Below are 57,671 nucleotides of genomic sequence, written 5' to 3'. Positions count from 1 at the left end.
TATCTTGATGCGCTTACCGGCTAATTTTGCAGCCTCTATGGCTAAATGGGGCCCTTTATCCGGGTGAATTCTCCCGAACCAAACAACATACCCTTTGTCATTGCTTGGTATAAATCTCCATTGCTGCAAGTCGATACCATTATTGATTACCTCACAGGTATGTACGTAAGGCTTCCACGCATCGGCATTAGGTTTTGAAACAGAAACATAAGTAATTCTCCCTAGACTTTTTTCACGTGCTGTGGCGCGTTTCATCTCGAATATAGGGGGAGTGTGAAGCACGGTTACCATAGGGGTCGAGCAAATAGACGCCATCGTAATAGGCACATAGTTTAAACTATTATTGAAGATAATGTCAAACTCTTTGGTATCGATATCTTGCATAAGCTCGAGATAAGCGTGGTGCGTGGAAATGAAATCCTCGCTCATTTCATGCGATCGGAATCGGCTAAGTGTTTCCCGGTCATAATCTGTATCGCTCATAATAGGATATACGTTGAGGGATGGATCAGACATCTCGCTCGCAAAAAGCGTTACCTCATGCCCTCGTTCAATAAGAAGCTGTGTAATATCATATGTAAACGCTTCTAACCCGCCCATAAAAGGTTTCCGAATGGGGTGTTTGAGGTGTGCTATTATTCCTATTTTCATATATCGCCTGTCGTTTAGAACGAAGATAGAACGAGACCGGCAAGCAAAAGTTCATTAATATACTACTTATGCAACGGCGTTGGTAGTATTCGCGTATATATACCGAAACCGAAATAACGTCGATTTCGCACACAAGTCGATGTTGAAGGAGGATAAGGTTATTTGTATGAGGAGTTTATACTTCTTTCATTTTGCGTTTTGGCCAACAGCCTTATTGAATTTTGTTTGCAGGTTCTTGGTGGACTACTTGGCTAATTTGTTTTAGTGCCGATTAATAAGGATAAATACTTAGCAGAACAAAACCTCCTCCGTATGTTGTTGAACCTTATACATCTCATTTGGACGCGATGTGTCGCTGTCAAATTTCTATCGATCTACCAACGTTTTCACCTTTTCTCCGTACATGTCGGTGAATTCTGTTTTGGTCATCAGCAGGCTGTACCATTTCCGAAATGCGCCTACAAAAACGATAAGCATCAAGAGCATCGCTAAAACGGCCAGCGCGGCGAGCAGGTATTGCTGCTGGGGTAAATACATGTCGACAATCTGGATATAGCCGGCCCAAAATGTAATTATGGCCATGAACACGCCCGGTATGGCAGAAAAAAGCGCATATTTACCTCTTTTCATCCGCAAGAGCATGGTGGTGCACACGATTAGGCCGCAGGCCGCCAATAGCTGATTGCTAATTCCAAACAACGGCCATATACTGCTTACATTCCCTGTAAAAACCAAGTAGCCCCACGAGAACGTAAAGAGAAAGCTACTGATAAGTATGCCGGGTAACCAATTTTTGTTTTTAAATGCCGGAATAACTCCGGCAAGCATTTCCTGAAGAAAAAAACGCCCCACGCGCGTGCCGGCGTCGATCGCTGTTAAGATAAATACGGCTTCGAACATGATTGCAAAGTTATACCAATAGGCCATTACATCATCCATATAGGGAATACTATCAAAGATATGAGCCATGCCAACAGCCAAAGATACGGCGCCTCCCGTGCGACCGTGCAAGTCGATGCCTATGCGTTCCGCGAAATGTGGCAGGTCTACGGTATGCAAGTCGGGGTTGGCCAGCAAGAAAGCCTGATATCCGTCCACCGGCGTATTGATAGCAAAATAATCGCCCGGCATCAGTGTGCATGCTGCGATCAGGGCCATCAATGCGACAAACCCTTCCACAAGCATGGCGCCGTAGCCGACAAAGAGAATTTCTTTTTCATTGCCAAGCATCTTAGGCGTTGTGCCCGTTGCGATGACAGCATGAAAGCCCGAAATAGCGCCGCAGGCAATGACAATGAAAATAAACGGAAGCACAGGCCCAGCTATAACGGGCCCACCACCGTGAATAAAAGATGTGAGTGCAGGCATTTCTAATGTAGGATGCACAAAAAATATTCCCACAGCTAACATCAAGATGGTGCCGATTTTAAGGTAGGTTGATAGGTAATCGCGCGGAACAAGTAGCAACCAGATAGGGAGCACCGAGGCGAGGAAACCGTAAACTGCAATAGCAATAGATATGGTCTTGATATCCCAGTGGAAAAGGTTTTCAATGTAGTCGTATTGCATGAGATCGTTTCCAAAAAAGATACCCACTAAAAGCAGCACAGCACCTAAAATGCTGGCAAGGCCTACGCTGTTTTTTCGGTAACGCATAATTAAGCCCATGATAATCGCTATCGGCATGGTAAGAATAACGGTGAACAACGACCAAGAAGCTTCGTGCATAGCACTGATACAAGCCAGCGATAGGCCCGCAAGTGTGAGGATAAGAATAAAAAGGACTGCTATGCCTGTAATGATCCCTATCGTAGGACCAATTTCTTTCGCAGCTATGGATGCCAAACTTTCACCTTTATGCCTTACTGAAGCAAAAAGCACCACCATATCGTGGATCCCGCCCCCTAATACACAGCCTATCAGTATCCATAATGCACCAGGCAGGTAACCGAATTGGGCGGCAAGGACTGGGCCGACGAGTGGGCCCGCTGCGGCTATAGCGGCAAAATGATGCCCAAATAGAACATGCTTATTTGTCTTTACGTAGTCATGACCATCGGCAAACTCAACGGCGGGCGTTACATTTTGTGCATTCAACTTAAGCACTTTGTTGGCCATAAATATGCCGTATGTCCGATAAGCTATCGCGAAGAGAAGGATCGTCACGAAGACCAGGGTGAGGGCGTTAACGCCATTTAAATATTCCATCATAACAGGTTTTTTAGTTATTTATCATTGTCGTATAGCGCTTGTAGAATGTTATATAGCCGGTATGCATGTACGGAGCCATATTATAATTGATCCATCCTCGCTATCTCTCGTGATATGCCGTTTCTTTTAATGTATAAAAAAAGAATACTTGAGCGACACGAATTTGCGTGTAAAATATAACTTTTTTTAAAATTTTCAAAAATTAATACAGTTAATAGAAATTGTGTTATTCCATCTGCTTGAATTTTTTCATTTCGCGCGTTCGCCAGCGGGATATGGTTTGTACATATTTATCACATTATTTACCGACAAAAAGCGGGGTAAAATAAAAATAAACGTAAATGTTACATTTAATATCTGGTGTTTCTTCTATATTTAAAGTAAGATTATAAACGAAAGAAAACATATTATCAAGATTTTAGTATTTATGAAAAGATCGTATAGAATTGCGTCGGCAGGTTTGCTTTTATGGTCATGCATGGCCGTGACCATGGAAGCATCCGCCCAGCATGCAGGAAACAATTTAGTAAATAGTGAGCGCGGGCAAATTCCGCCGCATCCGCCGCGATTACCTGAAGGAGCTATTCCAGCTTTTCCGGGTGCATGGGGAGCAGGTATGTTTACCACAGGCGGGCGCGGTGGTAAAGTGATTGCGGTGACTAATCTTAAAGACAGCGGAGCGGGTAGTCTCCGGGCAGCGTTGGAAACGGAAGGCCCGCGAATAGTCGTTTTTCGGGTTGCTGGTACCATTAAGATTGATGGCGACTTAAACATCAATCACCCGGACATTACGATTGCAGGCCAATCGGCACCAGGAGATGGAATTTGTCTTGCCGGAACATTGAATATCAATACACATAATGTAATCGTCAGACATCTACGCGTGCGACGAGGTGTGCCTACGGGCGGGCAAGGCGATGACAACATCGGCGGCAACCCTCATCACCACATCATTATCGACCATTGCTCCACCAGCTGGGGTATGGATGAAAACATCTCGCTGTATCGGCATATGCGTCCTTCGTTAGACGGGAAGACGCAAATTAAAGATCCTGCAGAGCATATCACGGTGCAATGGACAATATCCAGTGAGGCACTAGATGGCAAAGGGCATGCTTTTGGCGGGACATGGGGCGGAAATCCATCCACGTTTCATCACAACCTTTTTGCCAGTAATACAGCCAGAAATCCGTCGATAGGTATGTCGGGGCCATTTGATTTTCGTTACAACGTTATCTTTAATTGGCGTCACCGGTCTATTGATGGAGGCGATGAAACGTCGACCATCAATTTAATTAACAATTATTTCAAACCCGGTCCGGCCACCAATGCCAATATGCGATCGGTTTTTGCTCGCATTGAGCAACGCAGCATGTATTCGCCAGGCAGTGCCTGGGCAGAAGGAGATTGGTATCCAAAAGAGCCTAATCGGCCGGGAAAATGGTATGTGGCAGGAAATATCATGCACGGCGATGAGGAAGTGAGCAACAACAACTGGCGGGGCATGCGTATGAAAGAAACACAGAATAGCTTAGTCACAGCTGATCAAGATTCGGAGCAACTAGCACGGATAAATACGCCGTTCGAGGGTTGGCCGGTTTCGCCACACCAAACTGCGGATGTGGCGTTAGAATCGGTATTGTCTAAAGCTGGCGCTACATTGCCAAAACGAGATGCCGTGGATACCCGCGTGGTAGAGACGGTGCGTACGGGTAAGCCATCGACGGGAACAGGGATTATTAAAGATGTAAACGAAGTGGGCGGTTACCCGAACTTAACCTACGATCCTAAAAAATTGCTCATCGATAGCGATGGTGACGGTATGCCCGACGAATGGGAGATCAAATATCAACTTAATCCAAACGATCCGACTGACGGAGCGCTGGATAGCGATGGTGATGGCTACACCAATATCGAGGAATACCTCAATGGCACGAATCCGAAGGAAAAGATAAATTATCGAAACTTGGGTAATAACGTCGATACGATAAGTTAACAACGACAATACGATTATCGATCTATAAAAGGGCTGCTTCTATCACATAGTAAGCAGCTTTTTTTATGTTTATACGGCAACACAAGGAGATTTTAATAATTTGATCTATTTTTGCGAAGCAATTGATTTTCTTACGAGCGATGCCGTTCAGGACGTACGCTGTGTGGCCTACTCCTGCGTACAAGTGTCACTTGAGCCGTGTTTCGGTCGGATTGTTGAAAAGTACATTGTGTCGTGTGTAGTTCATTCTACAGGAATGATATAATCTTTAAATACTTTATTATATGGGAAACGGAACCCGTTCTTTGGTCATGCCTAACGTAAATTTTAAGAGCGAAGTTCTCGCTGGCCTTACGGTGGCCATGACGATGATACCGGAGTCACTCTCCTTTGCCATTTTAGCGGGGCTTACGCCACTGACAGGCCTATACGCCGCCTTTCTCATGGGGCTCGTCACAGCCCTACTTGGCGGTCGGCCCGGCATGGTATCCGGAGGTGCAGGAGCTACCATTGTTACGCTAATTGCCCTTGCCTCAGCGCACGGTGTTGAATATCTTTTTGCTGCCGTACTCTTGGCCGGGATTATCCAGTTTGCAGTCGGGTTATTTAAGTTTGGGAAATTTGTACGCCTCATTCCACAACCCGTCATGTATGGTTTCCTCAATGGTTTGGCCATCATCATTTTTATGGCTCAAATCAATCAGTTTCGGGTGATAGGGGATGACACGCAATGGATGACTGGTATCCCGTTGTATACTATGATTGGCCTGACGTTATTAACCATTCTGATTGTATTGGGCTTTCCCCGCCTGACTAAAGCTGTGCCCGCCTCGTTGGTCGCCATTATCACTGTTTTTCTCCTCGTTTCGCTGTTGGGCATTGATACCAAGAAGGTGATCGATATCGCATCGGTGGGCGGTTCATTCCCCCAATTTCACGTCCCGCAGGTTCCAACCAACTTGGAGACGTTGTCGTTAATCTTTCCGTATTCGTTGGTCATGGCGGGCGTGGGGCTTGTCGAATCGTTACTCACGTTAAATATGGTGGATGAGATAACGGGAACGAAGGGAAAGTCTAACAGGGAAGCTATGGCACAGGGTACGGCCAATTTTGTTAACGGACTTTTCGGAGGTATGGGTGGCTGTGCAATGGTAGCCCAAACCTTGGTGAATATCAATGCGGGCGGAAAAACCCGGCTTTCCGCGATCATTGGGGCGATAACTATTATGGCCGTTATCTTAATTGGTGGGCCATTGATCGAAAAAATTCCAATGGCTGCTTTGGTTGGTGTGATGATGATGGTCGCTATCGAAACATTCCAGTGGGTAAGTTTTCGTATTGTACGCAAATTTCCCAAATCTGATATCGTGGTTGGCATGCTCGTCGCGCTCATTACCGTGCTCCTTCACAACTTAGCGCTTGCTGTCTTGGTGGGCGTAATTATTGCAGCGCTAGTATTTGCCTGGGATAACGCGAAGCGTATTCGCGCGCGAAAATTTACCGATGAAAATGGGCTCAAATATTACGAGATTTACGGCCCTTTATTTTTTGGCTCGACCACAAATTTTTTGGAAAAGTTTGATATCCTGGATGATCCTGAAACAGTGATCATAGATTTTCAACAAAGCAGGGTGGTTGATATGTCGGCTATCGATGCGCTAAATAAGGTCACAGAGAGGTACGCAAAGATGGGCAAAAAGGTTTATTTAAGACACCTAAGCCCTGATTGTCGTGTCTTACTCGCCCATGCAGAGGGCGAGATCATGGTTAATCTTTTGGAAGATCCTACCTACAATGTGATGCCTAAAGATTAGTGTAAAATAGATCCATTAACATCGCTGATTATCATGGGAATATGATGTGTTAATGCAAAAAAAAAAAAGGATGATGAAATGGATATTATCATAACGTTAAACAGTATAGCATATGCGTATTAAAACAGATAGAATTTACGTGTTGATAACGATACCAAAAAGGATTGTTATGCAGCATGAGGGCGTTTTTTTTCATGAAAAAGGAATAGAAATGGAAGAGCAGGTGAAAGAACAAGAAGTTAAAAACGGTGTTAACGCAACGTTTGAGGGTTTTGAGGTTTTATCTGATTTTGAACAACGCCAGCTTTTGCAGGAAGTTCCAGAAGAAGAAAGCATTTCAGCCAAACTTTACTACTATGTGGACTATGAGATAAAATAATCTAGAACTTTCGTTAGATTTTAATGTTCTATTTTTACCGAAAGCTATCCACAGTGGAGCGTAGCTGCTGGGCCAGCTGCTATGTGGATAGTACATAGTAAAAAGAAGCGAAATGAATAGGAAGACAATTTACCACCTTACTGCTGCAGCGAGTATGCTGTTTGCATTAGCTGCCTGTGGCGGTGCTGGAGAACATCGCGATGCGGTAGGCGAGGATGTGCAGGTCACGGATACGACAGCCATTAGCAATAATGGCGTTCCGATGGATAACCTCCATCGGGAGCGTACGGCCGATACGTTGAAAACCGAAAAGACCGAAACAACTGGTGTACCGATGAGCAATATCGACAGGACGGAGAAAAATGATACGGTGGGTCAGCCGAAAATGAGTACGGAATAAATGTTAATAGCTATAAAGGACAGAATATGGAAACGATAGATAAAATCAGAGAAGATATAAAAACAAGGATAGACATCGAGTTGGAGAACATCAGCGCGCAGGGTCAACTCTTTAATAGTTTAGACCGCGATGTCGTTGCGGCACACGTGATCAACCAAGTCAAGGAGTTGTATCGCTTTAATCTGACGTTGGATGATGTTCACGGTAAAGTGGAAATTTTCAATGAAGATACGTCTGGTGAAGGCGGTATCGTGCATCGTTTTGCGATGGTTTCGTACCCGATCACCCTGCACCATAATTCGGCGGCGGTGTTTGAAATGTTGAGACAGACCAGTACCACGGAAATAGAGTTGGGGAAGGAGCATATTGCCGTTTTCGTTGGTTTGGCAGAGGATAATGTCGACGAAATCGATTTACAACGTGTTTTCGATCGTGCGACTGATTTTATTGTAGAGAGCAATCGTCTTGGCGAAGAGGTTCAGCTGTTAATCGATCAGCGTTTTGAAGAGGTGCGATTAAGCGTGGAAGCTATGCGTCAAACTATGCCGCTGTCCGATCAGCCTATTTCAGGTGCTGGCGACCAGCCTTTGGTATCCTAAAACATAAAAGGGGCAAAAGAGCCCTATGATAAAATCCCCGTGTCTCTCGACAGGGGGATTTCACTTATTAACCTAAATGTATAAAAAACAATGTATTGTTAGCATATAACGCAGAACCGAACAGATCGTTTTATGAATGATACAGAATACGACCGATTTAAATTGCTTGATATCTTCTTATTTTTTATGATGCTGATTTTAGGTTTTGGGATGTCTTCCTCTTAGTAAGATGTGAGGTATAACTCTATGCCGGGTGTGGTCTCGTTGATTACGATATCCTCGGTAAGAACCGTTTCCCCAAAAATTCCAATGTAAACGTTAGTGCCGGATTGTCCATTTCCCGTCCAGTCAAAATAGGCCTCGGAGCGCATAAAAGAGCGCATAGAAATGGATATTTTGTAATTTCCAGCAGGCACATCACCCATGTCATAGGTGGTCCCGTCAATCATAGGGCGGCCATATGTTTCAAAATAATAGTACTCGCTGGTTTCATTATTGTAGAGCGTAAGGTTGAAACCCGTCGTATTAAATTCATACGTTGATGAGCTGCCGTAGTTCAACCATACCGGGGCGTAGTATTGCGCTTTGGCACTTAACGAGGCGGTTAGTGCGAAAAGCACACAGACCATGACTAGAAAATTGTGTCTTTTTTTCATAAGGTGTTTTGTTTATAAGGTTTATGCTTCAAAGATAGACGCACGTCGTATACCGTAGATATATAAAATTCTCTACTTATTGTATTATCTTGACAAGGTAGGGGGGCGCATACAGCTTGCTCCGTTTGGGCATTGTCTTCTTGGGTGTGGCAATATATTGGTTTTTTGCGAACAAAAAAATGGGGAGTATTTGCTCCCCATTTAACGATTATAAGTCGTTTTACTCTTCTTCCAAATCGGCATAGTCATCCTCTTCGTCCATCTCCTCCAAATTAGGGTCAATGGGTTCAAGATCAGCCAGATCAGACTCCTTTACTGGTTCCGGATCATCCACGTCATCAATACCTAAATTTTCGCGCTCTCTTTCCAGCGGATTATCGATAGGTTCGGTACCTGCCACCTCGTTCTCTTGATTTTCTTCGGGCCCATTGGTTTCTGGCACGTCAAAAAACGGTTCCACCACGGCAAAGGCCACGATCAGTTGTATCTTTCCTTGCTGTTTTTTATTTTCTGTTTTCATAGCTCTGTATTTTACTGTAATCTCTATGTTAGAACGGTTCTGCCGCAGCTTAGTTCTCTGCGTCTTTTGCAAAATAAATACGCTTTTCAGATGCAGAAATTTGCGTGCCCAAGAGAACGATTTAGGCTCGCTAGCGTTCTTTTTAAGAACGTCGTTTAAACATATTTATTTAATAACGGCGTCAATTTATAGGTAACACGATAACGAAACAGTATGGAAAATCAGAGAAACACAGGTTTAGAAAATCCAATAGACAAATATCCAAAACCCCCTTATCCCGGGCAGCAGCAACCATTTCCGGGTCTAGCGTCCAAGATGGATCCATTACCAGACCATGGTGAAGAGAGTTACATGGGTTCTGGTCGATTGAAAGGTCGACGAGCACTTATCACGGGTGGAGATTCCGGGATAGGCCGGGCTGCTGCGATAGCCTATGCCCGCGAAGGTGCGGATGTAGCTATCAACTACCTTCCCGAAGAGGAGAGCGATGCACAGGAGGTTATCGCGCTTATTGAGGCAGCAGGACAGAGGGGATACGCTATTCCGGGTGATATTACCGATTACGCCTTTTGCGAGAAACTGGTGGAGGAAGCTACGGCAAGCTTAGGTGGACTTGATATTTTGGTAAATAATGCAGGCAGACAACAGGCCAGTGAGTCTATCTTGGATATTAGCAATGAGAGTTTTGATGCAACGATGAAAACAAATATTTACGCTCCATTCTGGATCACAAAGGCAGCGTTGCCTCATCTTGAACCGGGTTCAGTAATCATCGCGACAACCTCTGTACAAGCATACGATCCGGCTGGAATTCTATTTGATTATGCGCAAACGAAAGCAGCCAACGTTGCCTATGTAAAATCGCTTTCGAAGCAGTTAGGCTCGAAAGGAATCCGTGTGAATGGCGTGTCGCCGGGACCGATTTGGACACCACTGCAGGTTTGCGGTGGACAACCTGCGGAGGCAATACCGGAATTTGGAAAAATGGCTGAGCTTGAACGTGCAGGGCAGCCGGCAGAGCTTGCAGGAATATTTGTTTTGCTGGCTTCCAACGAAGGGAGCTATTCCACAGGCCAGGTCTTCGGAGCGGCTGGTGGAATGGGACATCCGTAAACTATTATAGCTAACAGTAAATAAGGGGGAGAAATGTATAATTTCTTCCCTTTTTTATGTCGATAGATTGTTAGCAGAACATTCCATAAAATGGTCTGGTTGGCTTGAAGGTCGTACAGGTCAAAAGGAAAGTCACCAAGCGTATAGACTGCGTGCAATAGTGCTATCCCGTTATAGCTAAACTATTCTGGCAAAAGGGCTATCGGAACGATACCATAAATACCCATTGTCTGAGATCAGGGTGTGTGTTTTCGGTTCAGAAACAGAGCCATCATCATACATCTTTGATGGAATAAATTCTTGTTTGATATGTCTTATCTGAACCCTGGCTGTGATCAAGCCGGTAGCAGAGATAAGTTCGAAATATTTGCCCTGTAAATCCTGCATATTAAATATGTAATAATGATTGCGCCGATAAAATTAGGTGTTACCAGAACCGCGCATGATAAATGTAGGGAATAATAGCCTGGTTTTTATTGCTTTGACGAAGAATTAATGAAGGCTTAAAGTAGACTTAACGGAGGTAGAGCTTAACGAGTTATGGTTGGAGGTGATACAGCCCCTAACAGCGGGCACACTTTTGCAAGTATAACCCGCCGTTCTGCCTCCCCAGGGTATCATAAGTGATTTTTCTATATCTTGTATTTTTTTTGTAACCAAAAATACGGAATATAAGACACGATATCTTTCCGATGCCCAAATACCTTTTTTAAACCGCTCTAGTATTTAAACGGTAACAATCCAACAATGTATTGATATGATTTGATGCCATATACTGGTTTTCCGCTTGCTCCCGCAACCGAAACGATTGCGATATCAAGCTTTCGTCAAGGTCCTTAATCGCTTTCAGGTAAGAGCCTTTACACAGCTCCTCGATTTTTTGGCACGCGATAATAGTAGAATAGATATCGTTATCACGTTCTACGTTTTCTAAAGGCATTTTCACAATCTTGTCTTCAACGAACCGCGTAGGTTTTAATTTAAAATCGTCCATTAATTGTTTGGAGAATGCAAAGCTCTCATTATGGTATTGCTGGAAAACTTTTGAAAGCGCATGATCGGCGTATTTTTGCGATGCAATCCAGGCTTTTTTATATACAGCCATTCGTTTTTCTACTGCCGTAACCAATGTCAATATGCTTTCCTTTATCATCGTATTTTTCATCTCGTAATCACTTATCGTTCTTATGGTAACAAGATAGCGCAAATAAATCATCCGATTACGAGATAAAGCATTAAACAGGTGTTTAACTAGGCGAAATAACGTAATTATCACACAAGGCGCGTAGTCTGCTTGGCAAAACCCTCGATCTTTCTAGGAAAACGATACAGCTGGGGCTATGACTTGACCGCTAACGAGACATGGCGTGGATCACCTGAACGTGTGATCTGAAGGCGCCCCAAAATGAATTAAATTCATTGTACTGGATATTGAATTCTAGGCAGGTTTGCTGCACGATGCGGTTAATGGCAGGGTAATGTACATGACTGATTTTGGGAAACAGGTGGTGTTCGACTTGGAAATTCAATCCCCCTAACATCCATGTAAGTACTTTACTTTTTGTCGCGAAGTTGGCTGTAGATTGTATTTGATGAATCATCCATTCTTCTTCCACTTTGGATTCGTCGATGGTTTTGAATTCGGTACCTCCCACGACGTGGGCGAGTTGAAAGACAGTGGCCAGACTCATGCCACACACCGCGCCCGCGATCAATAAACCGAGGACAGTTGGCAGCCAGCCTACGTAGACGATAGGAAGGATAACAAATAACGCAAAATGCAACACCTTACTTGTCCAGAAGATTAATTTTTCTTTTAACGGAAATTGAAATTTTTCCGAGCCTGGCCCCATTTTTTGTTTGAAATACTTTTCGTAATCCTGGTAAAATATCCAAGCAAGATAGGAGACGCCATACAATACCGGAAAGTAAAAACGCTGATAGGAGTGGTGTTTTTTTAATTGCTGGTCGTGGTGTATACGCATGAATTTTACTTCAATATCGTGGTCCTCGCCATCGATATTCGTGTAGGTATGATGCGCTACGTTATGTTTGATCTTCCAAAAGTAAATGTTGCCTCCCAGCAAGTTAAGCGAGTAGGAAAGAAATGTATTGAGCTTTTTATTTTCCGAGAACGAATTGTGCCCGGCATCATGCATAATGTTGAATCCAATAGCAGCGAGATTAACGCCAAAAAGTATACATAAGATAATACTGATGGCCCAATGAGGTTGCACAAACACCAGCACCGCATATAAGATAACGAAACTTAAAAGTAGTATGCTAGCCTTCAGGAATATGCGCCGGTTGCCCGTCTTCTTTTGTGCGGTAACTTTAAAATATTCGTTGGTTTTATGTTTGAGGGATTTGGAGAACAATGTGTTCACATTGTTGAATTTTATAACTTGACTCATCTGTATGCGCTTCTGCCGGGTATGTAATTCTGCTTAACCTGAGCCTCGATGCTTAGGTGTTGTAAATCTACGCCTTATAATTGGTCAATTTATTTTTATTTTCGTTAAAGCTTGTTAAAATGACCTGCGCGTGCAGTGTTATCGCCACAGCGGATGGCGCTGACCTTATTTTGCCCAACGGAGATCTGCTCAATTCGCATGTCGTCAATTGGACGCTGGGCGGTTTTCGAAAAAGGTTGCATATACGGCTCGATGTGCAGTATAATACCGATCTCGAACAGACTATTGCTGCAGCTCTTCGATACAGAAGAACAGGTGTTAAGCAATCAGCCAACAGGAAATCCATGTTACCAAAGAACCACCGTTTCAGAAAGATGCAAATAGGGAAGGCGAAAAGGAATAATGTTTTATTGCTTTTTACCAATCATTCGTATTTTGCGACTTATCCAGAATTTCTTTTATTAAACTATTCAAATAATGGTTTAATTGTTCCAGAACATCATGCGCCAAGATCTGTCCCTTATTGTCGAAAATAGCAGCGGTATTATTTTTTTCTTTAACAAGCGGGAGGTATGACCAGCCTGTTGCCCAATTCGATTTATATCCGCCCTCATACCATCTTCTACATTCGAAGGTTGGGCGGTTAAAACGAATTTTTTCATCTTTAAAAAGAATGGATAAGGAATATGAAAGGTCATATTCGTAAGTTGCCTTCGCGATGGCGATTGCATTTGCTCTTCGTTTATTGCTGATAGCGTCTGGCTGGTATCCATTTACCGTGATACTTTCTCCCTCAATAAAACTTAACACTTCTTTCGGATCTTTATACATGGACACAAGTGCACGTTGCACACGCTTGTAGAGTTCCGCTTGTTTTACATTTGGAAAGTCTAGGACTACATAGTCCGCTTGATTTTCCGCTAAAAATCCTTTGGGCGTTAACGTAAAATATTGCGCAAAACAGAGTTGAGCAAGTAGCAGAAGGGTGATTACCAGGCCTGATTTTTTCATATGGAGCAGTTTTTTTTCAGTCTTTGTTTACATGTGTGCTTGATAGGTTATGGTTCCGGATTCCGCTTTTCTTTGACGAGAAAGTCGAAAGATTGCTTGTATCTTAAGGTGCTATAATCTTTCAGACTGCTTAATATACAGTGTAGAGGATAGTCGTACTGATGCGTTTCGTCTTTCCATTCCGTGATAAATCTGCTCACCATATTCTTTATTTCTTGAGCTCCTTCTCCCTTTTCAATAAAGCTTTCCTTCTTGCCAGTGCGTAGATAGATCAATACCTTACTTGATGCAAGGACGTTCTCCTCTTGCATTGTTATGGGATTTTCCTCAATCAACTTCTCGAGTGTCCTATTCAGGTTAACTCTCGTCGAGTCACTTTCCGCCATAATAATATAGTGTTTACCATAAGATACCAAGTGAACGAAGTAGGGAGAGCGCCCTAATGCGATGACATCGTTTACATATGGGTTTGTAAAATAAGATTGAAAGTCTGTTAGATCGGTAAAGAAATCAAATTGAATGGATTCTGACTGCAAAACGGAAGTAAAAGGTTTACGGGCTACTGTCGAGTCCTGATAGGTAGCAAGCTTTAAAAATGTTTTTGTATCAACATTATTTGGTAGCCACCGTTGAATTTCTGCATAGTCGGAAAATGTGATTGAAGACGAATTGAAACCACTAGTCGTATTCTTAGCATTTCGCTTAGCATAATCCTTCATGGCTTCGAAACTTGGGATTTTATTCTCTAATGGTGCTGAAGAATACGATAAATACCAGATCGGGAATGGAGCGTATGCAAAATTTAGATTTTCGACGTAGATATTGTCTGAAGTATCCTTCATATGGATGATCGTGCCCAAATACAAATCCACAGATGATTGGCTATCAAAGTAATACGCTGATTTTTCGAAACTGGCTGTTTTTTTAACGTAATACTCTTGCGGCGGCTCGGGTATGACAGGCTTTTGTTCTTCCTCTTTTTCTTCTTCAGGCTCCACAGTTGGCGGCACGGCGGTCTTCGTACAAGCCGCGAAGAATAATACTATAAAAAAACAATAAAGGATGGTTCTCATCATGTAGTCATTTATCCGAAGATAATGAATTACCGACAATTTTTTTTATTTATACAAAAAATTTAACATTTAAGGAGGGGTGATGCTGCGTTATGTTGACTCTAAATTTCTTTTGTTAACAATTAATTGGGTGAATATACGGCATTTCTTCCAAGGTCACAATTTGCGTTACACTTCCAATTTTATTTGTTCACAAATAGTAACAGCGTATCTGGAAGTCCTCCGTTACGCTTTATCTATTTAGAAGTAGTTCTCATTTCCAAATTCGCATATACCACATTTTTATACAATGTACCCAAATCATTATGATTGGGGCGGAAATATTCCTGTGTAAAGACTAATCCAACGATATTCTCTTTGGGGTCTGCCCAGTAGTGTGTACTGAAAGCTCCACTCCAGGAAAACGTACCTACGCTTGGAGCGTTTATAAATTTATTTTCTTCTGTCACTAATTCAAAACCCAAACCAAAGCGAAAAACGGGGTCGCCGTGTGAGATAACTTCTTGTGAAAGCTGGTTGGTTGTCATCAGTTCAACAGTTTTTGCACCTAAAACTCGTTTTCCGTGATAACTGCCTCCGTTCACCATCATCTGCAAAAATTTCGCATAGTCGGCCGTTGTGGAAGTTAACCCTGCTCCACCGGATAAATATATCTCATCTTCCAAAGGATAAGCAACGTTACTGTTTTCGTAAATCGTATGGTTAACTTTTGCAAAGCCTTTGTCCGTTTTTTCTGAGACAGTAACCAAACGGTTAACCTGATCCTGTGATACTTTAAACTGTGTATCGGTCATCCGTAACGGTGCAAATATTTTGGTTTGGAAAAACTTGTCCAACGGAATACCGCTGACGATCTCTACCAAGTACCCTAAAACGTCCGTATTCAGACCGTAAGTAAAAGCCGTGCCGGGTTGGTATCGCAATGGCTGTTTGGCGAGCAATTCCATCCTTTCTTTCAATACGCCTTTGTTTCCAATGCCTGTTACTGCTCCTGCTTTTGCGTAGATTGCCTGCATCTTTGTATCATCGGATATTGTCGGATAGTCTATGCCCGACGTATGGCGTAACAAATCCCGAACGGTAATTTCCCTTTGTGCAGGAACGGTTGTATAGCTGCTATCCGCCGGATTGAATTTGTCAAGCACTTGCGGATTTTTGAACTGGGGGACGTATTTTGAAATGGGGTCATCGAGTAAGATCTTTCCCTGTTCCCAAAGTATCATTACCGCTACGCTTGTTATGGCTTTGGTCTGCGAAGCGATACGAAAAATATTATCTGTCCGTAATGGTCGCATGGCTTCAACATCAGCGTATCCAAAGGCTTTGTTGTACAAAACTTCGTCGTCTTTAAGTAATAAAATAGTGATACCTGCAACCTCTTGGGAATTTACCAACCGATTGGATAAGTCGTCAATGCTTGTTTCAAGTTTAGTGTTTTGTGAAAAGCCATTAAGTGTTATTGCACAAAAGATGATAGTTAAAAACTGTTTATACATTGTTATTTCGATTTTAAAATGACAGTACAAAGTTACATCCGAAACTATCTATTTCGTAACTTGACATCCCATTGTATGATACTAACAAATATGTAAGTATGAGTAAAATAAAAAGCAGCTCGGTCAATTATGAGAATAAGCAACAGTTAGGTGCTGAATGTTCCCAAATTTACGCCACAAATCTTATCGGTGGGCAGTGGACACTAGCTATCTGTTGCCATTTGGCAAAAGGAAAACTCCGTTTCGGAGAGTTGAAAAAACGTGTCCCAAATATTACCGAACGTATGCTTACGCTACAACTCCGGAAAATGGAAGAAAACAAACTTATTACACGGACAGTTTACGCAGAAGTACCGCCACGTGTGGAATACGAATTGACCAAAAGTGCCATACAGCTTATCCCGATATTGGAACAGTTAGAAGAATGGGGTATACAGCATAAGCAGTTTAACACGACTTCCACATAGGCAACAGATATTTGAGAAAAGAAAATTCCACCGTTACGACCAATTTATCTAACTTAGCTATCCGCTACAACCACCGCATATCCACTGACAATGATATCTATTTCCCTCATATTATCGGAAAAGCAGGTTATGAAAGAATCAAAGTCGAGGTTGAGAATTTTATGGCGCACGTGTGTTTAGATTCCAATTTCCATGCGATATAGATGACCAGTATATTTTTGTTCGTTTTTTTATTATATGCGATGGAGAAACGATTAAGATAGAAGTTCTTCAAAATATGAAAATGCTCGATAACCTTGAAGATATAGATGGTGTCAAATTCGTATCGTAACTGGATATGCCTTATTTAAGATGATGTCGGGGGCAAATCGTGCTACACAAAAGGATATTTATGATCTTGACCTCCTTTCTGAGAAATTCCCATTGATAGAACTTTTCGATCAACTCCAAAGAAAGCGTTCTCTATTTTCAGCAGATGAACATCGTACCATTTTTGATCTCGATGGAGAAACCAATCCATTAGATCAACCTTTAACTTTATTGAAGTTTGACCAGGGAGATACACAAGGCAGAAAATCTAGACCTCACCATTCGCAAAACAGAGTTGATATTTAAAGGACCAAAAAAGTCGGCCACTTGCTCGATCAAGTTGGCGAACAAAGGTTCGCACTCTTTTCGACGAATTAAATATAAGATGCCCAGACCCTTCCTCCTCAGACGTGGAATAATAGCTCATAATTAAAATCAAAATCTTAAATAAAATAATCTATGTAAGGAGCATTATCGCTGTCTGAATCAATAACTTCCCCTGTTTCTAACCGGTTGAGATATTGCACAAGTCCTAAATTAAACATTAGTTGGATGTCTATCTCCAATTGATCAACAGAAAAAAATCTGGAAAAACCGATCGCAATTGTTATTATAAAAAAAGTGATCACGAGGTAAGTCTACCATTTTTTATCAAGACACTTCTCATAAGACAAGAATTATCTTCAATTTAAGAAGCTAAAAACAATAAACTAAATTAAGCATTTAGCATCTGAACGCTGACTGCTAACTTCTTATTACAACAACTAAAAGCTGTGTTTTTTCCCGGTAATCTTAAGTGAGGCAGTTTTCAATATTTGTTTGATACAAAATAGGAGAGGCTTTTGTTTGGCAGAGCGTTCGGGATTGGTTCAGCCGCGCGCGTCCCAACCCCAACCCTGAACCTTCTCTGGATCGAACCCCGGCCCACGCTTCGGTTCGAATCCAGGTGGTGCTTAAACAACAAAAGCAGCTAAAAAAAAGCTGCTTTTGTTTGGCGGAGAGTGAGGGATTGGTTCAGCCGTGCGAGCCCCAAACACAACCCTGAACCTCCCTTGGATCGAACCCCGGCCGACGCTTCGGTTCGAATCCAAATCATGCTTAAACAACAAAAGCAGCTGAAAAAGCTGCTTTTGTTTGGCGGAGCGTTCGGGATTGGTTCAGCCGCGCGATTCCCAAACCCAACCCTGAACCTCCCTTGGATCGAACCCCGGCCTACGCTTGGGTTCGAATCCAGCTGGTGCTTAAACAACAAAAGCAGCTAAAAAAAAGCTGCTTTTGTTTGGCGGAGCGTTCGGGATTGGTTCAGCCGTGCGATTCCCAAACCCAACCCTGAACCTCCCTTGGATCGAACCCCGGCCCACGCTTCGGTTCGAATCCAGCTGGTGCTTAAACAACAAAAGCAGCTAAAAAAGCTGCTTTTGTTTGGCGGAGAGTGAGGGATTCGAACCCCCGGACCTGTGACAGTCAACAGTTTTCAAGACTGCCGCATTCGACCACTCTGCCAACTCTCCGCGACAAAAGTAGAAATTCTGGCTTATTCTGCAAAACTTATTTCCGCCCTGTTCTTTTAGGTGCTGAAAATGAGCGAGATTATTTTGTTTTAGCCGCATCAACTCCCTCAGAAATCAGGGTTTAAGCACCTCATAGACGTGTTTTTTAATGTTTTGAGCGATCTTATCAATAGGTAAGTCATCGGTATCTGTTCCGAAGGGCTCTTCTATCGATTCGCCGATTAGCTCCAGCGAGGCTAACACATAAAAGATGAACGGCACAGCCGCAACCACAAAATAGCCCATCGAAAATACGAAGCCAATGGGCAGCGTAGCGGAGTAGGCCATGACAAACTTTTTAATAAACGAGCTGTAACTTAATGGTATAGGGGTGTTTTTGATCCGCTCACAGGCACCACAAACGTTGGTCAGGTTCTGCAGCTCGTCATTCAGCACAATAAGCTGTTCCCCAGATATCTTTTTGTCGCGATAGAGCGCATTGACTTTGCTAAATATCAGGGCAGCGACTTGGTTTGGGCCATGCTTTTGTTCATCCAATGTGGTCAGTTCCGGATGCTCTTTTTCGTCCAGCATAAACTTCACGTAGTCCGAGCGTAGGAAATGAAATACGGTCTCCGCATATAACGGAATAGTTCTTCTGAAAAAGCTTCGTGTAACCGCGTCGTCCTCATCAACGAATGCATCCAATTTGATGGCTAGCGTTCGACTGATATTGGTCAATGTTCCCCATTGCTTTCGTGCCTCCCACCAACGATCGTAAGCGGTATTAGTTCGAAATACCAACAACAGGGATAAAACGAAGCCCAGCAGATTATGGACCATCGTGATATTTTTGATCCAGCTTTTTTCGGAGAGCTTCAAGTATTCCAACTCCCAATAGGCTATTCCCCAAGAATAAGCCGCCATCAGAAATAGGAAGGGAAGAAGTTTACGAAAGGTGTCGCTTCGATGGAAAAGAACCGTAGCTGTAAACCATTCTTTGGAATTATAAACACGCATATTGATGTTGAGGATTTACTGTTGTCAAAAAAAAATAAATGCACTATTTTCGATGCAATATGGCAAAATCCAAGAGAACGGTCAAGACGAAACGAAAGGTTGAAGAACCCGATCGGCGGAAATTTCTGCTATGGAGTATAATCATTCCGATCGTGGTGGTAGGTTTAGGCGCCTTGTTAATCTATAAAACAGATTTGATGTATACGATCAAAAACTACTTTTATGGAGATGATGCGGGTAAAAAATATGATGATGATGAACATTTAAGACGAAACATCAGTTTAATGAGCAAGCATGATAGCTACCTGTATGGGATAGATATTTCACAGTATCAAGGCCGTATAAACTGGATTGAAGTCCATACTATCCACGATGAGGTGCCGCTGGATTTTGTTTTCATTCGCTCCACTATGGGGGAGAAGAAGCAGGACAAACGCTTTCAGGAGAATTGGGAGGCGGCCGCAAGCCGAGCCAAGCTCCGTGGGGCATACCACTATTTTAGGCCGAATGAAAATTCCAAGCGCCAAGCCCGCAACTTCATCCGTACTGTAAAGCTCAAACCCGGCGATCTTCCTCCTGTGCTGGATATCGAAGAAAGACCGAGACGGCAGCCTATGGACTCACTGAAAGTAGGTCTGAAGCGTTGGCTGGATGAGGTCGAGACACATTACGGCATCCGGCCTATCTTATATTCTGGAGACAGCTACTTTACCGATTTCCTGGAGAAGGAATTCTCAGACTATACGCTTTGGATTGCTAACTACAATTTCTGGGTAGAAAAGCCGAAAAAACATTGGGATTTTTGGCAATTTTCCGAACGCGGGCGCGTGCGCGGCATATCAGGAAATGTGGATCTCAACATGTTTAAAGGAACCATGGAAGATATTGAAAATTTAGCGATTCCGTACTAACGTATAAACTTTTATTGATTATTATTGTACTCTACCTATATGGCAACATTTACTGATCTTATCAAACAACATCCGCTGGTATTGGTGGATTTTTCAGCAACTTGGTGTGGACCCTGCCAAATGCTAGCGCCCATCCTCAAAGACTTGAAAGCACACTACGGTGAGAAGCTATCTGTTATAAAGATTGATGTGGATAAAAATAATCAGCTGGCCAGTACGTACCGCGTGCAAGGGGTGCCTACGATGCTATTATTCGAAGATGGCCAGCAAGTGTGGCGACAAAGCGGCGTCATGACATTGCCCGATCTCATAGCTGTCGTCGGTCGGCACATAGCATCATGACGTTAGTCTTCATTCTCCGGAATGTCATGCAATAGCCTAGGAATCTTCGTAATCAATACTTTATCAATACGATGGCCATCCATATCAATTACTTCTAATTTATATCTTTTGAAGTGGATGTATTCCCCTTCCTCAGGTACGTGGTCGAGCGTTAGAAATACCAGCCCACCCAATGTCGTCACATTTCCAAGTTCTTCATCTTCTTCATCAGATAAGTAGATCTCAAAGTACTGCAGAAAGTCATCGAGCTGTATCCGGCCGTCAGCGATAAATGATCCATCGTCCCGCTTGCGGATGTTAGCTTCTTGATCGACAGACGATTCCATGTCGCCAAACAACGTACGGACAATATCTTTGATGGAAACGATTCCCTGTGCAATGCCATATTCATCAATCACGATGGCGAGCTGTGCTTTGGCATTCTTAAAGACATTCAAAATGTTGTAGGCCGATGTGTTTTCATTCACAAAGGGGATAGGCTGTATCAGTTCTTCCAGATCGATCGGCTGTGCATCGAGATGCTTTTTTAGAAGTGTCTTAACATGAATAATCCCTTTGATATGATCAAAGCTTCCGTCCACTACGGGAAATTCCGTATGTTCCGATTGTCTGATGATGATCTTATTCTCTTCGAAGGAATTTTGCAAATCCAGACAAACAATATCCGAGCGATGCACCATCAGGTTGATAGCGCGCTTGTCTCCGAGAACTAAAAGCCTGTCAACAAAATCATGCTCAAAATTCTCAATAACGCCGCTGCTAACGCCTTCATCTACTAATGCTTTGATTTCTTCTTCAGTTACGGTGTTTTCAGAAACTTTGATATTCAGTAGTTTCACTATAGCATCTGTCGAGACACTAAGTAGCCACACAAAAGGACGCACGATCTTGCTCAATAGCTGCATGGGTGCCGCAATGAGCGAAGCATACCCCTCTGGAATGGCCATGCCTATACGCTTAGGTACCAACTCTCCAATAACCAATGTCAAGTAGGTGATCACCAGCACGACCAATATAATGGAGATTTGTTGGCTATAGGGCGCCAATAAGGGTACATTATTCAAGACATCTGCCAAGTAGGATGATATTGTTCCTCCGCTAAAAAAACCAGTCAATATACCTATTAATGTGATGCCTATCTGTACGGTGGATAAAAAACGGTTTGGGTTGTCTTTCAGCTTTAGGGCAATTCGTGCCGAATTGTTTTTCTTGTCGGCCATGGCCTGTAATCTTGCTTTTCTGCTGGAAACAATGGATATTTCCGAAGCCGAAAAGATGCCATTTAAAACAATTAAGGCTAAAATTATAATGATCTCTGTGAGCATAATGCTATCTTTTTTTGATTACCCAAAATACAAATTCTTTTTAATAGAATTTCTCGATCCTTAAAATAAACTAAGCGTCGATCTTTGCGCATAAAATAAGGTAAAACTCGAAGTTTTGATCTCGGATAAAAAGAATAGCGTCTATATGACGGTAAATCAAAAAGAACAAACGTTTGCTTGCTATTCGGGCTTTTCTTTTTATTAATTAATTGGGATATTGCAGACTGTAAACCAGAAAGCTGTTTTAATTTGTCAAGTATGTTTGTTTGTAAAGATAATACGATTTTAGATTCTGTCATCCATTTTGATATTCAAGGCGAAATAGTAAGTGTGGAGCGATTTGGCTCTGGACATATTAACGATACCTTTTGCGTAAAGACCGATCATCCGAAAGGCGAAAGCTATCTTTTGCAAAAGATAAACAATCATATATTTACAGACATTCCGGCGTTGATGCAGAATACGAAGATCGTGTTGGACCATCTGAAAGGAAAGTTAGCGCATCGCGGTCAAGAGCTGGTCGAGAAAAGTACGTTAACGTTGGTACCCACCCGATCGGGAACGCTCTTTCATGTGGATGAGAAGCAGGGGTATTGGCGGATGTTTATTTTGCTAGAACGTACCAAAAGCTATGATATCGTAGAAACAGAAGCCCAGGCCTATTCTGGGGGACTAGCCTTTGGTGAGTTTCAAATGCAGTTGGCAGATCTGGATGCCAGCAGGTTGGTCGAGGTGTTACCTAATTTTCACAATATCGACTTCCGAATGGAAAATCTAAGGCAAGCAATTTCTGCTGATAGCGCAAATCGTGTAGCCGAAGTAGGGGAGCTATTGCAGTTCATAGCGGAGCGTGAAACAGCGATGCGAAGTATCTTGTTGCGCGCGGAGAAAGGCGAACTACCCTTACGAATCACCCACAACGACACCAAATTTAATAATGTATTGTTAGATGAGCAGGACAATGTGCAGTGTGTTATTGATTTGGATACGGTGATGCCAGGCTATGTGGCTTATGATTTCGGAGATGCCATCCGTACGGTGATCAACTCGGCCGCAGAAGATGAATCAGACTTGACTAAAATAAAACTGGATATTAGGCTGTTTAGCGCTTACACGAAAGGATATATGCACGCTGCCAAACACTTTCTTACGGCTGCTGAAATCGAATCACTACTAGACGGGGTTTTTCTGCTCCCTTTTATGCAAGCGGTTCGTTTTTTAACGGACTATCTGCAGGGAGATAGCTACTATAAAATACAATATACAGACCATAATTTGGTGAGAACAAAAGCACAGCTTACCTTAGTAGAGGAACTGGAAAAGGAAAAGCAGCAGCTACGCTCCATTTTATATGCTAGTTTGACCGAATAAAAAGAAAATGTAATGAGTAAATTGATAGTAGAGCACCTCGATATAGACGCCGAAAATTTAAATTATGCCCACATGGCTGGTAAAATGGAAGGGTTAACTTGGCATGCCGTAGATCGACACAATTGGAAAGGGGAATATCCATACAAGCCATTCGTAGACTTTCAGATTGCACATAATGGATCGGCTATTATCCTGCATTACGCCGTTAAAGAGGATTTTATTAAGGGGCAGTATGTGCGTCCAAATGAATCGGTTTGGGAAGATAGTTGTGTCGAGTTTTTTATCTCTTTCGACCAAAAAAAACATTACTACAATTTAGAATTTAATGTTGTGGGCACGGGATTAATTGGCTACGGTACCCAAATCAAAGCAGAAAGAACCCGCCTGAATGCCGATACGATTATGCAAGTAGCAACAACGACCTCCATCCTTAGCTATCAGGGCAGGAAACAATGGAACATTATACTCTACATTCCCATAGCCGTTTTTGCAAAAAGTCCTATTCGCTCTTTGGCGGGTCTTTCTGCGCACGCTAATTTCTATAAATGCGGCGATGCATTACCCGAACCCCATTTCATGTCCTGGGCGCCCATTAGTTGGCCGAAGCCTAATTTTCATTTGCCCGAATTTTTTGGTGAGCTCGAATTTCTGTAGAAAAGATCTTGAAAGCAGAAACCCCAACCTTGCATGTCAACGCGCTATGTACAGATCCGTTTTTCATAGCTCGTCAATAAGTATATCAACTTAAAATTAATGTCGAATATATAAATTGCTATTCTACAGGGATATAACGCGCATCATTTTGCCCCGAGTCCTTATATTTTTTACGAACATCCTGAAGTTTTTTGGTCATGTGCTTTTTGATGGCTGCATAATCCGGATCCTCATAAACATTGCTAAGTTCGTTTGGATCCTTTTCCAGATCATACAGTTCCCATTCATCCACATCATAATAAAAATGGATAAGCTTATAACGATCGGTACGGATGCCATAGTGCCTTTTCACCATATGAATACTAGGATATTCATAGTAAGTATAATAAACGGCGTCTCTCCATAAACTGTCTTTTCCAGCAGCGAGCGTGCGGAATGATTCACCTTGTATGTCTGCCGGGATCTCAACACCCGCAAAATCCAACAGTGTGGGAGCAAAATCGAGGTTCTGCACCAATGCATTTGATGTTTTTCCAGCGGGAATTTCTTTTGGATAGCGGATCAGCAGGGGAGTGCGCAGAGACTCTTCATACATAAAGCGCTTATCAAACCAGCCATGCTCACCCAAATAGAAACCTTGATCAGAGGTGTAGATGACAATAGTATTCTCCTCCAGTCCGTTAGCCTTTAGATAATCCAGTAGCTTGCCAACCCCTTCATCGACAGCTGCCACAGTACCCATGTAATCCTGCATATACCGCTGGTAGCGCCATTGCAAAAGCTCCCGACTAGTCATGTTAGGATACTGGGCCTTGAATGTTTCCATGATAGGGTTGTATACGGCATCCCATGACTTTCGTTCTTCTTCAGTCATTCTGCCCAGGTTGTTCGTATAAGCAGCTTTGTCCCATTTCATATACTCTTTGAGTCCGAGTTCATCCATTAGGGGTGGCGGCACCTTACTATCACCAGCCCAATTCATATGGTTGAGGATATTCATTTCAGCAGATTTAGCCGCAGTGCCGCGGCCTTGAAAATCGTCAAACAAGGTGGCAGGTTCCGGATAGGTGGTTGCGGTATAGGATTGAATATGCCTTAGGGCAGGCAGCCATTCCCGATGTGGAGCTTTCTGGTGATAGAGCACACAAAACGGCTTTTCCGAATCGCGCTTATCAATCCAGTCTATGACCATATCGGTTGTCAAGTCTGTCACATAGCCCGTGAGCTGTTGTTTATGGCCGTTGATAACAAAGTTTGGGTTGTAATATTCCCCTTGGTCTATCAAAACAGCAGAATGATCAAAGCCTTGTGGTAATCCATCCATATGAATTTTGCCGATCAGTGCCGTTTGATAACCATGCTTTTGAAGCATCTTCGCAAAATTATCCTGGTTCCAATCAAATTTTGCCATGTTATCGATTTTACCATTCACAAAGCTGTGTTTTCCAGTCAGCAAAACAGCCCGGCTTGGTGCACAAAGTGAATTCGTTACGGTAGCGCGGGTAAACTTAAGGCCCTCTTGTGCTAATCGATCGATATGAGGTGTTTGATTTAAACCATGACCATAGGCGCTGATGGCTTGGTAAGCATGGTCATCACTCATGATGTATACAATATTAGGTTTTGGATTTTTTTGTTGTGCGTTTCCCAAAAACCCTGACCCACAACTTAGCATAGAAACCAGGTATAAAAAGCGTATATAGTGCATAGCGAGAGGTTTAAACACTTAAAAGTAAGAAAAAACCTTTAAACATGATTTACTAAAAAATTTAGTATTACTTTTGTGTGTAGAAAGGAGGAAATTATTATGCAAGCCCATACAACCCAACGGACCGAGGTCGCCCGCTTACAGCGGCAGATTTTGGCTTGGCAAGGTTACAAAGAAAAAGATGAAACTTCCAAATCGCTTGGACTGGGATTATTGGAACATGCTTTCCCCGGACAAACATTTCCGTTAAGCTGTATTCACGAGTTTATAGCAGATAAGCAGGAAGATGAAGCGGCTACCAGTGGATTCATAGGCGGACTCCTTGCTACGCTACTGCAGCAGGGAGGGGTCTGTATTTGGATCGGGAGTACACAACAATTATATGCACCAGCGCTAAAGACGTTTGGTGTTGCCCCAGAACAGGTCATTTTTATTCGTATGCAGCGTGAAAAAGATATCTTATGGGCGCTGGAAGAATCTTTGAAGTGTGCCGATATTCAAGTTGTCGTGGCTGAGATCCAAGATTTGGATTTTATCCAGTCCCGTCGATTACAATTGGCCGTTGAAAAAAGTAAAGTGACGGGTTTACTCTTGCGTACCGCTGTCCGGCAGCATATGGCGACCGCTTGCGCTGCGCGCTGGCAGGTGCGATCATTGCCCAGCACGGTAGTAGATGGACTGCCAGGTGTCGGTTTCCCTTTATGGTCTGTTGATCTCCTGAAAGTACGGAATGGCAATCCAGGCTCTTGGGAAGTGGGTTGGCAACGTGGGCAGTTTACGCTTGCCCATAAAGAGGTAAGCGTAGAACAGCAACGCGTAGTGGATTTAAAAGTGGGATAAGTATGCAAAAGCGTTATGTAGCCATCTGGTTTCCATACCTGCTAGCAGATTGGTATATGCGCAAAAACAAAACGTATGCTGATCAGCCTATTGTATTTGTGCTGCCGGAGAAAGGGCGTATGGTTATCACAGCAGTGAGTCCAATAGCAGAAAAAATGGGTGTTGCTCCACAGATGGTTCTGGCGGATGCAAAAGCCGCATTACCCACGCTACATGTCGTGAATGATAAAGATATGCGAAGTGATAAGCTGCTGAAAGCTATTGGAATATGGTTATTGAAGTTTACCCCTACTGTAGCGTTGGACGGGCGGGGCGGTGTCGTGTTGGATAGCAGCGGCTGTACGCACTTATGGGGCAGTGAAGAACTCTACATCGGTACCATTGCTACGCAATTAAGCGAAAAGGGCTACCAAACGTGCATAAGCAGCGCCGATACGATTGGGGCGGCTTGGGCGGCATCGCGATACCGTGCTCATAAAACGGTCGTGCCGGTCGATACCCAATTGCCCATGCTTTCAGCACTTCCTGTGGAAGCCCTAAGGCTGGAATTTGATGATGTAGCTCGCTTGTATAAACTGGGTTTTCGCACGCTGGGAAGCGTAGCTGCCGTTTCAACCGCACTCTTAAAAAGAAGGTTTTCAGCAGCGCTTTTGCTACGTCTAGCGCAGTTTATGGGAACCAAAGAAGAGTATATAGAGCCCCTACAAGGTATTGTGCCTTATGCCGAACAATTGCCTTGCCTAGAACCCATCCGAACCGAGAAGGGTATTGAGGTGGCTATTCATACCTTACTGGAAACCTTATGCAAACGTCTCGCTAGCGAAGGTAGAGGTTTGCGAAAGGCCAAATTGACCTGTTACCGTATTGACGGAAAAAAGGTCTTTGTAGAGATTGGCACCAACAGACCTTCCGCTCATGTTCCGCACCTATGTAGCTTATTCAATCAAAAAATTGTGCATATAGAACCTGCCTTGGGAATAGAGTTGTTTTTATTGGAAGCCCTTGTGGTTGATGAGGCAGCTTCATCGCAGGAAACGTTATGGCGAGATGGGTTGGCCGGATCCAACACAGCTGTGATCGAACTGCTGGATCGAATTAAAGGTAGAGATCGTAACTGCCTTATCAACCGGTATGTGCCCGATCAGCACCATTGGCCTGAACGCGCTATCAAAGCGGCAGATTCCTTCGCTGAAAAACCCAGCATAGCCTGGCCCCTCGATAAACCGCGGCCCACGCGTCTGTTACATCCCCCGCAGCGAATAGAAGTTACAGCACCCATCCCAGATTATCCGCCTATGCTTTTTAGGTATGCCAGCAAAGTGCACCATATAAAAAAAGCAGATGGTCCTGAACGCATAGAACGCGAATGGTGGTTAGAAAATGGCGAACACCGCGATTATTACTATGTGGAAGATGAACGTGGAAGCCGGTATTGGTTGTTTAGGCTGGGCCACTATCGTGGTGATCGAACATCGGAATGGTATTTACATGGTTTTTTTGCTTAGGAAATAATGGGATATATTGAACTGAACGTCTCGACTAATTTTAGTTTTCTGCGCGGCGCTTCTCATCCGGATGAACTGATGCAGAAAGCCCATGACCTGCACTACCAAGCTTTGGGTGTAACAGATCGGAATACCCTAGCAGGTATTGTACGCGCTCACGTCGCTGCAAAGAAGCACGGCTTACGCTTGGTTGTTGGCTGTCGCCTTGATTTGTTGGATGGTGTGAGTCTGTTGGCCTATCCCAGGAACAGAAATGGCTATGCACAGCTGTGTGCACTATTGTCCGTCGGAAACCAGCGTGCCGAAAAAGGCAAGTGCCACCTCTACAAAGCAGATGTGCTCGCCTTGAAGGAAGATCTACTCTTTATACTCGTACCTCCAGCTCAGCTAACGGAATCTTTCAAATTAGAAAATAACTATACTGATGATTTATATTGGTATGCTGAAAGACTTAAAAATCAATTTTATATCGGTATATCCCGGTTGTATTCCGGCGATGATCAAAAACGGCTTTTCCGATTGCATGAGCAGGCCATGGAGCTGAGCTTGCCCCTCGTTGTAGTGGGTGAAGTTCATTATCACGAACCGGATAGACGAGAGCTTTGTGACGTGCTCACTTGCATCCGCGAGAAATGTACCATCCATACGGCTGGGTATCGATTGCATGCCAATGCAGAGCGCTACCTAAAGCCGGGCGAAGAAATGGAACGCCTATTTCGGAATTATCCGGAAGCATTGGAGAATACAGTGAAGCTGGCCGAGGCCTGTCGGTTTTCTTTGGATGAATTGACCTATCAATACCCGGAAGAATTGACCAGCGATGGGCGCACACCCCAGGAAGAATTGGAAATGCTGGTGTGGGAAGGGGCTGGGGAAAAATTAAGTCCTGAAAATTTCATCAAATACCGCCCACAGATTCAAATGGAACTTGATTTTATCCAACGCAAAAATTATCCTTCTTATTTCCTGACCGTGTATGATTATGTCAAGTTCGCACGTGATCGCGGCATACTCTGCCAGGGTCGGGGTTCAGCAGCAAATTCCATTGTGTGCTATTGCTTGGGTATAACATCGGTTGATCCAACCAAGATTAAGTTATTGTTTGCGCGTTTTATGTCTGATGCTCGGGATGAACCACCTGATATTGATGTAGATTTTGAACACGAGCGGCGGGAAGAAGTGATTCAATATATTTATGAAAAATATGGACGCGAACGTGCAGCTATTGTCGCTACTGTGACCCAGGAAAGGCCAAAGGGGGCACTTCGGGATGTAGGGAAAGCTATGGGCTTATCTATGGACGCTTTAAGTAGACTGTCTCAAACGATTAGTTCCCATTGGGATAGTGAAATAGATGCAGCGCGATTTGCCGAACATGGTTTTAGCACAGAGGATGCTCATTTTAGAAAAATAATTGAGCTGAGCGAGCAGCTGCTGGGCTTTCCAAGACAGCTGGGGCAACACACCGGAGGATTTGTCATTACGCAGGGAAAGATGCATGAGCTGTGCCCGGTCATCAATGCCCGTATGGAAAACCGCACGAATATCGAGTGGAATAAAGATGATTTGGAAGCCCTAGGCTTTTTAAAAGTCGATGTGTTGGGGTTGGGTATGTTGACCTGTATCCGTAAAGCATTTGATCTGGTCAAGAAACACTATGGAAAAGAGTTGACCTTAGCCAACATTCCGCAGGACGATTCACGGGTTTATGATATGATCTGTGAAGCAGATACCTTGGGTGTCTTTCAGATTGAAAGTAGAGCGCAAATGTCTATGCTGCCCCGCTTAAGACCTAGAGAATTTTACGATCTGGTTATCGAAGTAGCCATCGTTCGCCCCGGGCCCATACAAGGCGATATGGTTCATCCCTATTTACGGCGACGAAATGGTGAAGAACCTGAAGATTATCCTTCGGAAGAAATAAGAGATATTTTAAGGCGTACAAAAGGAGTTCCTTTATTTCAGGAGCAGGCGATGGAAATCGCCATTGTTGCTGCAGGCTTTACGCCAGCCGAAGCTGATGGTTTACGACGTAGTATGGCCACATTCAAGTCGAAAGGCGAGGTGCGCCTTTTCCGCGAAAAGATGATAAAAGGTATGCTTGAAAAAGGCTACGCCGAAGAATTTGCCCAACGGGTGTTTAGGCAGCTCGAAGGGTTTGGAAGTTACGGATTTCCAGAAAGTCATGCCGCTTCATTTGCATTATTGGTTTACGTTTCCTGCTATATTAAATGTTACTATCCGGATGTGTTTGCTGCCGCTTTGCTCAATAGCCAGCCCATGGGCTTTTACCATCCCGCCCAAATAGTGATCGATGCCCAGAAGCATGGCGTGCAAGTCAACGCAACGGATATTAATTTCTCGCAATGGGACAATACGTTAGAAGGTAATTTTGGAGAAAAGTTCCATAAACTCCGCTTAGGCTTTCGTCAGATCAAAGGCGTTAATGAAATGGAGATAGCGCAAATGATTGCGCATCGGAAAGCACCGTATACAAGAATTGAGGATCTGGCAGACATCGTTTCTTTATCCCTGCTTGAAAAGCTTGCTGACGCGGATGCATTTCGCTCCTTAGGTTTTGATCGCAGGCAAGCATTATGGCAGGTTGCTGCACTGGGAGATAGGCCGATCCAGATGTTTAAAGAACAGCCCTCTGCCAGTGCCCTAGAAATGCAAATGGAACTGCCTTTGATGACAGCCAGTGAGCATGTTGTTCAGGATTACGCAACCACGGGACTTTCGGTGAAAGCGCACCCTGTCAGTTTTTTACGGACTAAACTGGACAAAAAACATGTGGTGCCTACAGATAAACTGTCGAAAGTAAAAAATGGTATGCCCGTCAGGGTTTGCGGATTGATCACCGTGCGGCAAAGACCTGGAACAGCAAAAGGAGTTTTATTTGTCACGATCGAAGATGAGGTTGGTTTTGCAAATCTCGTGGTGTGGGGAAAAGTATTTGAACGCTATAGACGCGAAATATTACAAGCTAAACTATTACTGGTAAATGGCGTCGTGCAAATAGAGGGTAAAGTTATCCATGTGGTGGTCAAACAATGCTATAACCTGAATGATTGGTTGCAGGATTTACAGCAGGCTGAAGAGTCACAAACTCCTGGCGTATTTCATAAAGGCCGCAATTTTAGATAGATAGCATCCGCGAGCTTTTGTTACAAGTCATGGAGAATATCATTAAGGCAGCTACCCGAGTTGGAAAAAGCAAACCTGTCAGCACAGCCCGTTGCAACGATGAAAGGTTAAACCTATGCACTGTTGCATGTAGCGAAAAAAATGAAATAAATCTTAATCAGGCATAACCTGCTAAAAGTGTATATTAGACTTGTAAAATCCCAGCACATGAACATTTGTAAATTTTTGATTTTATTGATTTTGAGTAGCCTATCCCTGTCGCCCGGCTATAGTCAATCTACAAGTCTTGAAAACCAGATCACATCCTTTATTCAAGACAAAAAGGCTTTTGTTGCCGTAGCTATACAAGAGGGACATCACGGGGATATCGTACAAATTCATGCAGAAGAAAAGCTGCCTATGCAAAGCGTCTTTAAATTTCACATCGCGGTAGCCATGCTCACGGAAATTGATAAGGGGACTTTCCAACTGGATCAACCCATTACTGTTTCGAAAGAAGATTTAACACCGAATATCTGGAGTCCGCTGCGAGATGACTATCCACAAGGAGCAACGATTCCGTTATCCACACTACTAACGTATATGGTAGCGCAAAGCGATAACGTTGCCTGTGACGTGATTTTAAAACTGCTGGGCGGTCCCGAGCAGGTCGACCTTTTCTTCAAAGAGAAAGGCGTGAAAAATTTAGCCATTAAAATCAATGAAAAAACCATGCAGAGCAACTGGGAGGCGCAATTCCAAAACTGGACCACGGCGGAAGAATGCAACAACTTGCTAAAGACCTATTTTTACAATGACAAAAAAGAATTGTCTCCAGAAAGCCATAGCTTTTTATGGACGGTGATGAAAGGGACAAAGACTGGGCTGAAACGCTTGAAAGGCGATTTGCCAGCAAACACGGTTGTAGCGCATAAAACAGGCTATTCAGGAATCAAGGAGGGGATAACGGAAGCTGCACATGACGTCGGTATAATTTTTCTTCCCGATAACAAGCCTCTATTTATTTCTGTGTTTGTGAGCCGCTCGAAAGAGGAGTTGGCTGTAAACGAGGAGATCATTGCCCGTATAGCGCGGATGACCTATGATTTTTATGTGCAGCCGACGAATCAACGTAAATAAGAAAATCCTGAAGTGGGGAACTTCAGGATTTTACCAAACCAATTATTAACCTAAATTATGAAATTATACAACTATAACGCTGATCGTATCGTTCTAGTATGTCTAAATACATCTCTTTACATTTTTTAACATTTCATATTGCGTTTTTCCAGCCGCTGCCCATTGCTGGCCGGCATTAGACATGAATTACACATGACAAATGCAAAAGCCCGGCGCGTATTCGCCGGGCTTTTATTTGATCACCGATTATACTCTACATCTTGAGCTACACTAAATCTATGATCTCCATACCTTATTAACGTTTTGCTCACCCAAATGTTGCACGTATCGTGATAAAAAATCCTGTAGCTGGGACTACAGGATTTATCAAACTAATTATGAACTTATTATGAAATTTAAATCGTATACTATATAAACGCTGCACCCCATATTTTAGTATGTATTTCGCAAAACAAATGCTTCGTACGGTAGGCGATCAAATGACACGGCTTCTTCAGTTTCGCTGTTGTAAGCACTAAGCCACGCAGCCCATCCAGTACCAAGTAATGTTGTCTTTGTATCGCTATCCAGCTCACGCTACCTGTAAACAATATAGCGCGCAAGATAATCATTCCAAATTACGCTGTACGCTGGGCTGACCATTGTAGCCAGTATGTAATGCCTACCTAATCAAAAGCAAGATTTATCTTCTTGAATCCCAAAGCCTCTAAAAAAGGTTTGAATACATGGCTGGCATTGGTTTTTGTTTGCTGGATTATATCTGATTTTGCCACCTCCTTAGCGACTTGACTTTCTGCGCTTTTAAATGCCTCATCCACCAAAGTGGCTTCGCGGAAAAAAGCCATCTTCGTGTCGTATACGCGTGAAGCCTTATGATCAATCTTGACATAGCAAACTTCTGGTTTAGGCAGTTGTATCGAGACAGAATCTCCATGGACGCTAATTTTGTTTGGATCAAGCTTGGTTAGATCCACACAGCCTACCGCGTCAGCTTTCACGATTAGCAATACACTAGCATCAGGTAGGAACGTGCTAATAGCTTTGTGCTCAATAACATCACTCAAGCGGTATTTTACCAGCTCCAGCTTACCCATGGCCTCAATGCGCTCCACAAGTATTTGATGGGTGGTCTCCGTTGTAGGCCTTTGGCCATATTTCGAGTAAACCAACCAGGCTATCACACCTATAAGCCCGATAATAAAGACAACAATTAAAAATTTCTTCATGCTGCAAACTTGTCAAATTGTATTCCAATCTGGAAAATCTATTGCTAAAGTGTAGCTACTTAGCTACGTCGTCAATTCCATTCAGCTTGTTCTGTAATAGTTTGAGTGCGGCATCTTTGAGCGATGTGGTGTCTAGGTTGCCATTTACTTTATACGCTTCCAGATCGCCGGAGCATACCAGGGTAATGTCAATATTGAATGAGACCCGCGGGGTGCTATCTTCTTGAGAGACGGTTGTGTCGTTTACTTGAATGTCTTGTAGCTGCATAATCAAAAGTTTTTTATATCTATAAAACCACATTATACGCTAAAAGTTCAATCTTTGTATTTAGCAGTAGGGCATTATTGTGCAACGGATGCTAGACCATTATGCTGACAATCCATCGGGGGAACCGTTTTAAACGATTCCCCCGATGGATTACTGGATACCAGCAGACGTTTAGGCTGGCTCTTGCTGACTTAAACAATGGAAACTACCTAGGCCCCATATAATATCTACCGAGTCAATACCGATCACCTTGCGGGTGGGGAAGCAGGATTGGATAATGTCAAGTGCGCGTTGGTCATTCGGGTCGTTAAAAACAGGAACCACGACAACCTCATTGGCGATATAGAAATTAGCATACGATGCCGGTAAGCGCGTGTCTTCATAAATGACCGGCGCGGGCATAGGTATTTCAACAATCTGGAGTGATGAGCCATCAAGCAAGCGCAGCTCCTTGAGTTGCTGTAAATTTTCTTGCAGGATGCTGTAGTTTTCATCTTCCGGATTTTCCTCTACAACCGTGATAACGGTATCCCTGCTTACAAAGCGGGTAATGTCATCGATATGGCCATCGGTGTCGTCACCTACGATACCGTCTCCAAGCCAGAGCACCTGCTCTTGCCCGTAAAACTCTTTGAGGTAGGTCTCAATCTGTTCTTTCGTTAAATGCGGATTTCTGTTTTCGTTTAATAGACAGGCGGTCGTTGTCAATACCGTGCCTGCACCGTTGAACTCAACTGATCCTCCCTCCATGACAATGTCTGACGTAAAAAGAGGTAAACCAAAGGCCTCGGCGATACGCGTCGGAATGACATCATCCAGATCATAGGGGGGGTATTTTCCGCCCCAAGCGTTGTATCCCCAGTCGACAACGGCTTTCGTCAGCCCATCCTCGCTCAGCAAGAAGGCTGGTCCGTGGTCACGACACCAAGCGTCGTTCGTGGGATTAAAATGAAAGCTGATATTATCCAAATTGGCGCCAGCTTGCTGCAAATGCCCCAATGCAAATTGCTTCATCTCTTCATCGGCTACATTGATACGCACTTTCTGGCCGTCGGCCACGGCTTTTATAAATGCGCTATAAGGTGCAAAAATGCGGTCTAACTTGCCTGGCCACGATGCTTCTTTGTGCGGCCAGCTCAGCCACATCGCTTCCTGTGGCGCCCATTCCGCCGGAAAAGAAAAACCTTGTTTTTTAGGCGAGTTGTTAAACATGTCCGGTCGGAAGTTTTGTTGTTGTTGTGACATAAAAAATAGTAAGACCGTTCTCCTGCTTCCTTATCCAAACATGAAAACGGCCAATATGATACATGCTGTTAATCCTCGTCTATAAATCTTTTGGTGATCGGCGAATAGGTTTCGATACGGCGGTCGCGCAGGAATGGCCAGTGTTTGCGAAAATAATCCGCTTGGCTCAAATCCAGATCAATCACCTCGGTTTCTTCCTTATCGTGCGAGGCCAGATACAAAATTTTACCTTGACCGTTGGTTACAAAACTACCGCCCCAAAATTTCATCGCACCATCTTGCTCGAAGCCTACCCGGTTAACGGATACAACAGGCACCCCATTGGCTACAGCATGCGAGCGCTGGATAGTTTGCCATGCGTTGTATTGGTCGCTGTTTGTTTCTTCATCCTGATCTGTAGCCCAGCCTATTGCCGTCGGGTAGAATAAGATCTCCGCGCCCATTAAGGCAGTAATGCGTGAAGCTTCCGGATACCATTGGTCCCAACAGATCAAGACGCCAATTTTACCAAATTTGGTTTTAAATATTTTATAGCCCAAATCGCCAGGTGTGAAATAAAATTTTTCATAAAACGCAGGATCATCAGGAATGTGCATTTTCCGGTATTTGCCGAGGTAAGCGCCATCAGCATCCAGCACAGCGGTAGTATTGTGGTAAAGGCCTTCCGTGCGTTTCTCGAATAATGACGCGATGATAACCACACCAAGCTCCTTTGCTACCGCAGACAAAGCATCCGTAGAAGGGCCGGGGATAGCTTCGGCCAATTCAAAATTATCGTAATCTTCCACATCGCAGAAATACAAAGAAGTGAAAAGCTCTTGCAAACATACAATTTGTGCGCCTTTAGCAGCCGCTTCCCGTACTTTTACAATGGCCTTATCCAGATTCTCTTGTTTGTTCGCTGTACAGCTCATCTGCACAACACCGACTTTTACATTTCTCATTACTCAATCCTCGTTTTAAATGCCTTAATTTAAAGCGCAAAGATAACAATTCCGAACTTAAATCTTTCCTGAATTAAAGTAGTCAGAAAGTAAAAAAAGATGGAAAGCTGGTGCGCTAAATTTTCGAATTATGTATCACCGTCACTTCGATCACTTGATCAAAAAAACCTGAGATGGGGAATCTCAGGTTTTTCAAACTAACCAATTATAAACTAACCTATGAAGTGTTTTTTTCTGTTGTTAATAAAAAAACGAACCGCTTGCCGTATTGGTATATACGGTGAACTTGTTTAACAAGTTTTAACATCGTCGCTGCTAAGCCATTTGATCGTGACAAGCATTTGACCAAGATGACGCTGGCTATGTTCCGCTGCATGGAATATAAGTCCGATTAGCGTAGTTGGAATACGTTTCCGGCCGAGATAACGGGCTGTGTGCAGTTCTTCGATAGCTATATCTTGGAGTTGCGTGATCGCATGGTTGATCACCTTTTCACAGTTTTGTAAGAGCGATTCTTTCGTTATGCCTTGCTGCTTTTCTCCCTCGGTACTAAGGTAGGCAAGCTGCAGCGCAGTCAATGGTTTATTGTGCGCATAGCTGAACATACGATCAATGACGCCGGCTATATGCTGCAGATGAAAGGCTACAGACGCGGCCCCTCCCGGCTGAATCCATAACTTCTGTTCCGAGAAGCCATGCATATACTTTTCCGTATCTTCCTGCACTTGCAACAGTGTATGTGCGACGGGTTGGAGCAGGGCCGGCACATGGGCAACTGGTCCGCGCATCCATACCTCCCGCTTTTCTCTTTCGTTTTCCATAGCGTGATGTTTTAAACAGCATAAAGATATTAACAATAATTGTACTCATGTAGGTTTTAGTAGATAGATGATAGTACTTAGTATGTAGAATTGCGTAGTGCGAATTAGACTTTAGTAGATAGTACTTAGTATGTAGAAATGGTAATGTTTGAGAATTTTATTACTTCTTAATTTTTCACTTTTTTATGCTCAATTGCACCTTCCTTTATTAATCGACATGTCTCATCGAAAGCTTTGCGATATGTAGAAACTTGCCCATGCAGAACCCATCCCTGCAAAGGTTTCCAGCGACGGGCTTTTGCTACTTTTGCCTACAAAAGTGATGCCCTGCCGCGGCATGCGGTGGGAACACTCGCTGTTTTTCAATTTATCGCTTCTAACCATTCTTAAACGACATGTCGCCTCATTTTTGTTGCGTCTGTAGTTATTTGCCTTCGCAATGTCCCGCAAGGATGCAACAAAAATTCAGCGACGATTTTTTTGTTTCCTTTTTTTAGAAAAAAAAGGAAAGCCCTGTCCTGGCAAGGACTGAAAGGTCTTGTGTTGGACAAAGCGGAAAAAGAAATCTGTAAAAAGGCACAAAAATAGTGCCCTGCCGCGGCATGCGGCGTAAGGGACTTGTGTTGGACAAAGCGAAAAAAAACTTATGTTATTATTTTGCTCCTGGCGGACAGTGTTCCTTGAGAAAGCGTGTATACAGCTCTGCAAGATGTTCTGATGTTCCTTCGCCCTCGCTGATCGCGTGGCTTCGATTTGGATACGACATCATTTGAAAAGGGATATTATACTTGATCAATTCATTGATGTAAACTTCCGCGTTCTGGTAATGCACATTATCGTCGCCCGTGCCGTGTACCAGTAGCAAATTCCCTGTCACGTTTTTTGCATAGGTCAGTGCAGACCCCTTCATAAAATCTTCTCCATTTTCCTGTGGCAATCCCATGTATCGCTCTTGATAGATATTGTCGTAAAGCAGTTGATTGGTGACCGGAGCAATGGAAATTCCGGTTTTATAGATCCCTGGATATTGCCCCAATAAGTTTAGTGTAGAGGCTCCGCCACCTGACCAACCCCACACGGCTACGCGAGCGGTATCGATAAATCCCCATTTGAACACCTCTTTCGCACCCATCGCCTGATCTCGAATATTGAGTATACCAATGTTTCTATAAATAGACTTACGCCATTCCCGACCTTTTGGTGCAGGAGCACCACGATTTTCCAACGAGACGTATACATAGCCGTCTGCAGCCATATCGCCCCTATATAATCTATTTTTACCCGTGTTGAAATTGTCTGTCACCGTTTGCGAAGCCGGTTCACCATATACGTAAAATACCACCGGATATTTTTTCGACGCATCGAACTGAGAAGGCTTAACCACCCAGCCATCCAACGTCACACCATCTTCCGTGGTTACCTGGAAAAATTCAGGCTGCGGATGTTGAGGCGATTGTTTTTCCGTGTTTTTTGCCGGGCGTAGCTCTTTATGTGCAGGCAGCGATACGACCGCCGTACTTGCCCGGTAGGTGGTACTGCTGGTTTGGAAAAGAGCTATTTCACCATTCGGCGAGATGTGGTAGGCGTTGGTTCCCTTTAAGCTTGCGGGCGTTACGCGGGTAGACTTACCGCCTCGAAGGTTCACGCGATATAAATGCTTTTGCGTCGCGTCTCCAGGTGAAGCCGAAAAGTAAATGGTCTGTGTCTTTGGATCGATGAAGTCGATCTGGATAATATCAAAAGGATCTTTCGTGATTAGCCTCTCTTTTCCGTTTAGATCAATACCGTATATCTGTCGCCAGCCGCCTTTTTCCGATACCCATATAAATTCTTTGCCGCCGTTTATCCAATCCCAACCAGCAGGATCGCCGTCGTTCCAGCGTGATTTAATATCGATCCAGGCCTTATCGGTTTCGGTATGGATAGCTTTGCCTTTTCCCGTTTGTGCGTCGGAGATCACAATTTTGCTCTCATTTTGCTTTCTGTTCAATGTCTGCAAAATCACACCCTTCGAGTCAGTGAGCCACTCCATCCGCGGAATGTAGCCATCTTTAGCCGTCAATAGATCATCCACTTTTCTGGTTTGTTGCTTCGCCAAGTCATAAACCCAAATGCTGGTCGGCGAGGGTGGAAGTCCGACTTTCGGATATTCTACGGGAACCGTGAACGCATATAAGCTGTCTGTATTGTTTATCATCAGAAAATTTCGCGTACCGCGCGCATCTTGTTTCCAAAAGGCAATTTTGGATCCATCCGGCGACCAGCGAAAGCCATCTTTTGTGCCAAATTCTTCTTCATAGGCCCAGTCAAACGTTCCATTGATGATGCGGTCGGTGCCATCTTCGGTGATGGCTTTGTACGTATTATCCGATAGGTTCTCGATGTAAATGTTATGTTTAGCGACATAGGCTACGCGGGCGCCGTCGGGCGAAAACTTCGCAAACATGAGCGAGGATTCGGGAAGGCCCTTGCCAAGCTGAGTAAGTTTCTTGGAAGCCTTGTCAAATATCCAATAGTCGCCGCGGGTGTTTTCGCGCCATACGCGTGCCGTGTTAGCGAAAAGTAAGAGGCTATTTCCGTCGGGCGACACTTGGAAGCTTTGCACATCAAGTCCATAGGCTGCACCAGCCGGACGCAGTTCTGTGGCGTTCAGCAACGTGATAGTTTTATCGGGGTTCACAGCATTGATTATATCGATGCCCTTTTCGGAAAAGCTATAGTAACCCATCCCGTCAGGTGTCCATTGTAGCTGTGCCTGAGCAAGATGTGCCATTGCTATCCAGAGGATCGCGCCGCCAATTTTCCATAGTATCCTGCTTTTAAGAAACATAGTTTTTTCTGAAGTTTTCAATGTCGTCTGCTGTTTTAATTAATTCGGGGCCAAGTAAGCGGTAACCATTATCGGTAATGACAAAATTGTCTTCAATACGGATTCCGCCAAAATTTCGGTAGCTATGCAATCTATCGTAATTTATAAATTCGGAAAGCTTGTTTTCGGCCTGCCAGCGGTCAATCAGTTCCGGAATGATGTAGATGCCCGGTTCAACCGTCAAGACAAAGCCGGGTTCCAGCTTCTTCCCAAGGCGTAATGATTTCAGCCCAAACGTTTGCGTGTCCTTCGGGTCCTCTGCGGTGTAACCCACATATTGTTCGCCTAAATCTTCCATGTCATGTACATCAAGCCCCATCATATGACCAAGCCCGCACTGAAAGAAAAGCGTATGGGCGTGTTGGCTGACGGCCTCTTTAGGATCGCCCTTCATCAAACCCACAGCGATCAATCCCTCTACCAAGCTTTCACAGGCGTGCAGATGGATCTCCTTGAAGGTGACGTGCGGGCTAAGCCGCGCGCGGGCATCTGAAAAAGATTTTAAAACGACAGCATAGAGCTCACGCTGTTGTGCGCTAAAGGCAGGCCCGACAGGAAAGGTCCGCGTCAAGTCCGCGGCGTAGCCCATCTCCGTCTCCGCTCCCGAGTCATTCAATAGCATATCGCCATACTTTAACGTATGCAGCTGATAGGCGTTGTGCAATATTTCACCGCGTACCGTCACGATTGGGGGGTAGGCCAGCGGTGAACCCTGGTCTGCTGCGTAATGTTGAATAGCATGCGCAATATCGCGTTCCTTCATACCCGGCTTCGTCATCCTCATGGCTAACATATGCATATCTACCGAAACCTGAAGTGCCTTTTCGATCTCCGCGAGCTCCTGATGCTCTTTAATGGATCGTTGCGATACTATCGCCTCAATAAGTAAAGATGAGGGGGTTATATTACCTATCGGTATGCCGGTAAGGTCGCTTAACAATATTTTATTGAACGATTGATATGGAGGCAGGTAGTGTACCTGTTGTCCTGATTTTATAGCGCGATGCAAGTAAGCTTGTAAGGCTGAAAACGGCAGGGTGGTTTTAACACCTGCTTTCGCACATTTCTCTTGCAGCGTCTCCTGTTTACCCGTCCATACGATTTGATCGATATCAAGCTCATCGCCGAATACAATTGTTTGTTGGTTATCTACGTCGATAACAGCAGCAATATTCGGCACTTTTATCCCGTAATAATAAAGCAGGGTGCTGTCTTGCCGAAAGGGATAGGTATTGTGTTCAAAGTTGATCGGGTTTTCTATATTTCCGAGCAGCAGAATGAGTCCGCTACCAACCTTTTGTTGCAGAAGTTCCCGACGATCTTGATATGTTTTAGTTGAAAACATGTAGCGGATTTTTAATGTAGGCATCAAATGACCTGCTCATTGAATGCGTCGTAAATCTGCTAAAAAACACAGACAATCATTTCTTATATTTTGCCAATTTATGGTCATATTTTATGCGATGAGTGGCATGCAAGGAACCTAAATGGACGGAACCAAGAACGTACGGTTGACTGCGCTGACTAGTGGAGTGGGAACAAGACATCACAACGTTTTCCATTAGGACTCACTCGAGTAAGAAATTTTACGCGCAAATTGCCAATGAACGTATCACATTCATCTTGTAATTTTTAACTTTGTTAAAAGAGAACGGGATTAAGTATGTATATAATTTTTGATACGGAGACGACTGGTTTACCGAAACGTTGGGATGCACCTATTACCGATACGGATAATTGGCCGAGATGTATACAAATTGCCTGGCAGCTTCACGATGAGATGGGGCGGCTTATCGAACATCAAGATTACCTGATCCGTCCTGATGGGTTCAATATACCCTACGATTCTGAAAAGATCCACGGCATTTCTACAGAACTTGCTGAGCAAGATGGTGTTCCGCTTGTCGATGTGCTCCATAAGTTTAACGAGGCTCTTGCGAAAGCGAAATTCGTTGTTGGACAAAATATAGGGTTCGATCTGAATATTATGGGATCGGAATTTTACCGTTATGCTGTAGATTCCCCGATGTCAGACATGGCCGTGCTGGATACATGTACGGAGGTGACTGCTGAACTTTTGCAGCTGCCTGGCGGCCGGGGTGGGCGATATAAGCTTCCTAATTTGACCGAGCTACACGGTCATCTTTTCGGTGTTCCTTTTGCCGAAGCACATAATGCCACGGCCGATGTTGAGGCGACTACACGCTGCTTCTTCGAATTGCTCCGCCGGGAAGTTTTTACGCCGGAAGAGCTACAGGTCGATACGGGTTACTTCGTTGAGTTTAAGCAGCAAAACCCAAACCTGATAGAGCCCGTTGGCTTAAAGCATATCAACCTAAAGGCTGCTTCTGATGCTATTCGCAAGGAGCAAAAAAGTGAAACACCTGTCACGGTGGTGGATGAGTCACTTAAGCAAGCACTTGCGGCTGCTCCATTTGCTCATTTGCATAATCACTCACAGTTTTCTGTTTTGCAGAGTACGATAGGTGTTGCCCCGTTGGTCGATGCGGCTATCAAAAGCAAAATGCCCGCTGTGGCGCTTACCGATCATGGAAATATGATGGGAGCATTCCATTTTGTGAGTAAGGCCATCAGCCATAACAAAGAGGTGGAAGCAAAAAATGCCGAAGCTATAGAGCGCGGCGAAGAGCCCACGGCACAACTTATCAAACCTATTGTAGGTTGTGAGTTTTACGTGTGTGAAAACTATAAAGATAAGTCACGCAAGGACAACGGTTATCAGATTGTTTTTCTGGCGAAAAATAAGGCAGGGTACCATAACTTGGCCAAAATGGCTTCAGCGGCCTATACGGAGGGATTTTATTACGTTCCGCGGATTGATAAGACCGTTATTGAGCGGTACAAAGATAACTTGATCGTACTATCCGGAAATTTACAAGGCGAGGTGCCTAGCAAGGTACTCAACATAGGCGAGTCGCAAGCAGAGGACGCCCTGCTTTGGTGGAAGGAGCAGTTTGGTGACGATTTCTATATGGAGCTGATGCGCCATGGGCAGGAAGATGAAAACCGAGTGAATGACACGCTTGTACAGCTGGCGAAGAAGCACGATGTGAAACTTATCGCAACAAATAATACCTATTACCTTAATAAAGCAGATGCACATGCGCACGATATTCTGCTATGCGTAAAAGATGGCGAAAAACTATCTACACCGAAAGGCCGTGGACGTGGTTTCCGCTTCGGTTTGCCCAATCAGGAGTACTATTTCAAATCAGCCGATGAAATGAAAAAGGCTTTCGCTGATACGCCGGAAGCCATTATTAATATCGAAGAATTGCTCGAGAAGGTAGAGATCTATTCGCTCAATCGCGATGTTTTGTTGCCTAAGTTTGAGATTCCTGAACAATTTGTGCATGCCGAGGACACAGCAGATGGTGGAAAGCGTGGCGAAAATGCGTATTTGCGCTATTTGACCTACAAAGGCGCTGAAAGCCGGTATGCCGAGATTGATGAGGTTGTCACCGAGCGTCTGGATTTCGAGTTGGCCACAATCGAGCGGACAGGGTATCCGGGTTATTTCCTGATCGTACAGGATTTTATTGCGGAAGCACGAAAAATGGGCGTTTCCGTAGGGCCGGGGCGTGGTTCTGCGGCAGGATCTGCAGTGGCGTACTGCTTGGGTATTACCAATTTGGATCCTATACAGTATGATTTGCTTTTTGAACGTTTCTTAAATCCAGATCGGGTTTCGATGCCCGATATCGATGTGGATTTTGATGACGAGGGTCGCGGCAGGGTTATGCAATACGTGATTGATAAATACGGTGCATCGCAAGTCGCACAGATCATCACCTACGGTACCATGGCGGCCAAGTCTTCGATAAAAGATACCGCGCGGGTGCTAGATTTGCCTTTGCAAGACGCTAACGAGATTGCAAAGCTCATTCCAAACCTGAAGCTCAGCAAGATCTTTAACATGGATGAGAAGGGACTGAAGGAGGTATTACGGTCCGAAGAAATTGAAGCCGTAAACAGGTTAAAGAACCTAGCAGATGGAGCCGGGTTGGAAGCAGAAACGATTAAGCAGGCGCGCGTATTGGAAGGTTCCATGCGTAATACAGGCGTGCATGCCTGCGGGGTTATTATCACGCCGGATGATATTACTAACTTCGTGCCGGTCTCGCTAGCGAAAGATTCGGAACTTTTTGTGACGCAATTTGATAACTCCGTAGTGGAAAGTGCCGGCCTGTTGAAAATGGACTTCTTGGGCCTTAAAACGCTCACCTTGATTAAAGATACGGTGGCCAATGTTAAGCTTCGTCACGGCGTGACCTTAGACCCGGATAAGTTTCCAATCGATGACCTGCTTACCTATGAACTTTTCCAGCGTGGGGAAACGGTCGGCGTATTCCAATACGAGTCGCCGGGCATGCAGAAATACATGAAGGAGCTTAAGCCTACAGTCTTCGCCGATCTTATCGCGATGAACGCTTTGTATAGACCCGGTCCAATGGAGTATATCCCATCATTCGTTAAGCGTAAGCATGGCATTGAGCCCATTACATATGATTTAGATGCTTGTGAAGAATATTTGCAAGAAACCTACGGAATTACCGTTTACCAAGAGCAGGTTATGCTTTTGTCGCAGAAGTTAGCGGGTTTCTCTAAAGGTGATGCGGACGTTTTGCGGAAGGCGATGGGTAAGAAACAGAAAGCTGTACTTGATAAGATGAAGCCAAAATTCGTCAATCAAGCTGCTGAGAAAGGGCACGCACCGAAAGTGCTGGAGAAGATCTGGACCGACTGGGAGGCTTTCGCCTCGTATGCGTTCAATAAATCGCACTCCACCTGTTATGCATGGGTGGCTTACCAGACGGCTTATCTTAAAGCGCATTACCCTGCAGAATATATGGCAGCCGTGCTATCGAACAACATGAACGATATTAAGCAGGTAACATTTTTCATGGAAGAATGCCGCCGCATGGGATTATTGGTATTAGGGCCTGATGTGAATGAGTCGTACTACAAATTTACGGTAAACGAACAAGGAGCTATCCGATTTGGAATGGGAGCGGTCAAAGGCGTGGGGGCCGGCGCAGTTGATACCGTGGTGCAAACGCGTGAAAAAGGAGGTAAGTATAAGTCCGTTTTTGATTTGGCAAAACGCATAGATTTACGTTCGGCAAATAAAAAAGCATTCGAAAGCTTGGCCTATGCGGGCGGTTTCGATAGTTTCACCAATACCCACCGTGCACAATATTTTAGTAACGAGGGCGATAACTCGACGGGCTTGGAGAAAGCCATTAAGTATGGCAACCGGGTGAAGGATAATGAAAGTTCGGCGCAGGCCAGTCTTTTCGGTGGATCAGCGGCTACAGAGCTTCCAGAACCTGTCCTCGCACCTTGTGCAGCTTGGGGATTAATCGAAAAGCTGAAGTACGAAAAGGATGTAATCGGGATTTACTTAACAAGCCATCCGCTGGATAACTACAAATTTGAAATCAAGCACTTCTGTTCGAACAAGGTCAGCGATCTACAACTTATCAATAAAGTAAAAGCCAGCGAAGTCGAAGAGGAGGTACTACTAGATTTCAACCGAATTAAGAATAAAGAAGTGGTGCTCGGTGGCATTATTGCCATGGCAAATCACCGTGTAGCGAAATCGGGAAAACCCTTTGGGTCTTTCGTGATTGAAGATTACAGCGATTCGTATGAAATCATGGTCTTCGGCGAAGATTATGTTAAATTTAAGGGGTATTTGCAAGAAGGCTTTTTTGTACAAATTCGAGGACTTGTTCAAGAACGGTTCAAACAGGTTGGTAATTGGGGTTTCGAGTTGAAAAATATCCAATTGTTATCCGATCTGCGGGATAAGATGGCTAAATCATTTACGATCCAACTTCCATTACACTTGCTCGATGAGCAATTAGTAGCTATGGTGCACAAGTTGGTCGATTCCGCAAAAGTGGAAAGTGAAGAGTCCAAGTGCCAGCTTAAATTCAAAATTCTGGATATGCAGGATGAGCTGGCGATTGAGATGCCCGCTAAATCTGTCAAGATTAATCTGACCAATGAGTTTTTGGATGGTTTAGAAAAACTAGAGGGGATAAGTTATAGATTAAATTGATAGGGTATAGAAATTTTATGAATAGCGCGTGACGAATATCTATAGCCAAAATCGCTATATTTGTGTATCGACTTTGATAAAAATTAAAAATTAAATAGTATGGCATTAGAAATAACGGATAGCAATTTTGAAGAGCTAGTATTAAAATCAGATAAACCAGTTTTAATCGATTTTTGGGCAGAGTGGTGTGGTCCTTGTCGTATGGTTGGCCCTGTAGTGGATGAAATTGCTACAGAATATGACGGCCAAGCAGTTATTGGTAAGGTCAATGTGGATCACAATCCAGAGATTTCGGTTAAATACGGTATTCGCAACATTCCAGCATTGTTGTTTTTCAAGGATGGCGAAATTGTTGACAAACAAATTGGCGCAGTGCCTAAGTCTGTTTTAGTAGAAAAACTAACAAAGCAGCTCTAACGATAAAAAAGCTAGTCTCCTAAAGGCTAGCTTTTTTTGTGACTCCTTATACAGCCGTAACAAAAGAAGTAACACTACTCCACGATCAGCCTCACAATATTTCCATTACTCCCTGTAAGGTAAACTGTCTTTCTATCGGAGCTCAAAGCAAGACTATTAAAGCTATCGGTAGAAACAGTATCCCAATGTAGTCCTCCATCCGCGGAAATCGCGGTTCCAGAAGTGCCGGTACTCACGACAAGCGACTTGTTGATATATTTCACAGCAGATTTATAGCCTACAGCATGATCGTCACTGGCTATCCAGTTCCGGCCGCCATCGTGGGTAAGCATCACGGTGTTTTCAGTGTTCGAATCGTTTTGATAGTCACCACCCACCGCAATACCGATCTCGTCATTCCAGAAATCAATAGCGAAAATACCGGTGCTGCTAGTTCCTTGAAGGATAGGACAGGGGTACTTAGCCATCTCAAGCGCTTTTTCGTTTCGTTTGAAGACATTAGCGGTAAGTCCACCAGTGCCTATCCACACATTATCATTCAGGTATTGGATGGAGGTGCCACTTGCAGCAAATGCTGCTTCTGCACTGTCGGCAAAGAGAAACATGAAGTTCGATACATCCTGCCAAGTCTTTCCTTTATCTTTAGATTGCAAGAGTTGAAAAACTCCGTCTATAGGATCGCCAACAATAAACCCTTCTTTGCCCTTGAAGTCCATGCCATCCAAAAATATCGCTGGTCGCTCATCGCGGTAAACCTCTCGCCAGCTCTTGCCACCATCCGTTGTTCGTAGTACGACCGCAGGTGCGCCGGCAGACATAATGACCGCCTCTTTGGTAGAAAAAATTTCAATATCCCGAAAATCGAGCTCTTCATAGCCTTTTGGCGATGCCCAAGCCCATGTCTGTCCAGCATCCAACGACTTGCCCACCGTCCCTTTGGAACCACTTACCCAGATACAGCCGTCGCCATAAGTTTCTATGCCCCTAAAACTGATACCGTTGCGGGTAGTCAGTTGTGTCATGTGTTGGGCGCTTACGCTAAGCGCAAAGCAACAGCTAGCCAAGATGGCGAATATTGTATTCATATGTGCGTTTTATCTGTTGTATGCGGCATATTAGTCCGTACTCTTTTCGATGGTTACCTTACCCGCTCTTCCTGGCGAACCGGAATAGATTTGCCCTTGGGGCACGCCGCGCAATCCGGGAGCCGACATGGATATGAGGGAGTGGATTTGGTTTAAGTCCGTTTGTGGATTGGTAATGCGGCCGCCAGCAGAAACATCAATCAATAGATAATTGTTTGCCTTTTTATCCGTCGACTGCGGGACAATGCCATTGCCATCGTAATGAAAGTTTACCGTTCCGCCATCGCCATTGTCAAAAGTACGCGTGCCATTCATCGCATCGCGGCCACTTGCAATAACATAGAGCGACCCCAGTTTTTTGAAATTGATATCAATATCGAAGTTGGATGCATTGTTTTTTGCGCCTATACCACTAAAGAAGACACGCTTGCCCAGCTCGGCGTGCTTCACGATCAATTTAACGTCTTTTTTTCCGTAAAATTGAAGCGAAGAGCGATCTTTCATAACTAATGTATCGATATAGACGGTGATCGAAGAATCTCGGTTATTAAACGTCTTTTTATCTTTTTTACCGAGGACTAACTTCTTGATATGTTGCTCTTTGACTTGGGCAAACGTGATACACGTTGTGCACATCAAAAGCAGGGTAAGTAATTGTTTGATTTTCATGACTTCTAACCTTTAATTTTTACTAGATTAACGTTAGAATCTCAAAATTGTTAATGGTTTAATCTTTTTCAGCGAGATACTGCACAATCAATTTAGCCGCTTTCTGAGATGCACCTGGCTCCCCGAGCTTTTCAGCTAAGATATCGTAGTTCTCCAGTACGCTGTCGCGATGTTCTTTCTGGGTAATCAGATCCCCCAGTTCGTCGGCGATGCTGCGCGTATTGCAGTCTTCCTGAATCAGCTCTCGCACCGATAAGAAATTGTTGATGAGGTTGACCAGCGAGATGAACTGCACTTTGATAACCATGCGTGCTATCCAAATGCTTATTTTATTGGCTTTATAAACGACGACCTGTGGAACGCGCAGAATACCAGCCTCCAGGGTTGCGGTACCGCTCGTTACCACGGCCGCCTCGGCATGCTGCAATAAATCATAGGTTTGATTGAAGACGACATGGATGGGCAGGTCTGCGATATAACGGCGGTAATATGCCTCATCAAAGTTCGGAGCCCCTGCAACGACGAATTGGTGAGCAGGAAATAAATAATACAGGTCTACCATTTCTGGAAGCAGCATATCGATTTCCATCTTTCTGCTGCCCGGCAATAATGCGATGATTGGCCGTTCGTTAAGCTTGTTATCTGCAACAAAATTTGCATTGAACGGGTATTGGTGAATAGCGTCAAGAAGCGGATTACCGATATAATCTACGTGGTAGCCATATTTCTTATAAAAATCTACTTCAAAAGGAAGTATACAAAACATATGGTCTACCAACTTTTTGATCTTATGCACACGCCCTTGATTCCAAGCCCATATTTTTGGCGATATATAATAGCAGACCTTGATGCCCATCTTTTTTGCGAATGCGGCCACCTTTAAGTTGAATCCTGGAAAATCAATCAGTATAAGAGTGTCGGGTTTATGGGCAGCAAGATCTCTTTTGACGACGTTCAGGTTTTTCCGAATAGTTCTTAGATTCTTTATGACCTCCACAAAGCCCATAAAGGCCATGTCTCTACAATGTATCAACGGCTGCTCTCCAGCAGCGTCCATCATCAGATCCCCTCCAACAATACGAAAACTGGCTTGGCTATCTTCACTTTTCAACGCTTTGATAAGATTTGCACCATGCAAGTCTCCTGATGTTTCGCCAGCGATAAGGTAGTAGTTCATACAGTAAATTCAAGATGTTAAAGATACGTTATTATCCCTTAAATGATGTAAAAAAGCCGAGAATCCATAAACGGCGGCATTTTTAACTCGGGGCTGACGTGACGCAAAAAAATAAGCAAAGCTGGTGTTTCCGCTTTGCTTATTTTTGGTTCTTTACAATAGACAGATTAAATGCCAAGCTCTACCTGAACCATGCCGCCCCATAAGCTTTTTTGCATCGTGTTATCGAAGTCGCCATTCTTGAAAGTGTAGTTTCCGTTTACTTGTATTTTTAAACGGTGTGCCTTGATATATTTGGTCAAACCTAGTTCTATGATCTCGGTTTGGTCTTCGAAGGCACGTATCTGCTGATGCGGGTCAACGTAGGTATACCGGGCTGCGACTTCATAGCCTTTGTTAATCAAGTATGATGTCTGTTGGTTGATACCCCAACCTTTATAGGCATAGGTTTCTTCTTGCTGCGCGCCATCTACCTGGTTCAAACGGTCATCGACAATATTGAAAGGGTTGTCTACATCGCGGCGCATGTATTCGACTTGATAGGCGAAGCCTTGGTATTTAAAGATAGCATCGGCAAAGGCTGTTTTTAAAGTAAAGGGATTCTGCACGTAACGTCCCAACTGCCCGGCTTCACGAATCGTGCGATCGTTATAGCTATAACCACCGCCGATAGAGAGTTTTGGCGTTTTCTCGCGCTCGATATCGCCTTCTGAATAATCACCATCGTTCGTAAAATCGCCCAGCGGTAAAAATTCAACGCGGCCCGTGTAAGCGAGGCCTTCGTCCGTACCACTTGCTACACGGCCCTCACCCGTAGAGATTGCTGCTTTCGCATGGATGGGCATGTCGCCTAGTTTCTTGCTGAGGTTGAAGGAAACCCCGAAATCACGATCCAGCGTAAAATGTGTATTCACCAAGGAACGATCTGCAAACTGCAGTTGCCCAGATGAATTTACGCGTTGCCGGTTTCCCGGAAGTTTGTTTTGGCCAAACGATATGTAAAAGTCATCCGAGAAATTATAGAACACCACGGCATCCCGAACGATATTGGCAACGCCTGTATCATCAAAATCTTGATCCGAGCGCGTGAATGCCAGCTGAATGGAATAGGAGATTTTTGGCGTATAGATATAGCCGTCTATGCGCATACGCAAGCGCCTTATGCGCGCATCAAACTTTCCGTTGTCTTCTCTATCCAGTTCATTGCTGAAGCCCGCACGATTTTGCATCCGGAATCGGAAATTGGTGTAAAAAAGCGAATCTTTACTGGTGTACTGAATACCCTTAAAATTTAGAATAGTGGCGCGGTCGTCACGCTCTTGAGCCATCACTGCGGTCGCGAAACATAGAGCGCTCAGTCCTGTCAGCAAATATTTTAGCCTGTTTTTCATCTTCCGTATATCGTGGATAAAGATCTTGCAACTGTCGTAACGAGTCACAAGCTGCAAAGATAGTATTATTCGGCATAAGATGTTGCTCTCCGCAATAAATGATCGACGTAGCGCTAGAGGAATTTAATAGCTGCGTAATAAAATTTTTAGTATTTCTAAATATCAAACAACCGCCTTATCTTCGTCCTATGTATGCGTTTGTATGTGGCGGTGCTATGCATGCAAGGTGTTGCATGGTGCAGTCCGCTGCTGTTCGTGCGATACGGTGTGAAAAATTTGGAGTAGTTGTGATGACCCTTACCCGAAAAATTATACATGTAGATATGGATGCCTTTTACGCATCGGTAGAGCAGCGCGACTTTCCCGAACTGCGGGGTAAAGCGCTTGCTGTGGGCGGGTCGCCGGATGGGCGGGGCGTCGTCGCCACAGCCAGTTACGAAGCGCGGCGATTTGGCGTTCGGTCAGCCATGTCATCCAGGCAAGCGCTTTTGCTGTGTCCAAATTTGCTGTTTACCAAGCCTCGATTTGAGGTGTACAAAGAGGTGTCCAACCGTATACGTGCTATTTTCAAACGCTATACAGACTTAATTGAACCTTTGTCGCTAGATGAGGCCTATTTGGATGTGACCTACGACAAAATGGGTATAGGATCTGCTATAGAAATTGCGAAAGCCATCAAGCTGGCCATCAAAGAAGAACTGCAGCTTACGGCATCTGCAGGAGTGTCTACGAATAAGTTTATTGCCAAGATTGCATCGGATTTTGAAAAGCCCGACGGCTTGACCTTTATAGGCCCGTCTAAGATCATCAGCTTTTTGGAACACCTGCCTATCGAAAAGTTTTTTGGCGTCGGGAAGGTAACTGCCCAAAAAATGAAAGGCTATGGTATACACACGGGGCTAGATCTTAAACAATTTGGTGAGCATGAGCTGGTTCGGAAATTTGGAAAATCCGGTAAGTTTTTCTACCATATGGTGCGGGGAGAAGACAATAGGCCAGTAAAGCCCAATCGCATCTCCAAGTCTATCGGCATTGAAGATACTTTTGAGACGGATATGCGGGAAAGGCCTGAAATGATGAATGAATTTAAATCACTATGCGAGAAGCTGGAAAAACGCCTTAGTGGCAAATCGAAAGAGGGGCGCACCGTCACGATTAAAATAAAATTTTCAGACTTCACTCAAATTACGCGAAGCAAAACCTCGGGATATTATATCAGCTCGGCAGATGATATCATGGAGCAGGTGCTTGATTTATTTGCGAAGGTTGATACTGAAGATAAGCGAGTTAGGCTTCTCGGTGTCACGCTATCAAATTTTTACGATGCAGATCTGGAGAAGTTAAATAATCCCCAATTGCGCCTTTTTTAAACGCTGCACCGCTAAAAAAGGAGCTTAAAGCTCCTTCCTTAATCTTGCTACAGGTATATTCATAGCTTCACGGTATTTAGCTACCGTTCGTCGTGCTATGGTATATCCTTTTTCCTTCAGTATTTCCGTGAGCTTCTCATCGGCCAGCGGCTTTCTTTTATCTTCATTGGCAATACATTCTTCCAAGATTTTTTTAACCTCCTTATTGGAGACTTCTTCACCTGAATCTGTCTGTATAGCTTCGGAAAAGAATGATTTCAATAAAAATGTTCCAAATTCGGTTTGTACATACTTGGAATTCGCCACCCGGGATACCGTTGAAATATCCATTTCGATACGGTCTGCTATACCTTTCAAAATCATCGGTCTAAGCAAGCGTTCATCGCCGGTCAAAAAGTATTCGTATTGGTATTCCATGATGGCGTTCATGGTTTTCAACAAGGTTTGTTGTCGTTGTTTGATCGCATCAATAAACCATTTTGCAGAATCTAGTTTTTGCTTAACGAATTGAACGGCTTCCTTCATCTTCTTATCGTTCTTTTCCGCTTTTTCATAGTGCTCAAACATTTCTTGGTACGAGCGCGATACGCGAAGCTCTGGTGCATTGCGACCATTGAGCGTAAGATGAAGTACGCCATCGTTATTCGTGATATGAAAATCCGGGATGATGTGCAGTTGCTTGCCCGAGGCCGATCCAGAGTCACCGGGCTTAGGATTTAGTTTCAAGATCTCGTTGATGATATCCCGCAGTTCCAGCGAACTTACGCCCAACTGTTTTTCAATCTTGTCATAATGCTTCTTAGTAAATTCCTCTAAAAAGTTTTCGACCACCTTGATCGCCTGCGCGATGATCGGGTTGCTACCATCTTTTTTTCGAAGTTGGATCAGTAAGCACTCCTGTAAATCGCGCGCACCGATACCCGCTGGCTCAAAATCTTGTATAATCTTTAAAATCGATTCAACTTCTTGCTCTGTGACGCTTACGTTCTGGGAGAAAGCTAAATCATCAATCAACGAGAGGGTAGGTCGTCGCAGGTAACCATCATCGTCCAAGCTTCCTATTATTTGCTGACCGACAACATAGTCGTGGTCTGATAAGGCAAGCAGATCAAGTTGGTTTTGCAGGGTTTCGAAGAATGAATCTTGGATGGCAATAGGAATCTCTTTCCGATCGTCATCGTCGTCACCACTGTAACCCCCGGAATAATCGTTATAGTCATCCTCCTGTATATATTCATCGACACTGAATTCATCATCGAAGTCACTGCTCTCGTTATCGTAACTGTCTTCTGGATCACGATCCGGATATTCTTCGACCGGATCAGTCATATTGGTAAGGCTTCCGTCTTCGAGCGCAGGGTTTTCCTCCAGTTCTTCCTTTATTCGTGCGTCCAGCGATACTGTTGGTACTTGCAGTAGTTTTATAAATTGTATTTGTTGCGGCGAAAGCTTTTGTAGTAACTTTTGCTGTAGTGTTTGTTTTAACATGTTGCGCTGTTTTCAAACGTAAAACTACGCAAATATTTGATATTTCTAAATTTTGGCGTCGCCTATCCTAGTTTTGGGTACAATTTTTGTTAGTTGGGTGGTCTTCTCGGGGACTTTTTCCATGCCATGAAGTGTTAAAATACGTTAATTCTAAAATCGCGTACCCTATTTTTTTGGAACGCATGGCAGTTTTTCAAAAAACAATTTTCATCTTTACCGTATGTTTAGAAGGGTTAAAAGTAAATTACTGCGCTTTTTATTAATTGCAATTTATAGTCTTATTATTTTAGTATGTGCGGCGCAACTTAACTTCCTGTGGCTCTTCGGGTATTCGCCTACGAAACGGGATATTGTCATGCCTACGCTAAATGTGTCCTCTGAACTGTATACGGCAGATTCCGTATTGATTGGGAGGTATTTCGAAGAAGACCGCGACCCTGTAGCATACGACAGCATCTCCGAGAATATTTTAAACGCGCTTATTGCGACGGAGGATGTACGCTTTTACAAGCATAACGGCATAGATTTTATCGGGCTGTTTTCGAGCGCCATCTCCACCTTAAAAGGAGATAGGCGAGGCGCCAGCACAATAACCCAACAGTTGGCCAAAAATCTTTACCGAACCCGATACAACAAATCGCAGGGGCTACTTGGTAAGATCCCCGTTGTTCGGATTGGAATAACAAAGTTTAAGGAATGGATGACAGCTTACAAATTAGAAAGTAAGTATTCCAAGTCCGAAATTGTAACCATGTATCTGAACACGGTTTCGTTTAGTAACAATGCCTACGGCATCAAATCAGCAGCCATTCGTTATTTTAATAAACACCCAAAAAACTTGCGACCTACCGAAGCCGCTGTACTGGTCGGGATGTTGAAGGGCACGACGCTTTATAATCCTATCCGCAACCCAAAAACTTCCTTGGCGCGGCGAAATGTGGTGCTTGGGCAGATGCAGAAAGAAGGCTATATCAGCAACGGGCAATTTGAGTCGTATTCTAAAGAGCCGCTGAATCTAAATCTCAACAATATTGAGGAGCGGAGCAATAACGACTCTTACTTGCGGTCGGCCGTCGCGAAGTGGCTCGAGAAGTGGAGTGAAGAGAACGATATCGATATCCATACCGCCGGATTAAAGATTTACACGACAATAGATTCTCGGATGCAGAAAATCGCGGAAGATGTCGTTGCCCTGCAAATGAAAGAATTGCAAAGGCGCTTAGACAATACTTGGCGAAACGAGATTCCGTGGCGGGATAAAAGCGGCAACATATTACCGGGTTTCTTGGAAGATAAAGCACGAAAGCTTCCCCTCTTTGCCTCGCTCATGGAAACGCACAAAAGTGAAGAGGTGGTTTTTGATTTGCTGAACAAACCTAAGAAAATGCGTGTTTTCACCTGGGATGGTGATGAAGAGGTCGAGATGTCGACCATGGATTCGCTAAAGCACTATATAACCATGTTAAATACGGGTTTGATGGCCATGGACCCCTATAGCGGAAAGATCAAAGTCTGGGTGGGTGGCATCAATCATCGGTATTACAAGTTTGACCACGTTAACCAAGCGAAGCGGCAAGCGGGATCAACCTTTAAGCCATTTGTCTACCTAACGGCGCTCGAAAGTGGAATGGCACCCTGTGATACGTATGAAGACAAGCCTGTACGCTTGGACTTTGTCAATAAAAAAGGCGAAAAGGAAGTTTGGGAACCGAAGAATGCAGACTGGAGCTTTTCGCATAGGAATATGTCGCTTCGTTGGGCGATGGCGCGTTCGCTAAATACCATTACCGCACAAATTACGCGGGATGTAGGCTGGGATAAGATAGTCGAAACCGCTCACCGCTGTGGTATCACCAGTCATCTGGAATCTGTCCCCTCTGTTGGTTTGGGATCAAACGATGTTTCTGTTTTTGAGATGGTGAATGCCTATGCCACGTTTATGAACGCGGGAAAACGTTCGGAGCCGATCCTCGTATCGAAAATATATAACAGCGATGGGAAATTGATCGCTTCTTTTGAACCAGCAAGCAAGCAGGTTATCGACCCGCAAGATGCCTGGCTAATGACATACATGCTCCGGGGTACTATAGAGGAACCCGGAGGAACTTCGCAAGCGCTTTGGGAGTGGGATTTGTTTCGCGAGAACAACCAGATCGGCGGTAAAACCGGCACATCCTCTGATTATGTAGATGGTTGGTATATGGGCATTACGAAAGATCTCGTAGCCGGTGTTTGGGTGGGCTGCGACGAGCAAAGTATACATTTTAAAGGTTCGCATAACGGAGAAGGTTCGAAGACTGCCTTGCCTATCTACGCCCTCTTTATGGAGGAGCTTTATAAGCATCCAGAACTCGGCGTAACGTTTGGCGAATACCCAAAAGCCACAGTAGAGATTACGAAGAAATTTAACTGTCCGAGCCCGCGTATTGTTATTCCGGCGCCGGTAGATAGTACCATGATGCAAGAAGATCTGGAGCTCTTCCCGGAAGAAGAGATTCCATTGCCAGAAACGATAGAAACTGAATTTTAAAAAGATATTTCCTATTTTTGGATTCACTAATCTTTCGTTATGAACAGTACCCGTGAATCGCGCTATCTAAAGTTGAGGTGCCTTCTCTTTGCTTTTTTCCTATTTTCTGCCCTGTCACCGTTTTTGGTACAGGCACAGTATTTCGGGCAGAACAAAATGCGTTACAAAAAGCTAAACTTCCAAGTTAAGGAAACGCCGCATTTTGAAATGTATACCTATTTGAAAAACGACAGTTTGGTAAAATGGCTTTCCAAGGAAGCGGAGGTTTGGTATGGGATGCATCAACAGGTTTTTCAGGATACCTTCCTTCGAAAAAATCCTGTTATTATCTACAACAACCACCCCGAATTCCAGCAAACCACCGCCATATCTGGAGAAATCTCTGTGGGCACTGGTGGGGTTACGGAGGCCTTTAAACAGCGGGTGGTCATGCCGGTTATGCAGATAAATCAGCAAACGCGCCACGTATTAGGGCACGAGATGGTTCACGCTTTTCAATACCGTGCTTTGATGGAGGGAAAAGATACCACGCGGCTAGAGAGCGTGGCTAACATCCCATTGTGGATGGTAGAAGGTATGGCAGAATACCTGTCCATCGGCAAAAAAGATGCGTTTACGGCCATGTGGATGCGGGATGCTTATGCGCGCAACGACATTCCTTCGCTAAAGCAACTGACAGAACAGTCCCAAAAATATTTTCCTTACCGATACGGCCAGGCATTTTTAGCCTATCTCGGAGCCACGTATGGCGATACCGTGATCATGCCTATGTTTATGGAGACCGCTAAATATGGGTATGAGGTAGCTATGAAGCGTGTTTTTGGGTACGATGCACAGACCATGTCGACGCTTTGGCGCAACAGCATGGAAACGGCCTTTAAGACGCTGGATAAAGATACGGCCTCGCGCCCAATAGGGCAACCTCTGATAACGGCGAGCAACGGCGGGCGGATGAACGTCGCACCAGCGATATCGCCAGATGGCCGTTTCGTAGCCTTTATGTCGGAGAAAGATCTTTTCGGTATAGATCTCTTTTTGGCCGATGCCCACACCGGTACTATCATCAGGAAGCTGGGAAGCAGGATGACCAATAAGGATATCGATGAGTTTAGTTATCTGGAGTCGGCAGGCGACTTCTCTCCAGATAGCAAACGGTTTGCATTTAGCGTGTTTAGCGAAGGAAGAAATAAACTCATGGTGATTGATGTGGAGAGCGGGAGGGTGCTCGCTGTGCAGGCCATGGGTGATATTTTCGAATTCACCAATATTAGCTTTTCGCCAGACGGGGAGACGGTGGCTTTTTCTGGATTAAAAGAAGGGCAGAGCGATATATACACCTATAACCTGAAGGATAAAAAAGTCACCCAGCTGACGAACGATAAGTATTCCGATTTTCAACCCAGTTTTTCGCCCGATGGCAAGTCGATCGTGTTTAGTACAGACAGAAAAGCTTACGAGAGCGATGCGCGTTCGGTAGATATTCCGTTGTCACTCGCCTTATTAGATGTGGAAACAATGCAAGTAACGCCTATTGCGGTGTTC

Annotated in this window: 46 protein-coding genes and 1 tRNA gene (2 of these 47 running past the window's edge); 22 read left to right on the top strand and 25 right to left on the bottom strand. The window is 44.1% G+C overall.

Annotation, left to right across the window (positions count from 1 at the left end):
- Nucleotides 1-651, bottom strand: the 5' portion of a protein-coding gene (locus B0I21_RS12255) for a glycosyltransferase family 4 protein (protein WP_133640746.1). 435 nt of this gene lie to the left of the window's left edge; 651 of the gene's 1,086 nt are visible here — the first part of the coding sequence; the start codon lies at nucleotides 649-651; its stop codon lies beyond the left edge, outside the window.
- A gap of 366 nt (nucleotides 652-1,017) precedes the next feature.
- Complete coding sequence (locus B0I21_RS12250) at nucleotides 1,018-2,862, bottom strand: carbon starvation CstA family protein (RefSeq protein WP_243836090.1); 1,845 nt, start codon at nucleotides 2,860-2,862, stop codon at nucleotides 1,018-1,020.
- 427 nt (nucleotides 2,863-3,289) lie between these two features.
- Between B0I21_RS12250 and B0I21_RS12245 the strand changes: the two genes are divergently transcribed.
- From B0I21_RS12245 to B0I21_RS12225, 5 genes are all read left to right on the top strand, one after another.
- The gene (locus tag B0I21_RS12245) at nucleotides 3,290-4,858 is read left to right on the top strand and encodes a pectate lyase family protein (RefSeq protein ID WP_133640745.1); all 1,569 of its coding nucleotides are present in this window, start codon (nucleotides 3,290-3,292) and stop codon (nucleotides 4,856-4,858) included.
- A 284-nt stretch (nucleotides 4,859-5,142) separates the two neighbouring features.
- Nucleotides 5,143-6,672, top strand: coding sequence for a SulP family inorganic anion transporter (locus B0I21_RS12240; RefSeq protein ID WP_133640744.1), 1,530 nt, complete (start codon nucleotides 5,143-5,145; stop codon nucleotides 6,670-6,672).
- A gap of 112 nt (nucleotides 6,673-6,784) precedes the next feature.
- A complete protein-coding gene (locus B0I21_RS12235) occupies nucleotides 6,785-7,051 on the top strand; it encodes a hypothetical protein (RefSeq protein ID WP_133640743.1) in 267 nt (88 codons plus the stop codon).
- A gap of 112 nt (nucleotides 7,052-7,163) precedes the next feature.
- Nucleotides 7,164-7,451: a hypothetical protein gene (locus B0I21_RS12230; RefSeq protein WP_133640742.1), complete on the top strand. Its 288-nt coding sequence runs from the start codon at nucleotides 7,164-7,166 to the stop codon at nucleotides 7,449-7,451.
- 26 nt (nucleotides 7,452-7,477) lie between these two features.
- The gene (locus B0I21_RS12225) at nucleotides 7,478-8,050 is read left to right on the top strand and encodes a hypothetical protein (RefSeq protein WP_133640741.1); all 573 of its coding nucleotides are present in this window, start codon (nucleotides 7,478-7,480) and stop codon (nucleotides 8,048-8,050) included.
- Between the two features lie 221 nt (nucleotides 8,051-8,271).
- Here the strand turns inward: B0I21_RS12225 and B0I21_RS12220 are convergent, their stop codons facing one another.
- Entirely contained in the window at nucleotides 8,272-8,706 is a 435-nt protein-coding gene (locus B0I21_RS12220; protein WP_133640740.1) for a hypothetical protein, read from the bottom strand.
- A 220-nt stretch (nucleotides 8,707-8,926) separates the two neighbouring features.
- Nucleotides 8,927-9,226 (bottom strand): hypothetical protein, encoded by a 300-nt coding sequence (locus B0I21_RS12215; RefSeq protein ID WP_133640739.1) that lies wholly within the window; start codon nucleotides 9,224-9,226, stop codon nucleotides 8,927-8,929.
- A gap of 213 nt (nucleotides 9,227-9,439) precedes the next feature.
- Between B0I21_RS12215 and B0I21_RS12210 the strand changes: the two genes are divergently transcribed.
- Nucleotides 9,440-10,339, top strand: coding sequence for an SDR family oxidoreductase (locus B0I21_RS12210; RefSeq protein ID WP_133640738.1), 900 nt, complete (start codon nucleotides 9,440-9,442; stop codon nucleotides 10,337-10,339).
- A gap of 709 nt (nucleotides 10,340-11,048) precedes the next feature.
- Here the strand turns inward: B0I21_RS12210 and B0I21_RS12205 are convergent.
- The 5 genes from B0I21_RS12205 to B0I21_RS12180 all read right to left on the bottom strand — a co-directional run bounded on the left by B0I21_RS12205 (nucleotide 11,049) and on the right by B0I21_RS12180 (nucleotide 16,333).
- Nucleotides 11,049-11,504 (bottom strand): hypothetical protein, encoded by a 456-nt coding sequence (locus tag B0I21_RS12205; protein ID WP_133640737.1) that lies wholly within the window; start codon nucleotides 11,502-11,504, stop codon nucleotides 11,049-11,051.
- 187 nt (nucleotides 11,505-11,691) lie between these two features.
- Nucleotides 11,692-12,753: a fatty acid desaturase family protein gene (locus B0I21_RS12200; RefSeq protein ID WP_133640736.1), complete on the bottom strand. Its 1,062-nt coding sequence runs from the start codon at nucleotides 12,751-12,753 to the stop codon at nucleotides 11,692-11,694.
- Nucleotides 12,754-13,170: 417 nt separating this feature from the next.
- The gene (locus B0I21_RS12190; RefSeq protein WP_133640734.1) at nucleotides 13,171-13,764 is read right to left on the bottom strand and encodes a hypothetical protein; all 594 of its coding nucleotides are present in this window, start codon (nucleotides 13,762-13,764) and stop codon (nucleotides 13,171-13,173) included.
- Nucleotides 13,765-13,811: 47 nt separating this feature from the next.
- Nucleotides 13,812-14,840 carry a hypothetical protein gene (locus B0I21_RS12185; RefSeq protein WP_133640733.1) on the bottom strand — a complete coding sequence of 343 codons (1,029 nt, stop codon included), beginning with the start codon at nucleotides 14,838-14,840 and terminating at the stop codon, nucleotides 13,812-13,814.
- A gap of 233 nt (nucleotides 14,841-15,073) precedes the next feature.
- Nucleotides 15,074-16,333, bottom strand: a complete 1,260-nt coding sequence (locus tag B0I21_RS12180; RefSeq protein WP_133640732.1) for a serine hydrolase domain-containing protein — start codon at nucleotides 16,331-16,333, stop codon at nucleotides 15,074-15,076.
- 98 nt (nucleotides 16,334-16,431) lie between these two features.
- Here B0I21_RS12180 and B0I21_RS12175 point away from each other — a divergent pair, with 98 nt between their 5' ends.
- The 3 genes from B0I21_RS12175 to B0I21_RS20160 all read left to right on the top strand — a co-directional run bounded on the left by B0I21_RS12175 (nucleotide 16,432) and on the right by B0I21_RS20160 (nucleotide 18,371).
- Nucleotides 16,432-16,800 carry a winged helix-turn-helix transcriptional regulator gene (locus B0I21_RS12175; protein WP_133640731.1) on the top strand — a complete coding sequence of 123 codons (369 nt, stop codon included), beginning with the start codon at nucleotides 16,432-16,434 and terminating at the stop codon, nucleotides 16,798-16,800.
- An 11-nt stretch (nucleotides 16,801-16,811) separates the two neighbouring features.
- A complete protein-coding gene (locus B0I21_RS20295; RefSeq protein ID WP_133640730.1) occupies nucleotides 16,812-17,003 on the top strand; it encodes a hypothetical protein in 192 nt (63 codons plus the stop codon).
- Nucleotides 17,004-18,203: 1,200 nt separating this feature from the next.
- Nucleotides 18,204-18,371 carry a hypothetical protein gene (locus B0I21_RS20160; RefSeq protein ID WP_166637845.1) on the top strand — a complete coding sequence of 56 codons (168 nt, stop codon included), beginning with the start codon at nucleotides 18,204-18,206 and terminating at the stop codon, nucleotides 18,369-18,371.
- Nucleotides 18,372-18,532: 161 nt separating this feature from the next.
- Here B0I21_RS20160 and B0I21_RS12165 read toward each other — a convergent pair.
- Nucleotides 18,533-18,620: transfer RNA gene (locus tag B0I21_RS12165), tRNA-Ser, on the bottom strand.
- A gap of 114 nt (nucleotides 18,621-18,734) precedes the next feature.
- Entirely contained in the window at nucleotides 18,735-19,619 is an 885-nt protein-coding gene (locus B0I21_RS12160) for a bestrophin family protein (RefSeq protein WP_133640729.1), read from the bottom strand.
- A gap of 59 nt (nucleotides 19,620-19,678) precedes the next feature.
- Here B0I21_RS12160 and B0I21_RS12155 point away from each other — a divergent pair, with 59 nt between their 5' ends.
- Both B0I21_RS12155 and trxA (B0I21_RS12150) read left to right on the top strand, forming a co-directional pair.
- Nucleotides 19,679-20,530, top strand: a complete 852-nt coding sequence (locus B0I21_RS12155) for a glycoside hydrolase family 25 protein (RefSeq protein WP_133640728.1) — start codon at nucleotides 19,679-19,681, stop codon at nucleotides 20,528-20,530.
- Nucleotides 20,531-20,569: 39 nt separating this feature from the next.
- Complete coding sequence (gene trxA, locus B0I21_RS12150; protein WP_133640727.1) at nucleotides 20,570-20,872, top strand: thioredoxin; 303 nt, start codon at nucleotides 20,570-20,572, stop codon at nucleotides 20,870-20,872.
- 2 nt (nucleotides 20,873-20,874) lie between these two features.
- Here the strand turns inward: trxA (B0I21_RS12150) and B0I21_RS12145 are convergent, their stop codons facing one another.
- Nucleotides 20,875-22,197, bottom strand: coding sequence for a hemolysin family protein (locus tag B0I21_RS12145; protein ID WP_133640726.1), 1,323 nt, complete (start codon nucleotides 22,195-22,197; stop codon nucleotides 20,875-20,877).
- 258 nt (nucleotides 22,198-22,455) lie between these two features.
- Between B0I21_RS12145 and B0I21_RS12140 the strand changes: the two genes are divergently transcribed.
- Together B0I21_RS12140 and B0I21_RS12135 are read left to right on the top strand one after the other, a co-directional pair.
- A complete protein-coding gene (locus tag B0I21_RS12140) occupies nucleotides 22,456-23,568 on the top strand; it encodes a phosphotransferase enzyme family protein (RefSeq protein ID WP_133640725.1) in 1,113 nt (370 codons plus the stop codon).
- A 12-nt stretch (nucleotides 23,569-23,580) separates the two neighbouring features.
- Nucleotides 23,581-24,222, top strand: a complete 642-nt coding sequence (locus tag B0I21_RS12135) for a carbohydrate-binding family 9-like protein (protein ID WP_133640724.1) — start codon at nucleotides 23,581-23,583, stop codon at nucleotides 24,220-24,222.
- A gap of 118 nt (nucleotides 24,223-24,340) precedes the next feature.
- Here the strand turns inward: B0I21_RS12135 and B0I21_RS12130 are convergent, their stop codons facing one another.
- Complete coding sequence (locus B0I21_RS12130; protein ID WP_133640723.1) at nucleotides 24,341-25,930, bottom strand: sulfatase family protein; 1,590 nt, start codon at nucleotides 25,928-25,930, stop codon at nucleotides 24,341-24,343.
- A gap of 99 nt (nucleotides 25,931-26,029) precedes the next feature.
- Here B0I21_RS12130 and B0I21_RS12125 point away from each other — a divergent pair, with 99 nt between their 5' ends.
- From B0I21_RS12125 to bla, 4 genes are all read left to right on the top strand, one after another.
- Nucleotides 26,030-26,770 (top strand): ImuA family protein, encoded by a 741-nt coding sequence (locus tag B0I21_RS12125; protein WP_166637844.1) that lies wholly within the window; start codon nucleotides 26,030-26,032, stop codon nucleotides 26,768-26,770.
- A 2-nt stretch (nucleotides 26,771-26,772) separates the two neighbouring features.
- Complete coding sequence (locus tag B0I21_RS12120; RefSeq protein ID WP_133640721.1) at nucleotides 26,773-28,275, top strand: Y-family DNA polymerase; 1,503 nt, start codon at nucleotides 26,773-26,775, stop codon at nucleotides 28,273-28,275.
- 6 nt (nucleotides 28,276-28,281) lie between these two features.
- Nucleotides 28,282-31,422 carry an error-prone DNA polymerase gene (locus B0I21_RS12115; protein WP_133640720.1) on the top strand — a complete coding sequence of 1,047 codons (3,141 nt, stop codon included), beginning with the start codon at nucleotides 28,282-28,284 and terminating at the stop codon, nucleotides 31,420-31,422.
- 207 nt (nucleotides 31,423-31,629) lie between these two features.
- Complete coding sequence (gene bla / locus B0I21_RS12110) at nucleotides 31,630-32,541, top strand: class A beta-lactamase, subclass A2 (protein WP_133640719.1); 912 nt, start codon at nucleotides 31,630-31,632, stop codon at nucleotides 32,539-32,541.
- Nucleotides 32,542-33,206: 665 nt separating this feature from the next.
- Here bla and B0I21_RS12105 read toward each other — a convergent pair.
- From B0I21_RS12105 to B0I21_RS12075, 7 genes are all read right to left on the bottom strand, one after another.
- Nucleotides 33,207-33,767, bottom strand: a complete 561-nt coding sequence (locus B0I21_RS12105) for a DUF4230 domain-containing protein (RefSeq protein ID WP_133640718.1) — start codon at nucleotides 33,765-33,767, stop codon at nucleotides 33,207-33,209.
- Between the two features lie 55 nt (nucleotides 33,768-33,822).
- On the bottom strand, nucleotides 33,823-34,035 hold the full coding sequence (locus B0I21_RS12100) for a hypothetical protein (protein WP_133640717.1): 213 nt from the start codon (nucleotides 34,033-34,035) through the stop codon (nucleotides 33,823-33,825).
- 171 nt (nucleotides 34,036-34,206) lie between these two features.
- Nucleotides 34,207-35,280 carry an agmatine deiminase family protein gene (locus tag B0I21_RS12095; protein WP_208292332.1) on the bottom strand — a complete coding sequence of 358 codons (1,074 nt, stop codon included), beginning with the start codon at nucleotides 35,278-35,280 and terminating at the stop codon, nucleotides 34,207-34,209.
- Nucleotides 35,281-35,348: 68 nt separating this feature from the next.
- Nucleotides 35,349-36,224, bottom strand: a complete 876-nt coding sequence (locus tag B0I21_RS12090; protein WP_133640716.1) for a carbon-nitrogen hydrolase — start codon at nucleotides 36,222-36,224, stop codon at nucleotides 35,349-35,351.
- Between the two features lie 290 nt (nucleotides 36,225-36,514).
- Nucleotides 36,515-37,045, bottom strand: coding sequence for a DinB family protein (locus tag B0I21_RS12085; protein WP_133640715.1), 531 nt, complete (start codon nucleotides 37,043-37,045; stop codon nucleotides 36,515-36,517).
- 652 nt (nucleotides 37,046-37,697) lie between these two features.
- Nucleotides 37,698-39,875, bottom strand: coding sequence for a S9 family peptidase (locus B0I21_RS12080; RefSeq protein WP_133640714.1), 2,178 nt, complete (start codon nucleotides 39,873-39,875; stop codon nucleotides 37,698-37,700).
- Nucleotides 39,865-41,259 (bottom strand): aminopeptidase P family protein, encoded by a 1,395-nt coding sequence (locus B0I21_RS12075; RefSeq protein ID WP_133640713.1) that lies wholly within the window; start codon nucleotides 41,257-41,259, stop codon nucleotides 39,865-39,867. The genes B0I21_RS12080 and B0I21_RS12075 overlap by 11 nt, the downstream gene beginning before the upstream one ends.
- Nucleotides 41,260-41,577: 318 nt before the next feature.
- On the opposite strand from B0I21_RS12075, the gene dnaE reads away from it, so the two are divergent.
- Nucleotides 41,578-46,002, top strand: coding sequence for a DNA polymerase III subunit alpha (dnaE, locus tag B0I21_RS12070; protein ID WP_133640712.1), 4,425 nt, complete (start codon nucleotides 41,578-41,580; stop codon nucleotides 46,000-46,002).
- Nucleotides 46,003-46,101: 99 nt separating this feature from the next.
- On the top strand, nucleotides 46,102-46,419 hold the full coding sequence (gene trxA / locus B0I21_RS12065) for a thioredoxin (RefSeq protein WP_133640711.1): 318 nt from the start codon (nucleotides 46,102-46,104) through the stop codon (nucleotides 46,417-46,419).
- A 74-nt stretch (nucleotides 46,420-46,493) separates the two neighbouring features.
- Here trxA (B0I21_RS12065) and B0I21_RS12060 read toward each other — a convergent pair whose 3' ends face one another.
- The 4 genes from B0I21_RS12060 to B0I21_RS12045 form a co-directional block, all read right to left on the bottom strand.
- The gene (locus B0I21_RS12060) at nucleotides 46,494-47,504 is read right to left on the bottom strand and encodes a YCF48-related protein (protein ID WP_133640710.1); all 1,011 of its coding nucleotides are present in this window, start codon (nucleotides 47,502-47,504) and stop codon (nucleotides 46,494-46,496) included.
- 30 nt (nucleotides 47,505-47,534) lie between these two features.
- Nucleotides 47,535-48,173, bottom strand: coding sequence for a hypothetical protein (locus B0I21_RS12055; protein WP_133640709.1), 639 nt, complete (start codon nucleotides 48,171-48,173; stop codon nucleotides 47,535-47,537).
- A gap of 58 nt (nucleotides 48,174-48,231) precedes the next feature.
- Nucleotides 48,232-49,350: a lipid-A-disaccharide synthase gene (gene lpxB, locus B0I21_RS12050; protein WP_133640708.1), complete on the bottom strand. Its 1,119-nt coding sequence runs from the start codon at nucleotides 49,348-49,350 to the stop codon at nucleotides 48,232-48,234.
- Between the two features lie 167 nt (nucleotides 49,351-49,517).
- Nucleotides 49,518-50,741, bottom strand: coding sequence for a porin (locus B0I21_RS12045; protein WP_133640707.1), 1,224 nt, complete (start codon nucleotides 50,739-50,741; stop codon nucleotides 49,518-49,520).
- 323 nt (nucleotides 50,742-51,064) lie between these two features.
- On the opposite strand from B0I21_RS12045, the gene dinB reads away from it, so the two are divergent.
- Nucleotides 51,065-52,111: a DNA polymerase IV gene (gene dinB, locus B0I21_RS12040; RefSeq protein ID WP_243836086.1), complete on the top strand. Its 1,047-nt coding sequence runs from the start codon at nucleotides 51,065-51,067 to the stop codon at nucleotides 52,109-52,111.
- A 24-nt stretch (nucleotides 52,112-52,135) separates the two neighbouring features.
- Here the strand turns inward: dinB and rpoN are convergent, their stop codons facing one another.
- Complete coding sequence (gene rpoN / locus B0I21_RS12035; protein WP_133640706.1) at nucleotides 52,136-53,599, bottom strand: RNA polymerase factor sigma-54; 1,464 nt, start codon at nucleotides 53,597-53,599, stop codon at nucleotides 52,136-52,138.
- Between the two features lie 355 nt (nucleotides 53,600-53,954).
- Here rpoN and B0I21_RS12030 point away from each other — a divergent pair, with 355 nt between their 5' ends.
- Both B0I21_RS12030 and B0I21_RS12025 read left to right on the top strand, forming a co-directional pair.
- On the top strand, nucleotides 53,955-56,129 hold the full coding sequence (locus B0I21_RS12030) for a transglycosylase domain-containing protein (protein WP_317130182.1): 2,175 nt from the start codon (nucleotides 53,955-53,957) through the stop codon (nucleotides 56,127-56,129).
- A 156-nt stretch (nucleotides 56,130-56,285) separates the two neighbouring features.
- Nucleotides 56,286-57,671: the beginning of a peptidase MA family metallohydrolase gene (locus tag B0I21_RS12025; RefSeq protein ID WP_243836077.1), read on the top strand. Its footprint extends 1,650 nt past the window's final position; 1,386 of the gene's 3,036 nt are visible here — the first part of the coding sequence; its start codon is at nucleotides 56,286-56,288; its stop codon lies off the right edge, out of view.

The sequence above is a fragment of the Sphingobacterium paludis genome (assembly GCF_004364125.1).
GTDB classification, from domain to species: Bacteria; Bacteroidota; Bacteroidia; order Sphingobacteriales; family Sphingobacteriaceae; genus Sphingobacterium; species Sphingobacterium paludis.
This window is presented reverse-complemented; position numbering and strand designations above follow the sequence as displayed.

What these genes read in the sequence shown, in the direction of transcription:
- B0I21_RS12250 (WP_243836090.1), bottom strand. Translation starts at nt 2,862, where the DNA reads ATGATGGAATATTTAAATGGCGTTAACGCCCTCACCCTGGTCTTCGTG.
- B0I21_RS12245 (WP_133640745.1), top strand. Translation starts at nt 3,290, where the DNA reads ATGAAAAGATCGTATAGAATTGCGTCGGCAGGTTTGCTTTTATGGTCA.
- B0I21_RS12240 (WP_133640744.1), top strand. Translation starts at nt 5,143, where the DNA reads ATGGGAAACGGAACCCGTTCTTTGGTCATGCCTAACGTAAATTTTAAG.
- B0I21_RS12235 (WP_133640743.1), top strand. Translation starts at nt 6,785, where the DNA reads ATGCGTATTAAAACAGATAGAATTTACGTGTTGATAACGATACCAAAA.
- B0I21_RS12230 (WP_133640742.1), top strand. Translation starts at nt 7,164, where the DNA reads ATGAATAGGAAGACAATTTACCACCTTACTGCTGCAGCGAGTATGCTG.
- B0I21_RS12225 (WP_133640741.1), top strand. Translation starts at nt 7,478, where the DNA reads ATGGAAACGATAGATAAAATCAGAGAAGATATAAAAACAAGGATAGAC.
- B0I21_RS12220 (WP_133640740.1), bottom strand. Translation starts at nt 8,706, where the DNA reads ATGAAAAAAAGACACAATTTTCTAGTCATGGTCTGTGTGCTTTTCGCA.
- B0I21_RS12215 (WP_133640739.1), bottom strand. Translation starts at nt 9,226, where the DNA reads ATGAAAACAGAAAATAAAAAACAGCAAGGAAAGATACAACTGATCGTG.
- B0I21_RS12210 (WP_133640738.1), top strand. Translation starts at nt 9,440, where the DNA reads ATGGAAAATCAGAGAAACACAGGTTTAGAAAATCCAATAGACAAATAT.
- B0I21_RS12205 (WP_133640737.1), bottom strand. Translation starts at nt 11,504, where the DNA reads ATGAAAAATACGATGATAAAGGAAAGCATATTGACATTGGTTACGGCA.
- B0I21_RS12200 (WP_133640736.1), bottom strand. Translation starts at nt 12,753, where the DNA reads ATGAGTCAAGTTATAAAATTCAACAATGTGAACACATTGTTCTCCAAA.
- B0I21_RS12190 (WP_133640734.1), bottom strand. Translation starts at nt 13,764, where the DNA reads ATGAAAAAATCAGGCCTGGTAATCACCCTTCTGCTACTTGCTCAACTC.
- B0I21_RS12185 (WP_133640733.1), bottom strand. Translation starts at nt 14,840, where the DNA reads ATGATGAGAACCATCCTTTATTGTTTTTTTATAGTATTATTCTTCGCG.
- B0I21_RS12180 (WP_133640732.1), bottom strand. Translation starts at nt 16,333, where the DNA reads ATGTATAAACAGTTTTTAACTATCATCTTTTGTGCAATAACACTTAAT.
- B0I21_RS12175 (WP_133640731.1), top strand. Translation starts at nt 16,432, where the DNA reads ATGAGTAAAATAAAAAGCAGCTCGGTCAATTATGAGAATAAGCAACAG.
- B0I21_RS20160 (WP_166637845.1), top strand. Translation starts at nt 18,204, where the DNA reads ATGCTTAAACAACAAAAGCAGCTGAAAAAGCTGCTTTTGTTTGGCGGA.
- B0I21_RS12160 (WP_133640729.1), bottom strand. Translation starts at nt 19,619, where the DNA reads ATGCGTGTTTATAATTCCAAAGAATGGTTTACAGCTACGGTTCTTTTC.
- B0I21_RS12155 (WP_133640728.1), top strand. Translation starts at nt 19,679, where the DNA reads ATGGCAAAATCCAAGAGAACGGTCAAGACGAAACGAAAGGTTGAAGAA.
- trxA (WP_133640727.1), top strand. Translation starts at nt 20,570, where the DNA reads ATGGCAACATTTACTGATCTTATCAAACAACATCCGCTGGTATTGGTG.
- B0I21_RS12145 (WP_133640726.1), bottom strand. Translation starts at nt 22,197, where the DNA reads ATGCTCACAGAGATCATTATAATTTTAGCCTTAATTGTTTTAAATGGC.
- B0I21_RS12140 (WP_133640725.1), top strand. Translation starts at nt 22,456, where the DNA reads ATGTTTGTTTGTAAAGATAATACGATTTTAGATTCTGTCATCCATTTT.
- B0I21_RS12135 (WP_133640724.1), top strand. Translation starts at nt 23,581, where the DNA reads ATGAGTAAATTGATAGTAGAGCACCTCGATATAGACGCCGAAAATTTA.
- B0I21_RS12130 (WP_133640723.1), bottom strand. Translation starts at nt 25,930, where the DNA reads ATGCACTATATACGCTTTTTATACCTGGTTTCTATGCTAAGTTGTGGG.
- B0I21_RS12125 (WP_166637844.1), top strand. Translation starts at nt 26,030, where the DNA reads ATGCAAGCCCATACAACCCAACGGACCGAGGTCGCCCGCTTACAGCGG.
- B0I21_RS12120 (WP_133640721.1), top strand. Translation starts at nt 26,773, where the DNA reads ATGCAAAAGCGTTATGTAGCCATCTGGTTTCCATACCTGCTAGCAGAT.
- B0I21_RS12115 (WP_133640720.1), top strand. Translation starts at nt 28,282, where the DNA reads ATGGGATATATTGAACTGAACGTCTCGACTAATTTTAGTTTTCTGCGC.
- bla (WP_133640719.1), top strand. Translation starts at nt 31,630, where the DNA reads ATGAACATTTGTAAATTTTTGATTTTATTGATTTTGAGTAGCCTATCC.
- B0I21_RS12105 (WP_133640718.1), bottom strand. Translation starts at nt 33,767, where the DNA reads ATGAAGAAATTTTTAATTGTTGTCTTTATTATCGGGCTTATAGGTGTG.
- B0I21_RS12100 (WP_133640717.1), bottom strand. Translation starts at nt 34,035, where the DNA reads ATGCAGCTACAAGACATTCAAGTAAACGACACAACCGTCTCTCAAGAA.
- B0I21_RS12095 (WP_208292332.1), bottom strand. Translation starts at nt 35,280, where the DNA reads ATGTCACAACAACAACAAAACTTCCGACCGGACATGTTTAACAACTCG.
- B0I21_RS12090 (WP_133640716.1), bottom strand. Translation starts at nt 36,224, where the DNA reads ATGAGAAATGTAAAAGTCGGTGTTGTGCAGATGAGCTGTACAGCGAAC.
- B0I21_RS12085 (WP_133640715.1), bottom strand. Translation starts at nt 37,045, where the DNA reads ATGGAAAACGAAAGAGAAAAGCGGGAGGTATGGATGCGCGGACCAGTT.
- B0I21_RS12080 (WP_133640714.1), bottom strand. Translation starts at nt 39,875, where the DNA reads ATGTTTCTTAAAAGCAGGATACTATGGAAAATTGGCGGCGCGATCCTC.
- B0I21_RS12075 (WP_133640713.1), bottom strand. Translation starts at nt 41,259, where the DNA reads ATGTTTTCAACTAAAACATATCAAGATCGTCGGGAACTTCTGCAACAA.
- dnaE (WP_133640712.1), top strand. Translation starts at nt 41,578, where the DNA reads ATGTATATAATTTTTGATACGGAGACGACTGGTTTACCGAAACGTTGG.
- trxA (WP_133640711.1), top strand. Translation starts at nt 46,102, where the DNA reads ATGGCATTAGAAATAACGGATAGCAATTTTGAAGAGCTAGTATTAAAA.
- B0I21_RS12060 (WP_133640710.1), bottom strand. Translation starts at nt 47,504, where the DNA reads ATGAATACAATATTCGCCATCTTGGCTAGCTGTTGCTTTGCGCTTAGC.
- B0I21_RS12055 (WP_133640709.1), bottom strand. Translation starts at nt 48,173, where the DNA reads ATGAAAATCAAACAATTACTTACCCTGCTTTTGATGTGCACAACGTGT.
- lpxB (WP_133640708.1), bottom strand. Translation starts at nt 49,350, where the DNA reads ATGAACTACTACCTTATCGCTGGCGAAACATCAGGAGACTTGCATGGT.
- B0I21_RS12045 (WP_133640707.1), bottom strand. Translation starts at nt 50,741, where the DNA reads ATGAAAAACAGGCTAAAATATTTGCTGACAGGACTGAGCGCTCTATGT.
- dinB (WP_243836086.1), top strand. Translation starts at nt 51,065, where the DNA reads ATGGATGCCTTTTACGCATCGGTAGAGCAGCGCGACTTTCCCGAACTG.
- rpoN (WP_133640706.1), bottom strand. Translation starts at nt 53,599, where the DNA reads ATGTTAAAACAAACACTACAGCAAAAGTTACTACAAAAGCTTTCGCCG.
- B0I21_RS12030 (WP_317130182.1), top strand. Translation starts at nt 53,955, where the DNA reads ATGCCTACGCTAAATGTGTCCTCTGAACTGTATACGGCAGATTCCGTA.